The sequence below is a fragment of the Sphingomonas echinoides genome (assembly GCF_029623395.1).
GTDB classification, from domain to species: domain Bacteria; phylum Pseudomonadota; class Alphaproteobacteria; order Sphingomonadales; family Sphingomonadaceae; genus Sphingomonas; species Sphingomonas echinoides_A.
Map to the genome: position 1 here is coordinate 1 of NZ_JAPYKK010000011.1, position 51564 is coordinate 51564.

Genomic DNA, 51564 nt, shown 5'->3' on the forward strand with positions numbered 1-51564 from the left:
AGCTTTGCGTGGGCCGCTGGCTACGGTGCCCCGCCTCGTCCAGCGCCCTCCGCAACCCGCTGACGATCAACCCGCGCACCAGCGCCGGGTCGCGAAACCGGACTTCGGTCTTGGCGGGATGGACGTTGACGTCGACCGCATCGGGCGGGACGTCGAGGAACAGCGCCACCACCGCATGCCGATCGCGTGGCATCATCTCGGCATAGGCCCCGCGGATCGCACCGATCAGCAGGCGATCCTTCACCGGGCGCCCGTTGACGAATAGATATTGATGGTCGGCGATCCCGCGGTTGAAGGTCGGCAATCCGGCAATCCCGCCGAGGCCGATCCCCTCGCGCACGAAGTCGACCCCTACCCCATTGGCGATGAGCCCGCGGTCGGTTAGCGCGGCGACTCGATCGGGGAGCGTTTCCTCCGCGCTGACCGACAGCGACCGCCGCCCATCATGCTCGACCGAAAAACCGATATCGGGCCGTGCCATCGCCAGGCGGCGGACGACATCCATGCACGCCGCGAATTCGGCGCGGGGCGAGCGGAGGAACTTGCGCCGTGCCGGAACGCGCTCGAACAGCGCCTCGACCCGAACGCGAGTCCCGGGCGGGATTGCGGCGGGGCCTTCCGCGACAAGCACGCCGTTGTCGACGATCCTGGACCAGCCTTCCGCGCCGGGCATGCGGCTCTCGAGCGTCATCCGGGCGACGCTCGCGATCGAGGGCAACGCCTCACCGCGAAATCCGAGCGTGCTGACCGCCTCGATCGCCTCATCGGGCAGCTTGGACGTCGCATGCCGTTCGAGCGCCAGCGCCATGTCGTCAGGCCCCATCCCGCAGCCGTCGTCGGTCACTTCGACAAGATCGGTCCCACCGCCGCCCAACCGCACCGCGATCCGCGTCGCGCCCGCGTCGATCGCATTCTCGACCAGCTCCTTCAACGCGCTGGCTGGCCGTTCCACCACTTCACCGGCAGCGATACGATTGACGAGATGTTCGGGGAGGCGGCGTATTGACATGCCTTAAGCTCTAGCCCAAGCGACGCCATCCCGCGAGCCGTAACCGTGACTTAACCAGAGCGTGCGTGTCGTTCTGAAAGCCACGATTATAAGCACGTCGCGGGGGCGAAATGCGACCTGCCGGAAGCCACCGCACCCGGCGTGAAACGGAACGATCCATGGGCTTTTTCTCGAATCTCTTTCGCTTCTCCTCGCACGACATGGCGATCGATTTGGGGACCGCCAACACGGTCGTCTATCTGCGCGGCCGCGGGATCGTGCTCAATGAACCCTCGGTCGTCGCGGTCGAGACGCTCAACGGCGTCAAGCGCGTCAAGGCGGTCGGCGACGACGCCAAGCTGATGATGGGCAAGACCCCCGACAGCATCCAGGCGATCCGCCCCTTACGTGACGGCGTCATCGCCGATATCGACGTCGCCGAGCAGATGATCGCGCACTTCATCCGCAAGGTCCACGGCGGGCAGCGGCGCTTCATGCGCTGGCCGCAGATCGTCATTTGCGTCCCCTCTGGCTCGACCTCGGTCGAGCGCCGCGCGATCCGCGATGCGGCGTCGAACGCGGGCGCATCGCAGGTGTGGCTGATCGAGGAGCCGATGGCCGCCGCGATCGGCGCGGACATGCCCGTCACCGAGCCGATCGGCTCGATGGTCGTCGACATCGGCGGCGGCACGACCGAAGTCGCGGTGCTGTCGCTGCGTGGGCTCGCCTACACCACCTCGGTGCGCGTCGGCGGCGACAAGATGGACGAGGCGATCGTCTCCTATGTCCGTCGCAACCACAACCTCCTGATCGGCGATGCGACCGCGGAGCGGATCAAGCAGGAAGTCGGCGTGGCGAAGCCGCCGCTCGACGGGATCGGCCTGACGATCCACGTCAAGGGCCGCGATCTCGTCAACGGCGTTCCCAAGGAAATCCAGATCAACCAGGGCCAGATCGCCGAGGCGCTCAGCGAGCCGGTCGGCCAGATCGTCGAGGGCGTTCGCATCGCGCTCGAGAATACGGCACCCGAACTGGCGGCGGATATCGTCGATCAGGGCATCGTGCTTACCGGCGGCGGCGCGTTGCTCAAGGGCATCGACGAGGTTCTGCGCGACGAGACCGGCCTGCCCGTCACGATCGCGGACGACCCCCTCACCTGCGTTGCGCTCGGCACCGGGCGTGCGCTCGAGGATCCGATTTACCGAGGTGTGCTCCACAGCGCGTGAGCGGTGCGGAGGCGACACACGGACGATCAAGGCTGTCGAGCAGGATGGGTACGCGAACCCCTACTCAGCGCGGACGGCCCTCGCTACACATCGTAGCATCAGGCGGCCCTTGGGCCTTGGGATGGGGGTATCATGGCGCCGCCTCGTAATCGGCGCCCGGGTTTTTCGCGACGGGCGCAATATGGTCTGTTCCTTGGATATGTGATCGCGGCGGCGGGCTCGCTGGTCGCTGCGGTGCTGCTTGCCTTGTCGGCGATCGATCCGCCTGCGTTCGCCGTCCTGCGCGCGACCGTTGCGGAAGTGACCACGCCCGTCTCGTCGGGGCTCTCCACGGTCGGTCAATGGTTCGGTGCGATCCCCGGGTCCGTCGGCAGCTATTTCGGCGTGCACGACGAGAACAAGCGCTTGCGCAAGCAACTTTCCGACCAGCACGCCCTGTTCATGCGCGCACGATCGCTTGGCTACGAGAACCGTCGCCTCGCGGCGCTGCTGCGGCTGCGTGAGCGGGTCGCCGAACCCGTCGTGACCGCGCGTCTGGTGAGCTCCTCCGTAACCAGCACGCGCCGCTTCGCGGTGCTCAATGCGGGATCCTGGCAAGGGGTTGCGTCGGGGCAGCCCGTCATCGGTCCGGACGGCCTCGTCGGGCGGATCCTCGAAACCGGCCCGAACAGCGCCCGCGTCCTGCTGCTGGTCGATCCGGAAAGCGTCGTCCCGGTCCGCCGGACTCGCGACGGCATGCCAGCGCTTGCGGCCGGGCGTGGCGACGGACTGGTTGACATCCGCTCGGTCGCGACCGCCACCGCCGCATTCGGCCCGGGCGATGTGTTCGTCAGCTCCGGGATCGGCGGAATCTACCCGCCCGGCATTCCGGTCGCGCACGTGATCCGCCGCGGTCCCGAGGCCGGGCTTGCGCGGACCTATGCGCAACCCGACACGCTCGATTACGCGATGGTCCAACGCGCCTTCATGCCGACGCCACCTCCGCTCACGGTGCCGCAGCCCGCGCCCAAACCGACCCCCAAGCCCAAGACCAAGGCCACGCCGACCGCGTCAAAGCCGGTCGCGCGATGAGCCAGATCCGCGGTCCCTTCGACGAGCCACCGGACACGAGTTTCGGGCGCTTCGTGCCCGCCGTGTCGGTCCTGGCCGCGTCGACCTTCGCGGTATGGCCGGTGATCGCGCATGTCCCGTTATTCCCGCCGCTCGGATTGCTGATGCTGCTCGGCTGGCGGTTGTCGCGCCCGCTGAGCCTCCCGGTATGGGCATCGCTGCCGCTTGGCCTGTACGACGATCTCCTCAGTGGTCAGCCGCTCGGCAATTCGATGCTGTTCTGGACGCTGTGCTCCTTCATGATCGACCTGATCGACCAGCGGATCGTGTTTCGCGATTTCTGGCAGGACTGGCTGATCGCCGGCGGATCGATCTGCTTCTGCCTGATTCTGGGCCGTTTGGTCGTTTCACCGCTCGCCGCACACGTCGACACGCTTTTGATGCTCCAGATTGCGGTAACCACCTTGTTGTTTCCCCTCGCGACGCGCATCTGCACGATGCTCACGCGCGAGGAGGAAACGGTGTGAACGGACCGACCTTCGGCAATTCGAACAAGATGATGACCGAGGCCGCGCAAAGTTTCAGCTTTTCGCGGCGGGCGGTGCTGTTGGGCGTCGGCCAGGGCGCGGTCGGGCTTGCGCTCGCCGGGCGGATGGCGTGGCTCGCCGTTGCCGAGAACGAGCATTACACCAATCTGTCGGAGAGCAACCGCGTCAACATGACGCTGGTGCCACCGCGGCGGGGCTGGATCGTCGACCGCCACGGCGCGCCGATCGCCAACAACCGCACCGACTTTCGCGTGGACATCATTCCCGACCGGTTGGAGGACAAGGACCGCGTGCTCGCGCTGTTGCGCGACATCCTGCGATTACCGCCGGAGGAAATGGAACGGCTCAATGCCGATCTCGGCCACGCCGCCGGGTTCCAGCCAGTCCAGGTCGCCGAAAACCTCGACTGGGAGCGGTTCGCCGCGGTGAGCGTGCGGCTGCCGGAGTTGCCCGGCGTCGCCCCTACTCGCGGCTTCTCACGAAGCTATCCGGCTGCTGCCGCCGTTGCCCATCTGACGGGCTACGTCGGTGCCGCCTCGGCGGACCAGTACAAGCAGACGCACGATCAGCTGATGGTCACACCGGGTTTCAAGCTCGGTAAGGATGGCCTTGAAAAGACGTTGGAAAAGACTCTCCGCGGTGTCGCCGGGCAGAAACGCGTAGAAGTGACCGCGCGCGGCAAGCTCGTCGCCGAACTCGCGACAAAGCCCGATCAGCCGGGCCAGAACGCGCGCCTGACGATCGATGCCGGTTTGCAGGAATATGCCGCGCGGCGGCTGGGGACCAACTCGGGCTCGGTCGTGGTCATCGACTGCCTGACCGGCGAGATGCTCGCGATGGTCTCGATGCCGGCGTACGATCCGAATGCCTTCTCCGACGGGATAAGCCATCTCGAATGGAAGATGCTGTCGGAGAACGACCATGTTCCGCTGATGAACAAGGTGCTGCAAGGCTTGTATCCACCCGGATCGACCGTGAAGCCGATGAACGCGCTCGCTCTGCTGGAGGCCGGGGTCGACCCGAACCAGCGGATCAACTGCACCGGCGCGATGCGGCTCGGCACCGGCGTGTTCCACTGCCACAAGAAGCGCGGGCACGGGCCGCTCGATATGAAGAACGCCGTGATGCAGAGCTGCGACATCTACTTTTACGAGATGGTCCGTCGGCTCGGTTACGACCGCATCGCACCGATCGCGCGAACCGTCGGGCTCGGCCAGAAGTTCGACTTGCCATTTGGGTCGCAGCGGTACGGCACGATGCCAGATCCTGCCTGGAAGCTACGGAAATACAAGACGGATTGGACCGTTGCGGATTCGTTGAACGCATCGATCGGCCAGGGCTATGTGCTGTCCAATCCGCTGCAATTGGCCGTGATGGCGGCGCGGCTCGCTTCGGGGAAACACCTCGAACCGAGTATTCTCGCGAGCCAGATCCATCATGGTGCAGCCCCCCTGCCCTATTCTCCCGACCACCTCGCCCTGGTGCGCGACGCGATGTACGGCGTGGTCAACCAAGGTGGTACCGGGGGCGCGGCGCGGATGCTGATTCCGGGCGTGTCGATTGCGGCCAAGACGGGCACCGCGCAGGTTCGGCGAATCTCGATGGCGGAGCGTGGATCCGGCGTGCTCAAGAACGCGTCGCTGCCCTTCAAGCTGCGCGATCACGCGTTGTTCGTCTGTTTCGCCCCCGCCGACAACCCGCGGTACGCCGCCAGCGTCGTGCTCGAACACGGCGGCCACACCGTGCGCAACCTCGATTCCCCGTTGATCGGGCGCGACATCATGACGTGGCTGTTCGACCGCGATCGCGCAATTGCATCGCTCGCCGAAGCCGAACCGACATGGGGTGGCGATATCCGCACGCGCATGGCGGCCGAGAGCGCCGCCTACCGCGCCGCGAACGCCCCCAAGCCGACCACCGGCGTCCAGACCGAGATGGGCGTCCCCGCCGCTACCGACGCGCCCGCCGTGCGCGCTGCAGCGGCGGCCGATGCGGCCTCGGCCGAAGCCCTCGCGAACTCCGCTGCCCCGGGTAACACCGTGGCCGAGTCAGGCAGTACGGAGCACGACCTGGAATGAGCAGTCGCAGCATCGTTCCCGCGCCGCTGATCCAGTTGCCGTGGAAGATCATTCTGCTGGTGCTGGCGATCGGGTGTTTCGATCTCCTGATCCTCTATTCCGCCGCGGGCGGCAGTATCCAGCCGTGGGCGATGTCGCAGGGGATCCGCTTCTTCATGTTGCTGGGCGGCGCGCTAGCCCTGGCGCGCGTCCCGGAACGCTGGTGGCAGACCGGCGCGCTGCCTGCCTATGTCCTGCTGTGCGTCATGCTGGTGCTGGTCGAACTGGTCGGGGCGGTGCGTGGCGGCGGCCAGCGCTGGCTCGACGTCGGGTTCATGCGCTTGCAACCGTCCGAGCTGATGAAGCCGTGCATCGTGCTCGCCTGTGCCAAATTCTACGACATGCTGCCGCCCAATGAAACACGGCGGTTCAACGCGATCTGGCCCGCGGCGATCCTGATCTTGCTCCCCGCCGCGCTGGTGATGAAACAGCCCGACCTCGGCACCGCGTTGATGATCACGATTGGCGGGATCACGGTGATGTTTCTTGCGGGTGTCCCGCTGCGCTTGTTCATCGGGGGCGCGCTTGCGCTCGGTGCGGCGGTGCCGATCGCGTTCAATTTCGTGCTGCACGAATATCAGCGCAACCGCATCCTCGTCTTCCTCGATCCCGAAAGCGATCCGCTTGGAATCGGCTATCACATCAGCCAGTCGAAGATCGCGATCGGATCGGGCGGTATTCTGGGCAAGGGGTTCCTCAACGGCACCCAGAGCCATCTGGATTACTTGCCGGAGGGCCATACCGATTTCGCTTTGGCAACGATGATGGAGGAGTGGGGATTGGTCGGCGGCGTATTGCTGATCATCGCCTTCGTCCTGATCGTGCAATGGGGGGTATCGACCGCGCTCCAGTCCCAATCCCGCTTCGCCAAGCTTACCGCCGCGGGGCTCGCCGCGACGATCTTCTATTACGTGGCGATCAATATGGCGATGGTGATGGGCATGGCGCCGGTCGTAGGCGTGCCGCTTCCGCTCATCAGCAACGGCGGATCGAGCCAGATGACGTTCATGCTGTGCCTGGGAATCCTGATGTCGATCGACCGATCGAACCGCAAAATCGAGGCGCGGTGGTAACTTTTTTGCGGTGCAGTGTAAAAAAGGGTTTGCAACCTGCGCGCGCACTGCTAACCGACCGCCTCCCGGCAACGACAGCGCTTCGGCACTGTCCCTACCAAGCGGGAATGGACGCATAGCTCAGTTGGTAGAGCAGCTGACTCTTAATCAGCGGGTCCTTGGTTCGAGCCCAAGTGCGTCCACCACTCTTCACTTTGGAATCCTTAGGTTTTCTGCCGAAGCGCGCGAGCGCTCCGACATGTTCTCCGACACGCTTTCCGACAAACTCATTTCGTTCTCGCTTCGTCCAGAGCCCCGATTGCGGCGATATGCCGGCGTCGTGCACCCGCGATTCGACGCGCTTTTTCCGCGTTCGCCTTGTTGTAAATCCGGGTGACAGCGAGCGTCTTGTGACCGGAAACCGGCCGCACGTCGTCTTCGCCCGCGTCGCCAATCTCGGTGATGCCGCCATGCCGGAAGCCGGTGAAGGTCATGTCCTTGGGCAACCCGGCTGCGTCGCAGATCTTGCGATGGACGTTCGACATGCGCCGCTCGACGTAGCGCTTGCCGCTGCGCTCCTCGACAACGATCGGGCCGGTCGCGGACCTCGTCGCTGCGCGGGACCGCGCGAGCTCTTCCTCGAGTTCGGGATAGAGCGGCACACGCTCGACGCCGCACCCCTCGGCCGGAACCTCTTCGAATAGCGGAAGCGTAACGGGGTTGCCGGTCTTGGACTGAACAAGCGTGATCTCGACCCCGGGCTGGTAGCCTTCCCAAACGATCGCGGCGCGGTCCGGCGCGTCCGGATCGACATAGCCAAAGGCATCGGACACCCGCTGGCATCCCTCGAAGCACAGTGCGGCGGCGGTTGCCATCGACTGAAAGCCCATTTCGACGGCCTTCGCGCGGTAGGCGGTGTATTCGGCGCGCGACGTTGCCCGGTTGCCCTTGGCAGCGGTGCTCGTGAGCCCCATTCCCATGAACGGGTTCTCCTTGACCCCCGTCGCCTTGTAATGTCGCGTCGCCCACGACCAAACCAAGCGGCAGACCTGCATGGCGTAGCTCGCCTGGCGCGGCCCGGTATCCGCGCGCAGCATTTCGTACAGTCGGTCGGAAGCGGCGGCATCAACGTCGGCGGCCCGGCGCTTGCCGAACGGCGGCGCGCCCTTCTTCGTCTCGCGCGCGGCAAGCATATCCATCAGCTTGCCGTAATCCGCACGGGTCTTTGCCTTCTTTGACGTGAAGCGCGCCTGCTTGCGGTACCACTGGAACAGCCACTCGACGCTGCCCGGGACCATCGAAGCTCCTTCCGCACCCTTCCGCCAGTCGGTCAGCGCCGCGTTCAGCAACTGCGCTTTGCGATGCACCTCGGCCAGATCCGAGCCGAGTTTTTCCGAGGCAAGAAGCATCGGCTTGCCGTTGCGCATTGCGGGCACCATCGCCCCGGTCTTCTCGTCCTTCACCGGGCGCGCCCATGCGGGCAGTTCCCAATAATAGACGGGCTCACCGGCCGCATTGCGGAGCTTGCGGACGTAGGCTGGAAGACGATCCAGTGCCATCAGTCGAACCATCCATCCGTGCCGGTGACCGAGCCGCTCTCGAACATCGCCGCCATTGCCGCGTCGAGGTCCGAGCGACGCGCGATCGCCGCGCCATTGCGGCCGCGTGGGACGAAACGCACCGTGCCGCGGTCGCGCCATTCCTTGATCTGCGCAACGCTGACGCGAGTGTATTCAAGCGCCTCAGATTCGGTCAACGCAGCCGGCCAGTTCGGAAGACCGGCCAAGCGGACGCGCCCCGGCCCGTCCCCGGACCGGTCGTTTGCGGTTGCGGCACTCACTGGCTTACCTTTCTCAAATTGCGCAGACCGGTGGGCACGTAGCGCGCGCGGCGCAGCGCGGCCCGGACGGCGGCGGTGTTGGGAATCACGGGGCCGGCATTGCCGTCGATGCGCCCCGGCTCCGGATCGGTCGCGAACCGCTGCGCCAGGTCGCACGGGACTGGGAACCGATCGAACGCCGGCGCGGTGCCGTACCGGTGCCGGTGATAATAGTCGGGGTTCGCGTCGATCGTCTCTCGGCTGTACTCACCCGCCCATGGCAGCGGGTACGCATAGCCCGCGTTCTTCGGGCGCCAGAGCGTGATGTACGGGTTGCCGCGAAAGTCCTTCCGAACGTCGACGATATAGAATGCGTCGCTCATCGCTCGCCCTCCTTCTTGACGAGGAATCCGGGAAGACAGACCATCAAGTTCTCAGTGATCGTCACCGTCGCCTTGGTGCCGGTCTTGTATGGAGGCGAGCCGGCAGTCTCGTCTTCGAACAGGACCTGGAAGGACACACCCGGCGCAAGCGGACTGGCCGGCCCACGCGCGATCTTTTTACAAATGGCGTCGGCGATAATCCGCTCGAGTTCTGCCGCGGGCACAAACGCCTGATGTTTCCGAACGTGAGTCTCGGTGGTGACGACGTCTTTCATTGCTGATCGCCTCCATCGTCTTGCATCGGGTCCGGCCCGCCGCGGATGTGATCTCGGATTGCGATATCGAGCGCGTTGACATCTGGTAGGGGCAACCAGAACAGGTACGAAAGCACCTCATCGCCAGCATCCTGCCAAGGCCACCCGCCCGTCATTCCGGCCTTCTTCGGCTCGACCTCATAGAGATCGACTCCGATCTGCACGGTCACATCAAAGCTTACCGTCCGGCCCAGATCGAGCGGTGAACCGACATAGGGTTCTTCCTTGATCGGCCATTCCCACCACAGGACCGGTCCGATGTCGTCGTGCCAGTCGTGGAATGACAGAGGCTTAAGTTGCTCGCTCATCGACCCACCTCCCCGGCATCGTCCGCGCTCGACCGAGGCTCGCTCTCCCACAATCCAGGCGGATCGAACCGACTGAATCCCTTTGCGGATTGAGCGGCGGGCAGGCGGTGAGGCAGACCGACCTTCTCCGATGTCGCGTTGAACTTGGCAGCAGTGGCTTGAGCCAGATCGATCCCGTAATACGCGGCCAGCTTGTCGAGGCAGACGACGACGTCGCCGATCTCTTCGGCAAGATCCGCGACGGTAGCGCGCGAACCCCGCCAGCCCGACGCTCCCCGGTGCAGCTTCTTGACGACTTTGAGCACCTCGCCGACCTCGCCGCCAAGCTCGGTGGCGTGGAACAGGCCGTCGGGAAGTTCCGTTTCGCTGCACCATGCCGCTAGCCTGTCGGCGTTGACGCAACGCAACTGAGCCAGGAAGTCCTCGTGCATCGGCGCGGCGATGGCTGCGTCCGCCATCTCCAGCCAATATTCCTGAACCTCGGACTTGCTGTCCGCGAACAGCGGCGCATCTGTCTCACCGGCAATCTGGCGCGGCCCGCCCGCTTCGTTCAGCAGTTTGGCGAGTGCCGCCCGATCAACCGTACCGGCAGCGTCGGTACGTGCCGTCAGCGCTTCCAGCTTCGGACGCATCTGATCGCGCCACACCTCTGCTGGCGATGTTGCCTGCGCACCAATGCCGAGCATCGTTGCAAGCTCATAGAACACGGTCGACTAATCATCTCCGGCTACGGGGCGGGGGGTGTGCGCGAGGCGGAATGCAGATTGCGCGATGTCCCAGCCGTTCAACCACATCACGGCGGCGGGGCTCGGTGGATACGGCGTAACGCGCGCGCGCCCAGAACGAAATGCATCGAAGCCCTGCTGTTCCGGCGTAGCATCATCGCGCATCGGCGCGGCGGTGGGGGTGTCGTTCATGCTGCCATCCTCAAATCTGCGATTCCGGGTTGGTTTGCCGCGACCAGGGCGCGGGCCATCGGCGGGCACACGCTGTTGCCGATCGCGCTGATCTGCTCTGCGATGGTGAGGCGCTGCTCGACCCACTTGCCGCGGACGAACTTCCGCACGATCGGGTCGAGGACGTATCCCTTAGGAAAGCCCTGCGCGCGCGCGAGCTCGCGCGGCTTGAGCATGCGCAGACCGATATCGACGATGACGTAGGTCACGGCATCGATCGTCACGGTGACGACGGCATAGCGCGCCTTGGTGGTCACCACGTCGAGGGGCCGGTCGACCGCCTGGTGCTGGCCACCCTCCCCGTAGTATTTCACGAGGAACGCCGCGGTCATCACTGCGCGCTCGAGCAGTTCGGGGGGGAGCGCGCCCTCCTCGATCAGCTTCGTCTCGATCACGCCCTGGTGCGGGCCGCGGGTCGCAACGGTGCTGACCAGATCCCGCATGTCGTGCCCGGCATTGACCGATCCGTCAGGGTTGTTGTTGAACTGCGCCATATGGGCGGCGGCGACCGAATGATGCTGCCCGCCCGCACGCGCCGTCTTCAGGGGCTCCTCGGCGTCGCCGCCCCCGCCCGTCGTGTTGCTGCCGTTGAATGTCGACAGGAACGCCGCGACCTCTGCGTGCTTCGACTTGCCCTCGATCGTCGGCGTCGGCTCGTAGAGGCTGGTCGCATCGTTGCCGGTGGCGAACTTCGATAGGAACACTACCGCGGCGCCGTTGGTGTCCTTCTTGGAAGCCGCGATCGTATGATGCGGATCCTCGGCGGAGCGGTTGAGGCCGCCATGCTGGCCGTAGGTGATGAACGAGGCAAGCGAAGCCTCGGTGTACGCAAGCTCCCCGCGGTGCGCGCCCGTCACCGTCCGGAGGGGTTCCTGAATATCATGGACCCGCACCGCGCCCTGATGCGTGACCGGCGTCACGAAAGGCGCGAGCATTGTCTCCACGGTCCCGTGTCGCGTCGCGCCTGCCATCACCGTATCGAGCGGATCGGCGGGCGACTTGCCGCGGCTGTTCTCGCTGAACTTCTCCAGGTGCGCGCCGACCAGCCCGAGCGGCATGACTCCCGCGGGGCGAGCCGGATTGCCGTTGCTGGTGACGGTCGGCATTTCCTTGTCGATCGCCGACCCGACACTGCCGCTGTGGAACTTGGTCACGTGCGGCGCGAGCTTGCCTTCGACGATGAACGGGCGACGCTGCAGGACATAGCGGACGACGCCGGCGGCGATGCGGCGCTTGGTCGCCTCTACAAGCTCGCGCGACCGGCCGAAGATCGACGGGCACGGGATCGACCAGTCGATGCAGCTGGCGGCGGTCAGGTACGGCAGCAGCTTCCCGCTGCGCACACCTGGCGACCCGGGCGGGCCGTGCGTCGGCTTCGGCCACACGATCGGCAGCCCGTCGCAGCGCATGACGATGTAGAGGCGCTTCCGGCTGGTCGGCGTGCCGTAATCGCAGGCGCGCAGAACCTTCCACTCGACCTTGTACCCCTCGGCGCGCCAGCTGCGGACGAGCTTCTTGAATTCCTTGCCCTTCGCGTCCGGAAGCGGAACGCCGTGCGCATCGAGCGGCGCGGCGTATTCGAACTCCTCGACGTTCTCGACATAGGCCACGGTCGGCCGGACGTCCTTGAGCCAGCCGACAATTTCGCCCGCGAGCGCGCGGATATGGCGGTTCTTGACCGGCGCACCCTTGGCCTTCGAATATTCCTTGCAGTCCGGCGAGAACCACGCTCCCGCGACTGGTCGGAGCCGGGTGGCCTGCCGCGGCCAGACGGCGCGGATATCTTGGCAGTGATGCTCGGTCGTCGGATGGTTCGCCTTGTGGATCGCGATCGCGCTGGGGCTGTGGTTGATGGCGATATCGACGTCGCGACCAATCGCCTGTGCGATACCGGTGCTTGCCCCGCCCCCGCCTGCGAACCCGTCGATGAATAGGCCATGCGAGAAGGACTCGCGTGCCTGCGCTGTTGCCGCACCGATCACGCGACGGCTCCCAGATCCGGCGCAGCGCGGCGGCGGCGCAGCATCGCACCAATGAGCAGCACCCCTGCGATCATGAAGAGCCACGACTTGGGCTCGGGCAAAGCGGACACTGGCGCTTCGTCAGTCGGCGTGGCGACTGAGGTGCCGGCGGCGGGCGGCGCGGTACCGACCCCGCCTGCCCCGCCCGGTCGGACGAGCCCGATCGCGGACGCTTGGACACCACCACCCCACGGCGATCGCGCGGAGCTCTGCATCGTCGAGCCGGACAGCACCGCGTCCTCAAAGTCGCTGTCCATCGCAACCAGTGGGCGCGACAGGTCAGGGAGAGAGCCGAGAGTGGCGATCCCCGCTGGCGGGCAGACCGGAACGGCGGTGGCCTTGCGGTGCGTATTCGGCTTCGTCGCGGACCGGCGATGTTCGGCGGGCTTCACTAACCGCGCTTTGGCTGCGTTATACGCAGGCGGCACCACTTCGACGGCTGTGCACGTCAGGCCGACAGCAGCCGCATGGCTCAAGATCAAGGCTTTGGTGATCACTTCGCGTCTCCACGATGAGGGACGGCGGTGCGCGGAGCATGCCGGAAATAGACGGGGGTCTCGGGCGCGCCGACGATGCGGCGGACGTCCGCGGGGTGGTGGAGCTTGCCGTCAGCACCTTTCCAGGTCAGGCAGCCGTAGTGGATCCAGTCCTCCGGCAGTTCGGACGCGCCAAACCTGAGCAGCAGCTCGATGTCTTCCGGATGCTCGGCGAGGTACGAAACAAAGCTGCCGACCGTCTGCACGGCACTGACGCCTGCGGCGTGGCCCAATGCCTCGGCGACCTCGGCAAGGCGCTTGATAATTGGCGCGGCGGCTGCGAAATCGAGCGTCGACACGTCCGTCATGACGGCCTCCGCAGATCTGCAAGCGCCCGCGTCAGGTCCATGCTCGACCGCCGGACCGCGGCGCTGTCCTTGGGATCGATGCTTACGTCGAAAAACTTCTCGCCTGAGCTGTCCCAAGTCCTAACGCGTTTGACAGGAGCAGGGATCGATTTGGCACGCTTCAGGAAGCGCTCGGCTCCGGCGATCGCGGCCTTGAGGGTGTCCCTGTTCAATCTGCGAATCCTGCCTTGAGATTTCCGGCGAGCGCGCGGACGGCCGATCCAATTTCTCGTTGATCGGAGGCGTCGAGCTTGTCGGCGTGGTTTTCGAGATAGCTCGCGAGGGAGACGTGCTCCTCTCGACGAACCTGAGCGAAGGTGCGGCGGCGGCAGGTGCGCTTCATGCTGAAGTTCCCGCACCGGCACGGCGGCAGTAATCGATGAAAGAGAGGTTGCAGTCGGCGTCGAGCCAGGCCTGATAGCGGCGCTGGCTACGCGTCAGCTTCGGCGGCGGCGGGCTGTTGGCGGCAACGAACGCGCGGCCCTCGTCGGTGACGAAGAACGCATCCATGCCGCCATACATTTTGACGCTCGCCCGGCGCTTCATCAGACCGGCCTCGAACAGCGCCATGCAATCTCGGTGATCAATGCTTCCGACATCGGTGGCGAAGTGCGAACGGTATTGCTCGCCCTGCCCGTACTGATCGACGCCGAGGGAGTGCTGCAGGATGTGCAACTGGCGTGCGGCAGCATCAGCCATGCCGCACCGCCCCGCGCGCGACGCGCAGCTGGTCGAGACGCTTGCGTGCCCAGAGCGGATCGATCCGGTCCAGGCGATCGCGCTCGTCCAAGACGCGGGCGACGTGCTGGCGGTCGTTGCGCACAAAGCGCTGACCAGCCGGCGACATGTAGCAGCCGCTCACAGCGCACCACGCATGCGGACCGGGCCCGTGTCGGGGGTGTGCGGTGTGGCGGCGTCCCAGCGTGCCTGCTCGATCTCGAACGGCGGGAGCTTACGGTTCCGGTGGCGGCACAGCACCTTGCCATCGCGCGGCGGCACGGTCGTGAGGCGGCGAAGAGGCAGGAAGTGGCCAGTCGCCACCTCCACTTTGCGATAAGCGCTCATATCTTGGCGTCCGTCCATTTGATCTCGCCCGAGGGCGTGATGATTTTGACACGCCGGCCGTCGCGAGATTTCACTATCAGCGGGCAACGGAGGTAGATGGTGCGGTAGGGTGCCCACGGGTCATCGGCGCGGGGCATCAGCAGCGGCACTTCGTACGACCACACCCGCTTCTCGCTGCTGCCTGGCTTGCGCTTCTCAAGGGTGGCGATCTGCTCCAAGGTCCAGGGGGAACCCTCAACCTTCCGGCCTTGCCAGACGTCGTGATACGAGGGGCGGATCTTGGGCCAAGACTGCAGGGCAATCTTGACCTCCAGCGCGGTCAGCGCCGGGGGTTCAGGGGTGTCGGACATCAGTTGGAATATCCCGTGTAGGCGCGGCACGCTTCGCGCGCGGCGGCGTCGAGGCGGACTGCCTCGCGATGATCGGCGTCGGCGCGGGCGAGCGCGGCTAGGGTCACACGGACGTGCTCCGCGCATCCCTTGCGCTGCGCCTCGAGCGCGACCGTCATTTGTCGGGCGGAGGGCTTGCGGTTGATCCTGGACCGCTTGATCTCGGCGGCGTCGGTCGCGAGGATCGCGATAAAGGCGTCGTAATCGAGCCCGATCCGGTCGGCGCGGAGCCCGATCTCTGATGCAAGCTCGCGAACGTACGACGACACCGCGGCCTGCGTGTTAAGGTTGTTGCGGACCTTCTCATGGCGCAGCTTCGCGCGCTCCGCCCGCATCTTTGCGAAGACGGGGCGCAGCTCGGCGATCGCCAGATCCAGATCCGGATCGCGCATCACCGCGGCGCGCCCTCGACATGCGACCAGCGCGCGCGGTGCGGCGATGCCTTACCGTACGCCCTGCCCGCCTCAAAATGATCGACGCCATACTTAGCCTGCCAAGTGAGCAGACCGATGCTGTCCTTCTCCCGGTGCGCGCCCGAGCAGAGCGGCACGGCGTGATAGTCGGGGCTTTTCAACGAAACGCCCTTCATGCCGTCGGCATCGGAATGCGAGGCCTCCATCACGCCTTCGCAGACGTGCCCCGCGCGTCCAGCAAGCAGGCACGGGCGCTTTCGCAACCACGCCAGATGAGATGGAAATCGGCGGTCGGCGTCAGCCTTGTAGCTGTTGCGCTGGCGCGGGCGGACATCGACGCGGATCATCCGAGCCATGCCCGTGCAAGCACCAGCGACACGACGACGAAGCCGACACCGAGGGTCATTGCGGCGGACACCCAAAGGGGCTCCGGTTTTTCAGCATCGGCGCGCGCCTGAGCGGCCTGACGGTTCAGCGCGTCCATCTGTTCGATCGAGCGCAAGAACTGCTCGCGGTTCTGCGGCGCGTTCATGCTGCCAACCTCATCGGCGCATAATGCTGGTAGAGCCACGCGCCCAGCTCGGCGCGGTGAACGCCGATGCCAGCACCATCGGTCTCGGAGATCTTCATGATCTGCGCGACTGTGCTGCCCGAGGCCTTCCACATCGTGTCGCGGTACAGGGCCCCGCCCGCGAACAGCACCGCCTCAGCGGACCGAACCAAATGCGGCAACATCTGGAGATCGTAGCTGGGGTCCCGGAGCATTTCCGTAGCGCGGCGATCCGTCAGCCGCAGATCGTAATCCTCGATCGGCACATCGACACCGATGAGACCGAGCTTCGCGCTGAGAACCATCAGCTTCAGTTCGCCAGCCGCAACCGCAGCGGCGGCGTCAGGCAGTTCAGCGATCCGGGCGCGAAGGCTGCGCCACATTGGCCCGTCATACCGGTCTATTGCGTGCATTACCCCGCCAGCGGCGCGCTTGGTCGCGCAGCAACCCATAACGATGAGCTTCATGCTGCACCGCCAGCGTCAGCAACGATCACATAGTGCGTGATCCCGCACTCATCGCCGTAATCACGGTTCCAGCGGCGGGCCCAGGCCGATGCCTTTCGCGGCGGCTGGGTGTGGTCGAACTCGGTTTCGAAGACGCACTGGACTTGAACCAGCGTGTTCGCCGGGACCGGGCAATCGCCCCCTGCCCACGCGATCGGCGTCGCGGTCTCGTTCGTAATTTCGGGTAGTAGCGATGCCACGTCGATCTCCATCGCCGCGTCAGTGCGGCTGATGAAGTGACGATAGTAGGGCGTTTCCTACTGGTCAACTAAAAAAGTAGGACGCCTCCTATTCAATAGTCGGGATAGATATCATCCGGCCAGAATTCGCCCACTTCCTTCTGAGGCTTCACGACGGGCAGCGCTTGGTCGTCGTTGTCGAAAGCTACGCGAACCCAAGCGGCTGATGCGGTCGCTCCCTGGAATATTCCGCTAATCGCGCGGCCCTGCCGGGACAGAGTACCGATCCAAACGGCCCGCTCGGATTTGAGGTACCCAAGTTGCACCCCTCGGCAAGAGAACACCGCGATCGCGTGTTCGTCGTAGGGGTTGGTCGGCTCGGGACGCAGTTCAACCGGTTCGCCTGGCGAACACATCTCGAGCTCGAATCGGCGTGCTGGGCCGCGCTTGTTGGGATAGTCGATACCGACGACTGCGAGAGATACTTGTCGCATGTGTCGGGGGCGGATAGCTCCCGAAAGCGTCTTTGACAACCATCGCTAGTCGTTGATTTTCAGGAATTAAAGGTCCCGTGCGAAGCGTATCACCCTGCCCCAGATCGCGACGTCCTTGGCGTCGACCTCATAGGAATCGACGGTCTTGTTGTCCGAGATCACCAGCACGCGCTTACCGCCGTCGATCGGGCGCAGGCGCTTGATCGCTGCGCCGCCATTGATTGATGCGGCGTAGATGCGGTCGGAATGCAGCAGCTGGTTTTGCGTCGTGTCGATCCAAACAAGATCCGCCGAAACCAGCGTAGGGAACATGCTGTCGCCTACCCCTTGAGCGATCCGCAACCTTGCCAATGGCGTTCTGGTGAACGACCGAATGTAGGCTAGATCAAACTCGATCGGCTCTTCTTCAACGAAATCGTCCACCGTCGCCCCCGGCCCCATCGGCAACCTCAGGTCGAGCTTGATGATGGCACCGGTCTCCCCGGCCCCAATGGAACGCGACGGAAGCGTGCTGCTGTCCGTTTTTGTGTTCGAAGCTGGAACTAGCTGCTGCTCACGCGGATGGACTAGGTCGACGAGGAAATCCGGATCGTAACCAAGCACCTCCTCGATCGCTCTCAACGTTTTCGGGTTTGGCTTCTTCGTCTTCCCCCGCTCGATGTCCCAAAGAGGCTTTCCAGAGGTGGCGAGCTTCTGACGCAACAACCCGTCGAAATAATCGCGGGTACGGTCCGACCGCGCGATCGCTGCGCTCAATTCCGTCTGCAGTGGGGTTTTGCCGGGCTCTTCCATGTAGGGCTCATCCCACACCGTCCCATCAACCAGAAGGCTAGGATTTGCCCTACCTTTTATGCTTGACGGTAGGGCGAATCCTACGGTATCGATCATGGCATGCAGCACGATGCCCCCTCGCTACCAGACGCGATCGACACGTTCATCGCAGCCAATTCCATGTCGCCCGTCACGTTCGGTCGCATGGCGATGAGGGATCCGCACTTCGTGAGGGACATTCGTGGCGGTCGTCGAGTTTGGCCCGAGACCGAGGCAATGGTTCGCAAATTCATGGCCTCGTACCGCGCGCCTGCTGCCGAACGGGAGGCAGCATGAACATCGTCGAACAACTCGCATTTTGGGCAGTCGCGGCGGTCGGCCTTCGGCTGACGCTCGGCGGCATTCTTTCCCTCTCCCTCGGGCACGCGCTCACGACGCGCGACCGACGCTGCAACGAGGAGCGATAGGCCATGACTCACGCTCAAGACGAAGCGGCCGGGAAAGCCATGCTCGATCCCCTGATCGCCGCTCTCGACGCGATCCCGCTGCCGGTCTGCGCGACCTGCGGGAAGGCGCTCTGCTCGCACACCGACGCTGAATTCAAAGGCGCCGCTCACCAGAAAGGGTTTTCGGAATGAAGTTCGCTTTCGCGATACTCGCCGCAGTGTTGCTGTGGGCTTGGTCCCCCGCCGTCGCCAGCATGCTGGCGGGTCTGGCGCTGTACCTCGCCATTGCTGTCGCCTCTGCCGCCTTTTGCTCGATCGGAACGGACGTGGACGTTCGGGAAGATGCGAATGCTGTTCATCATGGGAACGGATCGTAATGACGCAGTGCAGCAGCGTCGTTCCCGAAAATCGGGACGTTAACGAAGCGGAGTTCCGGGCTGCAATGCTGAGCGGTCTCGCACGATGCTCCAACACCACGGCGACGAAGCGTTCGCTCGCCGCTGCGATGGATCTGTCGAGCAAGGGCTTGGAGAATATCCAGATGCGCGGCGCGATGCCGGGGCCCAAGCGGCTGTGGGACGCCACGACGGCTTGCCCACACGCCCTCGACGACATCGCCCGGCTTTACGGGTTCGAGCTGGTCCGTTCGATCGAACCGACGGGCACCGCTGAGCACGGCACGCTGCCGATTGCCACCTTGCTGGCGCAGATCGCTGAGGCTGAAGCGCCCGGCAGCGATGGCGGCACTGTCAAGACGCACAAGGAATTGATCGCGATGGAGCAGCACCTCCTCCGTGTTCACGCACTCACAGGCCAGTGGTTGAAGGAGATCGCCGATCACCGCGCACCGACTGGGCTCCGCTCGATTCACAACTGAGGTTTAGCGCCGGCGCGACCGGCAGGGAGTAGACGACAATGCCGAACACCACCCGCGCGGTGGCGACGATGGTCGCTTCCGCGAACGATAAACCGCGCTTTGCTGGATCGCCGTCGTTTCGGCTCCTGCCGATCGCGAACAAGGCGATCGACGGCTGGAACGCTCGCGTCCGGGCATGGGCGGAGGCAGCATAATGGCGCACCCTCGCATCATCCAGCAGCAGATGCTCGACTGGATCAAGAACAGTCTGTCGCTGCGCAGCGCGCTGCCGACCGATACCCAGATCGTCGACCGGTTCAATTTGCGCGGCGTGGAATCGGCGCGGTCGCTGCTCGCAGACCTGGCGGATGCTGGCGAGATCACGATCAAGGGCCACGGTGCGACCCGCTCGATCGCCCTCGGACGCAAGGAGAAGACATTCGAGCCTGCTCCCCGGCCGACACCCGCAGTAGTTGCCCGGATCGGCGGCAAGCGCGCTGATGACGAGAAGGTGCAGATCGACACAGCCGCGGCGCGCATCCGTGAGATCATCGAGCGCGGAAAAGAGCCAGCGTCAGAGAACGCGACCTCAGACGCGGCAAAGGAGCGCCTCGGTGCTGCCGTCGATAGTGCGGTCAAGGCCCTCAAGAAACAGGGCGAAGCTATCGAAGAGTTTATTGCTCAGGACGACGTAGCGACGCCGACTGAACCAACCGAGCCCGATGCGAAAGCTTCGGCCTACTGGACCGTCACAGCCGACGACAAAGCATCGGAGGAACCGTCGTTCGCGCTTGTTTCCCTCCAAACCGGAACGGGCGGTCGTTTATCGCGTCAGGAAGCGGCGATAGCCACGCGAGACGTCCGGCGGCAACTGAACATCCACTTCCCACAGGACCAGTTCGAGAAGCTTGCAGCGCTCGCGGACGTCGCCGGGGAAACCCCGGGTGCCTTCGCGCGCGGCGCGCTGATCAGCTGCATCGCCCGCAAACCTCGGGTGCCGGCGGCGGTCACCGCTGCGGCACTGCGCGAGAAAGCTCCGGTGATCGACTTCGCTGACCGGATGATGATCCTAGGCCTCGCTGCCTATGCCCACGAACGCGCAGGGAGCGCAGCCTGATGCCAGACAATATCGATGTGGCGGTGGAGATCAGCGATCTGCACCTCGAACGTAGCATCCGCGCGGCGCGGCAGCCGGTTCCGGTTGGTGTCGCTGGTGAATGCGAGACGTGCTTCGAGGACAGCAAGCGGTTGATCGGCGGGCGCTGCGCGCCTTGCCGTGACCGCGCGCAGAAGCGCCGCCGCTGATGCGCTTGGTCATTCTCGAAAGCCCCTATGCGGGAGACGTCGAGCGGAACGTCGCCTATGCGCGTGCCTGCTTGGCGGACAGCCTTGCACGGGGTGAAGCGCCGATCGCCAGTCACCTGCTCTACACGCAGCCCGGCGTCCTCAACGACGAGAGCGCGGACGAGCGGGCTCTCGGCATCGCGGCCGGGCTGGCTTGGAAGTCAGTGGCAGACGCTCAGGTGTTCTACGTCGATCTCGGTTGGTCGAAGGGCATGTCCGCCGCCGCCGGTGGCCGCGCTTTCGAGACGATCGAATGCCGCCGCCTTGGCGGGGAGTGGACAGCATGACGGCAACCGTCCTCCACGGCGACTGCCGGGTCCTCATGGCCGCTATGGCCGATGCCTCGATCGACAGCATTGCCACCGATCCACCGTACGAGCTCGGCTTCATGGGTCGCAGCTGGGACAAGTCCGGCATCGCCAATGACGTGGCAATGTGGCGCGAGGCCCTCCGCGTACTCAAGCCCGGCGGCATCTTGGCCGCGTTCTCGCACGCCCGCACCTATCACCGAATGGCGTGCGCGATCGAGGACGCTGGCTTCGAGATCCGCGACCAGATCATGTGGCTGTACGGATCGGGCTTTCCGAAAGGCGGCAACCGCGACGGCAAAGGCAGCTGCCTCAAGCCCGCGCACGAGCCGATCGCCGTTGCGCGCAAGCCCCTGATCGGATCGGTGGCGGCCAACGAGGCGCTGTACGGTACCGGCGCCATCAACATCGATATCTGCCGGGTCCCGACCGACGAAACCATCCGCGCTGGAACCGGCGTTATCCCGATGCGCCATGATGAAGCCACCCCACGAGCGCTTCCTGGCGCGAAATACGATGCCGCCAAGCGAGGAACGCTCGAAGAGTTTCGGCGCATGCCTGGGGCAGTGCCGCCGAACAAGCTGGGCCGGTGGCCTGCGAACGTCGTGCACGACGGTAGCGACGAGGTTCTTGCAGGATTTCCCAATACAGCAAGCGGAACCGGGGCTGTCAAACGCGCCAGCGGCGGGGATGCCGATGGCAATCGGGGCGCCGCATACGGAAGCGAAAGCCGACCGGCAGGTACGGTTATGGTTTGCCACGGGGACAGCGGCAGCGCCGCCAGGTTTTTCTATTGTGCCAAGGCGAGCAAGGCGGATCGCGACGAGGGACTCGATCACCTCGACCCGCAGGCATTCGTCCAGTTCCAGACCGGTAACGGTGAGAGCGGCGCGGCGTCGAGCCTGAGCGAAGGCCGAGAGACTCAGTACCGGAACATCCACCCGACGGTGAAGCCCGAGGGCCTCATGCGGTGGCTGGTCCGTCTCTACACGCCGCCCGGCGGCACGGTCCTGGACCCGTTCACGGGCAGCGGCTCGACCGGGAAGGCCGCCGTCCTCGAAGGCCTCCATTTCATCGGCTGCGAACTGACCGACGATTACGTCCCGATCGCGCGCGCGCGCATTGCGGCGGCCGAGGTCCGGGCTGCCGACGTTCCCGCGCCCTCGCCTCAGCTGGGGCTGTTCGAGGACGCCGCATGACCACCGAGAATCACCAAGGGAGAATGACCATGACGACCAAACTGAACCTCGGCGACAAGGCGCGCCACGCCATTACCGGCCTGGAAGGCATCGTGACCGCTCGTGTCGAATACCTCACCGGCTGCGCCCAGGTGTCGTTGCAGCCGCAGGGGCTGACCGAGCAGGGCAAACCCTTCGAGTCCTTCTACTTCGACGAGCCGTACGTCGACCTCGTCGAGCGCCAGACGGTGGCCAATCGGACGCCTGGGCGCACCGACGGCGCGACCGCCGCGCCGGGCCGCAACGGCAACACGCCGGCACCGCGCTGAACCAGTTCACAGGGAGAACGACCATGAGCGAGACCATTGCAGCCGACCAGTTGCGCCTGATCATCGAGAGGGTGGAACGGCTTGAGGAAGAAAAGAAGGGGATCTCTGACGATATCTCCGACGTCTACGGCGAAGCCAAATCCACCGGCTTCGACGTCAAGACGATCAAGGAAATCGTCAAACTGCGGAAGATGGAAAAGCACCACCGCGACGAGGCCGAGATGCTGCTCGAGACCTACAAGCAGGCGCTGGGGCTGGCCTGATGCGCCTGCTGGCCATCCTGTTCCGCAATCGGCGGGACGACCTGGCGGCAATGTCTGACCAGGAACGCGCTCTCGTAGAGCAGCAGATCGCTGCAACTGCCCGGATCGAAAGGATCCGGGCAGACATCGACGCAAATCTGCAGCGTCGGAAGGCTAGCCGCGCTGCCCTCAACGAACGCGCCCGCAAGGGCGTGGAAACCAAGATGCAGGCGCAGGTCGCTCGCGATCCGCTGCTGCGAGAACAGGTGCCTTTCTGATGCTGACGCCTCAATCGCTACCGTCTTGGCGAATGAAGATCGGGAAAATACCATGAAACGATTCAGGAGCCGAGGCGGTGATCTTACTACCTCCCTCATCGAAAGCATTCTTGCGTCCGCAAAACACGAAGCTGCTGAAGCGATCGACTTCCATTATTCTCGCGCCGCTGATGTGTGTGAAAGCCCGATCGAGAAGCTTTTTCTCGCTCAGATGCTGCATCCGGAAACCCTCGCAGAGACAGAGTCTCGCTTGCACATCATGTGCGTGAAAGGTGGTCTGGTCGCTTATGCTGTGCCGCCGCCAATTCCCGGGGTTTACGTCTATCCGCAGATCACCATCGGGCGATACCGCGTCGACTTTCTCTTACAATACGTGGACTTCAATGGTGTGAGCCAGCTGATCGTTGAAGTCGACGGCCACGACTTTCACGAACGGACAAAAGAGCAGGCCCAGCGGGACAAAGCTCGTGACCGAGCCTTGGTGTCGCAAGGATACCGCGTTCTGCGCTTTACCGGTTCAGAGGTATTCGCGGACCCGCTGTCAGTAGCCTTGGAAGCCATAGAGATTCTGGTTGATCGGCCATGAGCGGTATTGCGCCCCTCACCCCAGCGGACGCTGACCTGCAGGACTTCCCGTTCATGCCGCTGCACGTCGCACGCTTGCGCGACAGCGACCTTGCGGCAGAGGCGCATCCGGAAGCCTGCTGGTACGCAGTGCTCCTATGGTCCGCGTCGTGGCATCAGGTGCCCGCCGGTTCGCTGCCGACCGGCGAGGCGGTACTTGCGCGCCTGTGCGGGCTTGGCCGCGATGTGAAGACGTTCCGTCGGCATCGAGACGACGCCATGCGCGGCTGGATCGAATGCGATGACGGTCGGCTTTATCACCCAGTGGTGGCCGAGCAGGTCAATTCCGCGTGGTCAGAGAAGCTCGCGTATCGCGACCGCAAGGCCAAGCGTGTCGCCATTGCTGAGAAGGCCGCCGAAGCACGCTGGAGCAAAGCCCCAAGCAACGGAGATGCAGATGCGTCGGGCATGCATGATGCATCTGCCGGCGATGCTTCAAGCACGTCCGATGCAATGCCGAAAGGGAAAGGGACAGGGAGAGGGACAGGGAGTTATTCCGATGCTGACGCATCGGCGGCGGCGCCCGCCCCTCCCGTCGAACCGGTCGATCCCGAAAAGGTAATGTTCGACCAGGGCCGCCGTCTCCTAGCCGAGGCCGGGATCCTGAACGGCAAAGCCGGCGGCATTCTCGGCAAATGGAAGCGCGACCACGGCGCCGAAGCTGTGATCGTCGCCCTCGGCAAAGCCCAGCGCGAAGGCGCAATCGACCCCGTCAGTTTCATCGAAGGATGCTTCCGCAATGGCAAACGACCTCACCACGACCGACCGAGCGGACCAATCGAGAGCCGTCGGCGCTTTCGCGAACAGCACGATGTGGAACCTGACCTCGGCTATGGCCCGAGCTGACGGCGTAGACGTCGCAGCGTTAATCGCCGGCTATGAGCGCGGGTTGATGCCGCTCGCTGAGGCTGAGCCGAAAGGCAAATCGCGGCGCAATCCGGAAGCCGCCGGCGCACTGACGACGCTGCTCGGCGACGATCTGGCGATGATCGCAACGAAGATTGCACCGACGCTGTCGCCTGAGCAGTCAGATGCGTGGATCAGGGTCATGTGCGTCGCACTGGCCGACCTGCCCGGTCGCGTCGCGCGCGAAGCCGCCACGTCTGCGCTTCATCGGCCGATGAAGTTCCTGAACGAGGTCGAGACGGTCATTCGGGACGAGGCTGCGGCTATCACGATCCGGCATTCGGTAGCGCTCCGTCGCCTCCGCCAGCTGGCAGACGCGATCGCGTGGGCGGCCAAGCCATCCACCATGCTGCCCGAGGACGATGTCAGTACCAGGCCGATACCACCGGAGCGGATCCGCGCGCTGAGCCGCCTCGGTGGTTGGCCTGAATTCAAGCGGATGGGCCTTGCGACCGGTAGTTTCACCCAGGACGAAATCGATGCGGCCCTGTCCGAGCCGATCGAACAGGCGCAAGCCGCATGATGCCGCCGCTCTGCAAAAGCTGCGAACTGTTTCACGGAATGAATGCTCGAAGGCTTTGCCTGCGACACTCGCGTTGGGATCCGGTCCAAGGCGATGTCGCAATGCCAACCTTCGCTGATCGCGAACGGTCACGGTCTTGGTTCGGCGCGGATCGCTGCGGACCAGATGGCCAGTACCACCGAGAACGTGTTCCGATGACGCTCCCAAGCGGAGGTTCAGCGGTGATGCGGTCCGCGCTGCCGCCGCCAATCAAATGACAACACACCGAGTTTTCAATTCAGTATCAAGGTTCAAGGGGTGGGAAATGAGTAGGAAGGCAGCACGGCGCAGGGACGATGCGGATTGGTGCATCTTGCGGACATCGGGCGGTCGGACGCTCAACCTAGCCCGCTCGCTCGCCGAGGCGGGCTTTGACGTTTGGACGCCCACTCGCACGATCAAGCGTCCGCACGGGAAGCCCGACGTGAAGGGCCGACGGAGTACGATCGAGATTGATATGCCGATCCTGCCTACTTTTGGGCCGGAGGTGCCGCGTCATGGCAACCCGCAAATCTACTCATGACTGGGTTCGCATAGAACTCGAATACTTGACCGGCGAAGTTTCTATTCGGGAAATAGCTGATCGTCATGAAATATCGGAAGGCGCTATTCGTAAGCGCGCCAAGGCGGAAAACTGGGTTCGAGCGGTACGCAAGGTGCGCACCGTGCGTACTTCGCGGACTTCCCCCGCAACGCAGCCATCGCCTCCGACTGAGCGGCCTCCGACACCTGAAGCATCAGTCATCGCTGAGCGTGGTCGCGGGCTAGTGGCACGCATGCTCGACGAGCTCGATGCGACAACCGCGCATATTGGCGAGCTAGAAGAAATGATCGAGGACCTCACTGCCGGGGATCGCGATGGCCGCCGGCACGACGGTATGATGAGTGCCATCAGCCTCTCCGGACGTGCGAAGACACTGAAGGAGCTGGCCACAGCCTTTAAGACGATCAACGAAGCGTCCGCACCCCAAGGAAAGAAGGCGGCGGCGCAGGAGCGGGCCCGGGAGGTTGCCGGCGGCAGCAGGTTCCGCCCGGTCGGAACGCCAGCTCTCAAGGTTGTGAAGCCGTGACTTGGTAGAGCTGACCTGGTCGACCGCTTGCCTGGACTGGAAACGGCGTATCCGCGATCGACGATCGCTTATCCCGTTCTCGCCGCTGTTTCCGGTGTCGGCAGAGGCAAAGATGGCAGTCTTCACGTCGTTGAAGATTGTCGACCTGCCGGGGCAGCCGACCTTCGGGGAGGCCAGCGACGAGTGGTTGCTCGACTTCGCAGCGGCGGTGTTCGGGGCGTTCGACCCGGAGACCAACCGGCAGCTGATCACCGAATATTTCCTCCTTATCAGCAAAAAAAATACGAAGTCGACGCTCGCTGCCGGCATCATGTTGACCGAGCTGGCTTGTGGCTTTCGGTCATACGACGAAAACCTGATCCTCGCTCCCACCAAGGAGGTGGCGGCGAACAGCTTCGCTCCCGCGATGGGCATGATCGATGCCGACGAGGAACTTGCCGATCTCTTGAAATATCAGGAGCATCTGAAGCTCATCACGCATCGCGAGATGAAGTCGACCCTGAAGGTGGTTGCTGCTGATAGCGGCACGGTCGCGGGGAAAAAAGCGAGCCGGGTGCTGGTCGACGAGCTCTGGCTGTTTGGCGAAATGTCCAACGCTGATTCGATGCTCAAGGAAGCAACCGGTGGTCAGGTCAGCCGCCCTGAAGGTTACACGATCTACCTAACGACCCAATCCGACAAACCCCCTGCGGGCGTGTTCAAGCAGAAGCTCGGCTATTTCCGTGACGTGCGCGACGGCAAGATCGTCGACCCCCGGAAGCTACCTGTCCTGTACGAATTTCCCGATGAGATGGTCGCTGAAGGCGAGCACTTATCCCCTGCTAACTTCTACCTCACCAATCCCAACATAGGCCGCTCTGTCACCCAAACCTGGCTAGAAGAGAAGGCATCCGAAGCTGACCATGACGCGGACGGTCCTCGCGCCGTTTTTTACGCGAAGCACCTCAATGTCGAGATTGGCATCGGCCTTCGGCATGATGCCTGGGTCGGGGCTCTTTATTGGCAGGCGGCGCAGGCCGCGCCTGAGGTCTGGGACGGATCGCTCGACCAATTCCTTGAGATCGTCGAGGTTGTGGTCGCCGGCGGCGACGGCGGCGGTCTAGACGATCTTTTCGGACTGGCGCTGCTTGGTCGGCACAAGGTTACAAAGCAATGGCTGCTCTGGTGCAAAGCATGGGCGCAGCAGGACGTTTTCGAGAGACGTAAGGACATCGTCTCAAACCTCGATGACTTTGCGACCGAGGGGTCGCTCGTCAAATGCGTTACGCCGACGCAGGATTTAGTCGAGGTCGTCGACCTCCTCGAGCGTATCAAAGATCTCGGGCTGTTCCCCGAACAGGCGGCAATCGGCCTTGATCCGCAGAACATCACTTCGCTTGTCGACGAACTGACCGGGCGGGGGTTCACGGTCGAGCAGCTTCCGGCGATCAGTCAGGGCTATCGCCTCTCAGGCGCGGTCTGGGGCACCGAGCGCAAGCTGAAGGACGGCACGATGATCCACGCCGGTCAGCGCTTGATGGCCTGGTGCGCCGGTAACGCGAAGGCCGAGCAACGCGGCAACGCAGTGCTGATCACGAAACAGGTCGCGGGCAAGGCGAAGATCGATCCGCTCATCGCCGCCTTCAACGCGGTGGTGCTCATGTCGCGCAACCCGGAAGCCGCCGGTGCGGGGCCACAATTCATGTTCATCTGAAAGGCACCCCATGGACAACAGGGCATACAGCGTCCTTGCGATCAAGGCGGTCAACGAAGACGCTCGCACCATCGAAGGCATCGCGACAACGCCGACCGTCGATCGCGTCGGTGACATCATCGAGCCGTTGGGGGTCAAGTTCACCAACCCCATGCCGTTCCTTTGGCAGCACAACCACGATCAGCCAGTCGGCACGTGCGAGTTCGGCCAGCCGACCGCGAACGGGATCCCGTTCAAGGCGAAGGTCGCCAAGACCGACGAGCCCGGTCTCCTCAAGGACCTGCTCGATCTCGCCTGGCAGTCGATCAAGCTGGGCCTCGTCCGCGCGACCAGCATCGGCTTCCGGCCGATCGAATACGCCTACATGGAAGCCGGCGGGATCCGCTTCACCGAAGTGGAAGTGTTCGAGCTTTCCGCGGTGACGATCCCGGCCAACGCCGATGCGATCATCACCGCCATCAAGTCGATTGATACCGGCCTGCGTCATGCGGCCGGCATTCCCGACCCCGAAATCCCCGCAGACCTCGAGCGTGCCGCGTCAGGCAAAAGCGTTCGAGTCGTCAAGCTGGAGAACCCTGCCCGCGATCGGGCTCCCCCTGTTGTGATCCGCGAAATCAAGCGGCTCGCCTGATCAAAGGACGATAGACGATGAACTATGCTGCGCAGATTGGCGCATTCGAGACCAAGCGCGCCGCGCTGGTCGCCGCCAACGACACCATCATGGAAAAGGCCGCTACCGACGGGGCAACCCTCGACGCCGCCCAGACCGAAGAATTCGATGGCAACCAGGCCGACATCGAATCGATCGACAGCCACCTGAAGCGCCTCAAGCAGGCCGAGAAGTCGGCTGGCGAGAAGGCAACCCCGGTCGCGGGCGGTAGCGCTGCGGATGCCGGAACGACCCGCGGCGGTTCGCGGATCGAGATCAAGGGCCACAACCTTCCCAAGGGTACCGCCTTCACGCGCTACGCGATGGCGCTTGCGCGGTCGAAGGGTAACCTGATGCAGGCCGCCGAGATCGCCAAGACCTGGCGGGACACCACGCCGGAAGTCGAGAACGTCCTCAAGGCGGCAGTCTCGGCAGGTACCACTACCGATACGGCATGGGCAAAGCCGCTGGTCGAATACCAGAACATGTCGAGCGAGTTCGCCGAACTGCTTCGTCCGGCGACGATCATCGGCCGCATCCAGGGTCTTCGCCGCGTACCGTTCGAGATCAAGATCCCGCGTCAGACCGGCGGTTCGTCGGTCGGCTGGGTCGGCGAGGGTAAGCCCAAGCCGGTGAGCGCGCTTGCGTTCGACCAGATCCGTCTCGGTCGCGCGAAGACCGCGGGCATCGTCGTGATCACGGACGAGCTTGCACGCGCCTCCTCGCCCTCGGCTGAGCAGGTGGTGAAGGACGATCTGGTCAGCCAGACCGCGCAGTTCCTCGACCAGCAGTTCGTGGATCCGACGAAGGCTGCGGTGCAGGACGTTTCGCCGGCATCTATCACCAATGGGGTGACCCCGATCGTTGCCTCGGGGGTCGACGCAGACGCCGTTCGACACGACGCGAAGTTGCTGATGGGCAAGTTCCTGACGGCCAACCTCTCGCTCGGCGGCGCGGTCTGGATCATGACCGAGATGCAGGCGCTGGGCCTGGCACTGATGGCCAACCCCCTTGGCCAGCCTGAGTTCGCCGGGATGGTCATCAACGGCGCCAGCGGCGGCACCTTCATGGGCTTGCCGGTTGTCCTGTCGGAGAACGTCCCCGTCAACGCCGGCTCGGGCACGCCCGTTACCGGTGCCGGTTCGCGGATCATCCTCGCCAAGGCGAACGAGATCCTGCTGGCCGACGACGGCGAGACGATGCTCGATGTCAGCAGCGAGGCATCGCTGCAGATGGAGAGCGCGCCGGACGCGCCGGCGACTGCCAACACCGTTCTTCTGTCGCTCTGGCAGAACAACATGATCGGCATCCGCGCCGAGCGCTACATCAACTGGGGCAAGCGTCGCCCCGGTGCGGTGCAGTTCATCGACAGCGCCAACTACGGCGGCTGAGGCCACGTAGCCCCCGCCCGGACGCACACCGCGCCCGGGCGGGATACGCCGTTCTCGAAAGGATAGGCGATGAAGCATCAAGCATATTTCACCCGCGCGCTGAAGGCGAACGATCCGCGCTATGCCCGGGTGTTCGGCAAGCTCGGGTACGACCGCGCCGACATCGTGTCGGACGACGCTGCTGCGGTGGATCTTACCGACACTGGTGGCTCTGCTGATGATCTTGAGCAGCTGCGCGCAGAATATCAGGTATCGGTCGGCAAGAAGCCGTATCACGGCTGGGACGCCGCGGCTCTGCGCGAGAAGATCGCGGAAGCCAAAGGCCGGCAGGCCTGATGCGCTTCCTCGGCTTTGACTTCGGACGGACCAAGTCCGTCAGCCCGGTCGACGACCGGCGCGGCTGGTTCGGCATCGTCCGAGAGAGCTTCGCCGGCGCATGGCAGGAGAACGTCGAAGTCAAAGTCGAGAGCGTGCTGGCTTACCACGCCGTGTTCGCGTGCATGACGCTGATCGCGTCCGATATTTCCAAGTTGCGCGTGAAGCTCGTTGCGCAGTCCGCGTCCGGCATCTGGTCGGAGACGACGCGCTCTTCCTACTCGCCGGTCCTGCGTAAGCCGAACCCCTTTCAGACCCGCATCCAGTTCTGGGAAAGCTATTTCCTGTCGAAGCTGGCTCGCGGCAATACGTACGTCCTGAAGCGGCGCGACGGGCGCGGCATCGTAACCGCCCTGTATGTCCTCGACCCGAACCGCGTGAAGGTGCTCGTCAGCGATGAGGGCGAAGTGTTCTACGAACTTCAGGCGGACAATCTCGCCGGGTTCACCGGACAGATAGCCGTCCCCGCACGCGAGATCATCCACGATCGATTCAACTGCCTGTTTCACCCCCTCGTCGGCCTGTCGCCGCTGTTCGCAAACGGCTTGGCTGCAACGCAGGGCCTCAAGATCCAGAACAATTCGGCGAACTTCTTCGGCAACCAGTCCCGCCCCGGCGGCATCCTCGTCGCACCCGGGAACATTGGGAAGGATACCGCCGACGAGCTGAAGGACAACTGGCACGCGAATTACAGCGGCAAGAACGCCGGTAAGGTCGCTGTGCTCGGCAACGGGATGAAATACGAATCGATCGCGGTAACGCCGAGCGACGCCAAACTGATCGAGCAGCTGAAGTGGACGTCCGAGGTTGTCTGTTCGACCTTCCACGTTCCTCCGTACAAGCTCGGGATCGGCAATCTGCCGACGAACAGCAACGTCGAGAGCCTGAACCTCGAATATTACACGCAGGCGCTGCAATCGCTGATCGAAGCTGCGGAGCTTTGTCTCGATGAGGGCCTTGGCATTGGCGAAGGCTTCGGCATCGGAACGGAATTCGATCTCGACGGCCTGTTGCGCATGGATACGGCTGCGCTTGTAGAGGCCGAGTCCAAAGCGGTCGGCGCCGGCATCAAGAAAATCGACGAGGCGCGCCTACGCCTCGACCTCGAACCAACCGAGGGTGGGAACACGCCCTACCTGCAGGAGCAGAATTACAGCCTCGCAGCTTTGGCGAAGCGCGACGCCAACGCCGATCCGTTTGCGAGCAAGGGTACCGCCGTGCCGACCGATCCGGCCAACGACAACGCAGTCGCAGAACAGCAAGCGCGCGCGACGATCGCGCTGTTCGAGAAAGAACTCCGGGAGGCCCTGAATGCTTGACATGAAGGCGCTCGCCCAAGCCACCGCGACGGTTGTCCGCGAGATCCTGCCGACCTTGCTCAAGCTGGAGACGGCGCCACTGCTCGAGCGCATCGCGCAGCTTGAAGCTCGCGAACCGCTGCCGGGCAAAGACGGCAAGGACGTCGACATCGACGAACTGGCTGCCATGATCAATCGGGCGGTGGCCGCGATTGAGATCCCGGTCGCGCAGCCGGGCATCGACGGCAAAGACGTCGATATGGCCGAGGTCCGCTCGATCATCCTGGCCGCAGTGGCAGACCTTCCCCCTGCCCAGCCCGGTAAAGATGCCGACCCTGCCCTCGTTCGGTCAATCGTAGCGGAAGCGGTTGCCGCGGTCGAAGTCCCAGAAGGGAAGCCCGGCAAGAGCGTCAACATGGAGGAGGTCCGCACGCTGGTCCTCGCGTCTGTAGCGGACCTGCCACCTGCACAGCCGGGCAAAGACGCCGATCCGGAACTCGTCCGGTCGATGGTGGCCGAAGCTGTTGCTGCGATCGAGATCCCCGCCGGCAAGGACGGCAAGGACGTTGACATCGATCAGGTCCGTGCGCTCGTACAGTCGGCAGTCGACGCGTTGCCAGCCGCTCAGCCCGGCAAGGATGCAGATCCAGAACTCGTCCGCTCGCTGGTGGCCGATGCCGTTGCGGGGATTGTCCTTCCGCAACCGCAGGACGGCAAGGATGCCGACCCAGCAGCCATCAAGGCCCTGGTCGACGAGGCAGTCGCTGCCTTGCCCCCTGCTGCACCAGGCAGAAGCGTTTCAGCTGATGACGTCGCCCCCCTGATTCGAGACGAGGTTGCGAAGTCGGTCGCGGATGCCGTCGCGGCGCTCCCGCGCGCCAAGGACGGTGTCGGCGCTGCCGGCGCGGTGATTGATCGCAACGGCTCGCTCGTTCTGACGCTTAGTGACGGCAAGATGGTCGACCTCGGCCGTGTGGACGGCAAGGACGGTCTCGACGGTACCGGCCCGGAAGACATGGCGGTCGAACTACTTCCGGACGGTCGCACCGTGCGGTTCGTCTTCGCTAAGGGCGAAAAGGAATATGCCTTCCAAGTACCGTTCCCGGTCGTCCTTGATCGCGGCGTGTTCAAGGAAGGCACCGCTTACGAGCATGGCGATGCGGTGACGTTCGGCGGCTCGCTGTGGATCGCGCAGCGCGCGACCAGCGAGAAGCCAGAAGGCAACAACACCGGCTGGCGCCTCGCGGTCAAGAAGGGTCGCGACGGCCGCGATCTGAACAAGGAATAGTCGGCGATGACCGTCGACCAGATGCGCGTAATCATCGGCGCCGGATCCGATGTCAGCGACGCCGATGTCATTATTCGGTACGGAGCTTTCGATGCCGCGCAGGCCGATCGTGGTCTGGCGATCGAAGAGGTCCGCGCCCAAGTCCGGCTCGAGCGGACCGACGCCTCCGAGGATAGCTACCTCAACCTGTTGATCCTGGCGGCGGCGCGCGCGGTGCGCAACGAGTTGAAGCGCCCCGTCGATCTCACACTGGACGACCCCGACAACGACGTCATCAAGGTCGCAATGCTGCTGCTCATCGGTCACTGGTTCGACAAGCGCGAACCGGTCGCCGTCGGCTCGCAAAGCTCGGAGCTTCCGTTCACCGTCACGTTCCTGCTGGACCCGATCCGAAAGTGGGTGTGCTGATGGCCACGCTCGGGCTGGCCAGCCGCCTCAAGCACAAGGTGACGATCCAGGAACCCAACGTGGTCGACAACGGGAAAGGTGGTCGCAAACCACCGGCAGGTGAGGCCGCCTGGCGCGACGTTGCGGTCAACGTTCCGGCCGAGGTATATCCGCTGCGCGGCGGCGAGGCGCTCAGCCTTGGCGTCGAGCGCGCGACGCAGATCTACCGCGTCACGATCCGCAAGCGGTTGGCACTGACGCCCAAGCATCGGTTAGTGTGGCAGGGCATCGCGCTGAATATCAAGACCGCCCCGCCTTGCACCGACGGTCAGTCGAACGTGATGACCTGCGAGAGCGGAGCGCTCGGCTGATGGCACGCTCGAAGCTCCGCGGGATTGGCCGGTTCAGACGGCTGCTTCGACGCACGCCAGATGCGGTCCGCGGCGAGATCATCGTCGAACTGAACGTGACCGGGCGGCAGATCAAACAGGCAATTCAGGCAAAGGCACCGAGCAAGACCGGCGCGCTGCGCGCGGGGATCGAAAGCAAGGTGCTGCCGAAGTCCTTGCGGCTTCAGGTCGGATTGCTCGGCGGGCGGCGCGGCAAGCAGAACCTGTTCTACGGCCGCATTCAGGATCTCGGGCGGCGCGCGCAAACGGTGCAGGTACAGCGGCGGCGGTCGAACCCTACCGGCAAGGCGGGCAGCAGCCTGACCAAGCGCTACCCGATGAAGGTGAAGTTCATGCGGGGAAAACGCTTCATCACCGGGCGCTTCCCAGAGCTTCGCAACACCCTGAACGCCAATCTGCGCGGCATCCTGACCCGGTCACTAGGTCGTATCGCGGGAGGGTCCGATGAGTAGTGCAAAGGCAATGGTCGAAGCCGCAGCGTTCCTGGCGCTGAGCAACGCGATCACCGACGCCGGGGTCTATCAGGACGCGCCAGAGAACGCGCCGACCCCGCTGGTCATCATCGGTGACATGAAGAGTTCGCGCTTGCCGACCAAGGACGCAGACGCCGATCGCCGGGTGACGATCTCGATCGTGACGATCGTCGAGGCCGAGGAGCGCGCGCCACTGCTTACGCTGCAAGAGCAGATCGAAACCGCACTGGATGGCCAGAACCTCCAACAGGACGGCTGGCTTCTCGCCTTCGAGTTCGAGGACGATGACGCGGTGCTGAGCGAGGACGGCTCGACCTACAGCGGCATCACCAGTTTCACCGTGCTCGCGATCGCGCCGTAGCACTCCCCCACTACCCGTAACCTACCCGCCGCGCCCCGCCCGCGCGCATTCACAGGAGAACCACCATGGCGAAGAAACTCGGCAGTGATTACCGCCTGTTCGTCCAGTCCTCGACGGCTGGCACGTTCAACCAGCCCGCCGGTCAGGGCAATCTCAGCATCGATCGCGGCAAGGCGTTCTCGTCGAACGCGACGAAGGACCAGGAAGGCGTCGACACCCAGTCGCCGGGCCTGCGCACGATCACGATCAAGCAGGACCTGACGCCGGATCTGCCGGACGCCAACGGCTACACCCGGATGGAAACGCTCGACAAATCGAACGCTGCCGAGGTTTACCAGATCCGCAAGAAGCCGTTCGCGACCGGCGACATCGTGTTCGAGTGCTCGATGTACACCTCGATCGACAGCACCGGCCTCGACCAGGGCACGAGCGTCAAGTCGCCGCTGACGCTGCAGCCCGCATCGCAGCCGACCGTCGACGCGCTCTCGTAAGCGCGCGCCTCCCGCCCTCGCATAAGGATCACACCGATGATCAAGATCAACGGCACAGATTATCGAACCAGCAAGCCGACGGATCTAGATGCCCAGCTGATCGCGTCGACCGGGCATGGTCAGCATGAGGTGCAAGCGCTGCTCAGCGCAGGCCCGTCGCTTGCCGCGCGCGCCCTCGCGCCTTTCCTCGGCAAGGATGTGCCTGCAATGAACGAGCTCGCTTGCGACATCGCCGCGGACCCGGACGCCATCGGCGCAATCGCAAAGCTGTATGCGCTGCCGGCGGATACGGTCGAAGAGATCGTCGCGCAGTGAGCGACCTCGTCACCGCAGGCTTCGCCAATGAGGATCGAGGCGAACTGGCCGTGATCCTCGACGGTACGACGATGGTCCTCCGCCCTACTTTCGAGGCCCTGTCCGAGATCGAACAGACGCTCGATCGCGGCTTGGTCGACCTTGCCCGCGATGCACTGGGGGCAAAGCTCAAGCTCGCGGACACCGCGCAGATCGTCACGGTCTGCGTCCGCGCATGGGGCAAGGAAACCGAAAACAAGGGCGCAGCCGGTGCCAACGCTCAGCGGATCGCTCGCCTCATCGTCGACAGCGAGGGCGGCCTCTACACTGTGTTGCAGACCGTCGCGAAGATGCTCTCGATCGCAGTAACCGGCGGATACAACTCCTCGGGGGAACTGAAGCCGTCGACGACGATGACGACGACGGAGAAAGCCCCCGTCGACGGCTGATGGGCACAGCCGACATCCTGTTGGGATGGCGGCCTGCCGTTTTCTGGCGAGCAACGCCGGTCGAGTTCTGGACCGCGATCAAGGCGTTTGAACGCGCCAATCCCCCGAGCCCGTCATAACAGGAGGCGTCCATGGCTGATCAGACCGAACGCCTCCTGTTGCAGGTGGACGCCGCCACGGAATTGCTAAGGCGCTCGCTCGCTGATGGGGAAAAGCCGCTCGACCGGTTCGAAAAGCGTGCCGCCAAGATGGCGGAGAACGTCGAAGGCTCGATCGGCAGTATGGGCAAGCGCTTCGGCGCGTTCGCGGATCTGGCGCAGGATGCCGCTACGAAGGCCGAGCGGTCGTTCGAGGCGAGCTTCAGCAACGTCCAGAAGCTGGCGGCGAAGGCTATCATCGCGCCAACCGTCACCGGCGGCCTCAATATCGGTGCCGCGGACGCGCGCGCGGCGGCTGCCGCTGCTCAGCAGCAGGCAATTGCCACGCGCTTGATCGCCGACGCCTCGGAACGCGCCGCTCAGGGTGAAGGTGTTCTGACCGAGCAGACCCGCCTCTACGTCCAAGCGGCGCGCGCCGCGGCACTCGAGTCAGAACGTCATGCGCAGGAACTGAACCGCGAAGCCGGTGCGCTCGAGCGTGTCGAGATCGAGCTTCAGCAGGCAGGCGCGGCCTCGCGTTTGTTCGGCGAAGGTCAGAAGAAGGTCTCGGCGCAGTCCGGCGCGCAGCGCGCAGCGATGGCGGGGTTGTCCTACCAAATTCAGGACACTTTCACTCAGCTGAGCATGGGCGCAAACGCGTTTCAGGTGATCGCGATCCAGGGCGGTCAGGCGGCGGGTCAGTTCCAGAACGTCGAGGGCAAGGCTGGATCCTTCGCGAAGTTCATGGTCGGACCATATGGGCTTGCCATCACCGGTGCGCTGCTCATCCTTGGGCCGTTGACCAAAGGCATGTTCGAGTTCGGCGACGCGACCGACGACGCGGTCGAAAAGCTGACCAAAGATGCGACGGAGACCGCAAATAGCGCCCGCGCGAAGGAGATCTTCGGCAAGACCCTTGAGGGTGTCACCGCTGCTATCCACGAGCAGGAAGAAGCCCTTAGGAAGTCGGCCGACGCGGAGAAGTCAGCAGCACTCCGGGCATATGACAACGCTACAGCCCAGCGCCAGCACGCGCAGGACATTCGGAAGGCTACGGTCGCACTGCTTGAGCAGGCGATCGCGCAAGAGGGCATTGATCGCCAGCGTTCCGCCGCCCCCGGTCAGCGCGGCGAACTCGGCACGCTTGCGCTCGACCAGTCGAGCAATCGTGTCGCAGGACTCAGCGCGCAGTTGAGCAAGGCGAACGCCGCGTTGGCGGCGTCGAACCGCGACGTTAACGTTGCGAATGTCGACCTTCTGGCCGAACGTGCCGCGACCGCTATCGACCCGATCAAGTCCGTCACGAAACTCTATGATGACCGGATTCGCGCGCTTAAGAATCAGCAGCGGGAAGAGGCAAAGCTCGGGAAGCAGGTTGGCGATGCGGCCTATCAGCGGCTGAAACAGCTCGAGACGGAAAAGAAGGCGGCCATCGACGTTGCGCAGGCGCGTCAGCGAGCCAGCACCGTCAAGCCGAACAACAACCAGATCGGCCGCGAGGTCAGCGTTGCCGAAGCGACCAGCATCGTTGCCGGGATCGGTGGGCGCGTCACCAGCGGGCTGCGCTCGACCGAGCGGCAAGCCCGGCTGTATGCGGACAAGCTCGCCGGGCGGCACGCGGGACCGGTCGCGAAGCCCGGCACCAGCGACCACGAGCGCGGCCAGGCGGTCGACGTCGCCTATGGCCCAGGGATTAGCGTCTCATCCATCCGGCAGGCGTTCGCGAAGGAAGGCGTCGCAATCCGCCAGCTGATCGACGAGCGCGACCAGAAGGTGTTCCACGTTGCCTTCGGCAAGAAGGGCACGAGCCAGCAAACGGTCGACGATCGCGCCGAGCGCGCGCGGCAGAAGGTGCTCAGCGACGACATCTCCTATGGCCAGGAAGAGCAGGCTGCGCGGCAGCGGCTCACCGCGGCGACCCGCAAATCCGCGCAGACGGAGGAGCAGCGCGACGCCGAACTGGTCGCGAGCATCAATGCCGACGCCGACAGCCGCAAGCAGAAGATCGACCTCCAGCAGGAGAAGGGTCTGTCGAAGGCTCGCGCCGACAATCTGCGCTCGCTGAGCGAACAGACCAGGGTGCAGGATCTGCAGAACGCCGCGGCCGACCGCGCCATGCGCGTGATCGAGCGGCGGTACGACGTCGACCGGCAAAGCCTCGAATCGCGGGTCGCGCTGCTCCGCATCAGCGAGGACATGGCACCGACCGAGCGCGAGCGCGCGCGGATTGCCGAGCAGATCCTTGAGGCCGAGCAGACGCTGCGCCGCCAGGCGCTCGAGCGCGTCCGCGACACGTCCAAGGATCCGGAAGCGGTCATGTCGGCGCAGCGATCGCTCGGCGCGTTGCCGGCGTTGGAAGGCGCGGAGCGCGGGCAGCTCGCTCGGCAGAATGCCTCGCCGCTTGATGCGTACCGTGAGCGGCTCAAGTCCGCGACGAACGACACGAAACAGGCGCTGCAGGGCGTAACCGTCGACGCTTTGGGATCGCTGGAGAACAGCCTGGCTCAGTCGATCGGCAAGGTGATCAAACTCAAGGGCGCATTCGGCGAGATGGCGTCGAGCATCGTTGCCGATCTCGCTCGCATTGCAATCCAGAAGGTCATTCTCGGGGCGCTTCCCGGCGTCGGCAAGTTCCTCGGTTTCTCCAACGGCGGGTCGCTGAACAGCATTCCCGGTCGCGCTGACGGCGGATCGCTCGGCGGACTGATCAGCGGGCCCGGCAACGGCCGCTCCGACAGCATCCTCGCGTTGCTGTCGGGACCGGGCGGCGGCGCGGTGCGCCTCTCGAACCGTGAGTTCATCATGAACGAGGGCGCGGTGAACCATTACGGCGCGAACGCGATGGCAGCGATCAACGCGCGCCGCCTACCCCGCTTCGCTAACGGCGGATCGCTTGGCGGCTCGCCGTCCCTGCCCAGCCTTCGCGCGCCTCGCTTGCCAGCGGCAGCATACGGCGCCGGCGCAAACCGGCGAATGCAGCTCGATGGCAACATCACCGTCAGTCCAAGCCCAGAGTTCGACGCCAAGATCGAAGGCGTCACGCTGCGCACCATCGGCGCAACCGCGGAGCCGATCATGGCCGGCGCGACCGCGCGCACGATGCGCAAACTGAACCGCGGCGATCTTCCGGGAGGGTTCGACTGATGATGATCAATATCCCGGCAGAACCCGTCGCCTCCGACATCGAGTGGACCATTGACCAACCCGGCCAGGTCAACCGAGGCGAGTTCACCGGCAGACGGCGCGTCACGCTGTTGGCGGCGGCGCCGAGGTGGTTCGCGAAGGTCACCCTGCCCCCGATCTCCGGTGAGAACCGGGTGCTCGACTGGCGCGCGTTCGTTGTCGACTGCGATGGCGTCGCGAACAGCTTCCGCGTCGTTGCCTGCGAGCGGGATCAGATCAGTGGAACGCTCGACGTCCGAGTGAAGGGCGCGAACCAAGGGGGGCACGCCCTCATCACCTCCGGATGGGGCGCCGCAGGGGAGAAGCTCAAGCGCGGCCAGTTCATCACCCTAGGCGACCAGCTGCTGATGCTGAACGCCGCGGTCGTGGCTGACGCCAACGGCAACGCCACGCTCTCGATCAAGCCGTACATCCGCGTCGTGCCAGCGGATCAGGCGTCGATCGAGGTCAAGCGCCCCTACGCCGTGATGGCGATGACCGATCCGAAGAACGGCTGGAAAGTCGGCATCGGCCAGAAATACGCCGTCTCGTTCGACTGCGAAGAGGCGTTCTGATGGACAGCCGCCCCGATGCCGCAGCGAACGCCGCGCTTTCCGCCAACGTCCGGAAGCCGGTGACGTTCTGCCTCCTCGACCTCGCTGACGGCCCGATCCGCGTCACCAACGCGCCATACAGCTATTCCTTCACCGGCACCGGCGACGAGGACCTCGACGGTTTCACCTTCACCGCGGTTGATCCGCGTATGGTGTCGGTCGGCGCGGTCAAGGCGCGCGAAGGCGGCACCGACACCCTGTCGCTGCAGCTGTCCGGCCTCGCCGGCGTCGACGACGAGCTGATGACCCAAATCGGCAACCGTGCGAACTACGTCGGCCGCGACTGTCGCCTGTGGCGCGCGATGCTGGATCCGCAGCAGCTGACCCGCATCGGCGCGATCTGGTCGTTCTACACCGGCTATATGTCCGTGCCGAAGATCGTCGGCGACCGCACCAGCCAGACGATCAACCTCGACGTCGAATCCTACCTCGCCTTTTTCGGCCAGGCCTCGAACCGAACCTATCTCGATCAGCAGAGCTACGACCCGGACGACCGGTCGGCCGAGCTTGCGATCGCGATCGCCAACGGCGCCAGCCGCAGAACCTGACGGGAGTCGCTCATGTACCGTCTACCCGATTGGGAGACGCGGCTCGCCGCGTATCTCGAACCCCTTCGCACGCTCCCATTTTCGTGGGGCGCGCACGATTGCTGCCTGTTCTGCGCGGGAGCCGTCATTGCGATGACCGGCGTTGATCCAATGCCGGAATTTCGCGGTCGCTACACCACCTCGCGCGGCTCGGTTCGCGCCCTGCGCAGGATCGGTGCGGGCACGCTGGCGGCCACGCTGAACAGCAAGTTCGAAACCGTCGATCCGTCGCTCGCGCACCGCGGCGACATCATCATGTCCGGCGGCCTCCTCGGGATCTGCCTGGGCCAGTTTATGGTGGCTGTCGGCGCCGAGGGTGACCGCGAAGGGTTGGTCCGGATTGATCGTGCGCAGTGGAGCACGCCGCGCGCCTGGCACGTTCGGTTCGGGCTGTAACGGATGGCCAAAGCCCTCAAATTCGCGGCGATCGCGGTCGGCGCCGTTGCGCTGGCCTTTACCGGCGTCGGCCTTGCTGCTGGGCTTGGTGCAGCGGCGACCAGCTTCGGCGTTGGTGTGTCCGCGAGCACGCTCTTCCTCGTCTCGGGCGGGCTGAGCATTGCGGCTGGCCTGTTGCAGAAAGCCCCAAAGGTCACCGCCTCACAGACGGACCGACTGACCGCCAACATTGATCCGCGGACGTTCCGCAAGACCGTGCTGGGCCAGACCGCGATGCCGGTCGACGTCCGCTACGAGGAATGGTCGGGCAACGACCAGGAGATCTGCGACTGGGTCGTCGCGTTCGCCAGCCATGCGATCGACGGCCTCGACGAGATTTGGTTCGACACCGAAATGGCGTGGTCGGCGGCGACCGGCGTGGCCGCCAAATACAACGGCTATTTCTCGATCCCCAACCTGATCCTCGAGGGGACGCAAGCGAACGCCTTTACCTTTGCAAGCCGGAAATGGAATCGCGAGAGCGCGCGCCTGACCGGCTGCGCCTACGCGCGCTTCCGCTTCAAGGTCACCGGGAACGGCAAGAAGGCCGAGAGCCCGTTCTCAAGCGGCATTCCCAGCCGGATTACCGTGATCGGACGTGGCGCCAAGCTGTACGACCCGCGCCGCGATAGCACGGTGCCAGGCGGGTCCGGTCCGATGCGCTCGAACGATCAGTCGACGTGGCGTTACACGGCTGACGACGGCGTTGTGATCGGTGAAAACCTCCCGCTGCAGATCCTGCGCGTCATCCTCGGCTGGCGGATCCAGAACCCAGCGACCGGCGTGATGAAACTGGCGACCGGAGCGGGCGTTCCCGGGCGGCGCATCAGCTTTCCGTCGTTCCAGGTCGCGGCGAACCTTGCCGACGAGCTCGTCAACCGGGCAGCGGGCGGCAACGAGCCGCGCTACCATGGCGCTGGCGTTATCTCCGAGGGTGACGATCACAAGACCGTCCTCGATATGCTGTGCACCGCGTGCTGCGGGCGTTTCCGCGACACCGGCGGTAAGCTTTCGCTAGCGATCTCGCACAACGACCTTGCGGCCGCAGCGGTAGATGACGGCCTCAACGATGACGACGTGGTCGGCGCGTTCACTTGGGATCCCGACCCCTCGCTCGAAACCACCCCGAATGTGGTACGCGGGCGCTACGTCGATGCGACGTCGGCCTCGCTTTACCAACTGATCGACTATCCCGAAGTGCGCCTGCCGAGTCCCGACGGGCAGGACCGCTATCTCTCGCTCGACCTTGGCGTCGTCGAAAGCCCGAGCCATGCGCAGCGGGTCGCCAAGCAAGTCCTCCAACGCCGGCAATACTCACGGCAGTTCGCAGCGCCATTCGATATCCGGGCGTGGAAGTACACTGTCGGTGACGTCCTGCCATTCACCTTCGCGCCGCTCGGGTTCAAGCGCGGCGTATTCCGGGTGAAAGAGCAGGAGCTTGGCCAGGGCGGCACCTGCAACATGGTGCTGACGTTCGAGACCCCCGTATTCTATCTCTGGGACGCGGACGATTCCTTGCCGGTGCAGGGTGCCGAGCCAATCGTCTACGACAGCCGCAACAATCCGCTGATCCTCGCCATTGACGAAGCCGCTACGACCGCGTTCTGGAACGGCGTTACGGGTGACGGCAAACCTGCCGATGATGCGACCAACAGCGCGGATCCGAACAGCCCTTTCGGGCCCGGCACCGTTGGTGGCACGATCAATCAGATCAGTGAGTTTGACCGACAGATCGCCGCTGCCAAGGACCAATTGAGCACGCTTAACGGGACGACGATTCCCGCGATCAATCAGGCCGTTGCCGATGCGGGCACGCGGATCGAGACCGTCAAGAAGAACGCAGACGATGCACTATCTTCGGCTGTCGCGTTGCTCACCGACAGCGATGCGCAGATTAACCGGCGTATCGATAGTGTAGCGGCTGCGGGTGGGTACGACGACACGTCGGTGCGCGCTGAGATCAGGCGCGTCGACCAGACCGCCATCAGCCGCGATGGTACAATCGGGCAGCGGATCGACAGCGTCATCACCGACTTCAAGGCGGGCGATAACGCGGCGAATAGCCGGATCGACCAAGTGAGCACGACAGCGTCCGACGCAAAATCTGCCGTGGCCAGTTTGTCCACTAGCGTCGACACCCGGTTCACTGGCGTAAACTCGACGCTGACGAAGTACGACGGTCGCCTCACGACGCTGTCAACTGACCTGCAAGGCTATGCCAGCCGGACCGGGACGCTGGAGACGCAAGTCGGACCAGCTGACGGAAGCAAGCCTCCGCTGATGTCGCGCATCACGAGCGCCGAGAACGCGATCATAAACTTCCCGAATAATTATGCCGCAGCGTCTCGCGCATCAGCGCTTGAGGCCCAGGTCAACGGAGAAGGCACAAGCCGTCTACTGACCCGAGCCAATGAGCAGGCTACCGTCATCGCCGACGGGAAAGTTGGTCAGGTCGCCCAAACCGTCGCGACTCTTTCCGCCAGCACCAACGTCGGCGGGAACCTGCTTGCAAACAGCACCTTCGCGACAGCGGATGGCTGGGGATATTACGACGCCACCACCGGGACAACCGCCGGCGTCAATATCGGCGCCGATATCTGGCATCCCACCAACGAGCCGTCGCTCGGCATGGAGCAGTTCGGCGGGAACAGTAACCAGATCGGTCTGTGGTACTCCGATATGGTCCCGGTCGAAGTTGGAAAGTGGTACCAACTCTCGTGTTACGCATCGAGCCATCGAGCAGATTGCGGCATCGGGTTCGAGTTCTTCGACACCAACGGAACGCAAACCTCGAGCGCGACGCCGCGCCGCATCAATCGTGGAACTGCGATCAACGGCGGCAAGGATCTCACGGCATGGGACCGGCTGTCGTTCAACATCCAGGCCACCAAGCCATTCATGAAGATGGATCTGGTGAAATGGGGAACGAACGGCGGACAGGCCAACAGCTACGCTTGGTTCCTGCGACCCCAATTGATCGAGGTGGCGGGGGCGGACACCCCGCCGCAACCATATCGACCCGGCACCGGCGCGGCAAATCAGACGAAGGTTGCGGCAACGCTCGTGCAGCAAGCCGGTCTCCTGGTCGGCCTTGACGGACGTAGCGCCGTCTATTGGTCGATCACTGGCGATACAGGCGACGGCACCACGAAGGTACAGCTGTCGAAGGCGAGCGGTTCTGCCGGCCTGTTCTACGTCGAAGCGAACATGTATCTCCGCGGTAATCTGGTGCTCGAAGGGACGCTTACCTCCCTATCCTTCGACCGCTCCACGATGTCACGGGAAAGCAAGTCGGTTTGGCAGGGCAGCATCACCCCCGGCGCAGGCCAGACCATCACAGTTCCATGGAGCCTTGCTCTCTCGCCGGTGCAGCCTCTCGGACGGTTTATTTACGAGTTCACCGCAGCCGTGTCGTCGAACGCCGGTCAGCAGGTTGTTGGTCAGCAGAACGGTAAGCCGTCCTATCTCACCTATGTTGAGGATAACGGCGGGTTAAGCATTTCGGCCACGGATAATCAGGGCAACGTGTACCGCCCGCGCGCAAACGGATCGGACGCCGTTTTGGCCGCAACGGCTTTCGCCCCCAGCTTTGTCGCAACCATTCGAACCGGCGGATACGACACCGGCTGGGTGAACAACGGCGACTCCTACGAGCGCCAAGTTGCCGCTTCGTACACTGTCAGCCGGATCGATCTCAAGGTGACGTGGGTCGCCATCTAAGCCGCACTGGAGGGAAGCATGGAATATTGGATCGTTTACTCGCTCGACAATTTCGAGGAAATGTATCGAAGCCAAGGTAACGTCGGCGCAAGCGCGTACCAGCAGGTCCCGAAAGGTGCCGGACTGCTGGTAGTGCCCTTTTCCGTCATCGGGGCAAACGGGGCGATCAACATCGAGGCCCTGCGCGCTGCCATGAACGATTTCGTCGATGCGTCAGCCGAAGCGTTCTGCCTCCGCTTTCTGACCCCCGGTACGACCCAGGCAATGCGTTATCTCCGCAAGGAAACTGAGGCACGCGCGTGGCTCCTCGACAATACGACCCGCACCCCGTTTCTTGAGGCAGAAGCATCCGCCTGCGATGTCACCGTCGAGGAACTTGTCCCGGTGGTGATCCAGCGGGCAGACCAATGGGAGGTGGTCGGCGCGCTAATAGAGGGCGAGCGCATGGGTGCGAAAGCCAAGATCGCCCAAGGCGAGACGTTCGCCGATATCGTCAAGGTGGGCCGGATCGACTGGCAAGCACTCCTTGCGCCGCCCGCACCGGCGCCGGCGCCTACCGCCTAACCATGCCGCCCCGCGAGCCCGCGCTGAAGCGGTTGAGCAAGTGGATCATCCAGTTCCTGATCGCGATCGACCAGTTCGTCTATGTCCTGCTCGCGGCGCCCTACTACCTGATCTTCGGCGGCACCTGCCCTTCGGCTGACGAGACGATCAGTTCGCGCGTCGGCCGCGCGGCGATGGCGGGCGCATGGTGGGGCAAGCCCTGCGCCTGGGCGATCGATCACCTGTTCATGCTGCTCGGTTCCGCGCCGGGGCACTGCGCCCGCGCGATCGAAGCCGCCTTCCTGGGCATGGCCCCCAAATAACAGGAGCTACTGTGATGTTGCTTGCTGATGCGCTTCGCGGCGCAGCTCTTTGCGCGTGGCTGTTCTGCCTGGCTTGCCTGTCGCCAGCCGTCTGGCGGATCCTACGGAGACGCGGTCGCTACCTCGACCCGATCTGGGGTCTGGTCTTCATGCTGGCGGTCAACCGGGTCACGTTCATTGCCCGCGTGTCGTTCGAGACAAGCCACATCACCGCCATTCTGCTGGCGATCGCGATGGGCGCGGTCACCCTTTCCTTCCAACGTCATGATCGGTGATCGGATGCCCAACTATCTGGCGGGACTCCCGTTCGGCTGGGGTGCGATCTTCGCCCTCATCAATCTCGCTCTCGGCAGCGGAGTGCTAGCGGCGTGGGTCCGGAATCGGCCGAAGATGCGGGAGATCGAACGGTCCGCAGAAGAGAAGCTCCGCGACGACCTGATCGCGCGTGTTGAGAAGCTTGAGACCCGGCTCGAAGATACCCGCTCGCACTACGAGGCGAAGCTCGAGAAGCTGGCGGCCGACTACGACGTCGCGCAGCGCACGGCGCGGCACGAGTTGAACAACGTCAAGATGCGGTTCCGCGCGCTCGTCATGTTGCTCAAGCGCCTCCCGAACCCGCCCGAAATGCTGGTCGCGATCCTCGCCGATATCGAGACGATGGAAGCTGAACAGATGCACGCCGAAGCCCTCGAAAAGGGTGCGGTGTCAGCCGCCAAGATCGCCGCGACGAACCCCACCTTTTGAAAGGACCGAGATCATGACGATCAACGGCAACATCACCGTGCGCGTCGCCTGCGAGCTCGCGGGCGCCGAGGGCCTCGTGCTCGAGTGGTACCTCGACAGTGCGACGCCGCCTGTGGGCACCTGGGGCATTGGCGTAACCAACGCATCGGGACACCTCGTCGATCGGTACAAGGACAAGCCCGCGACGATCGAGCGCGTCATGCAGGTCTTCATCTGGCTCGTTCGGGTGAAGTACGGGCCCGAGGTGCTTGCCGCGTTCAAGGGACGGACGCTGACCGAGGCGCAGTTCGCCGCAGCTCTGTCGTTCCATTACAATACCGGAGCGATCGGTGGGACGGCATGGGTACCGCTCTTCCTCGCCGGCAAGGTCGCCGAGGCCCGCAAGTTCCTCGAAACGCATTACCTCAACGGCGGCGACCTCAAGGAGCGCCGGATGGACGAGGCCGCCCTGTTCTTCGACGGCAAGTGGAAGCATCTCGACGGGCTGGTCAACGTCTACCCGGTTCGCAAGCCCAGCTACCTGCCCGGCAAGCCGACGCGGGTCGACATTCGCGCCGACGTCGCGCGCGCGCTGGCCGCCCAATGAGCGTGTTCTCGAACCGCCGCGTGTCGTGGACGTCGATCGCAATCATCGTCGGGCTGCCGGTGCTGCTCGGCTTCCTCGCCTGGCTGATCTGGATCCTGTCCGATCCGGTGAAGTGGTGCAGCGTCCGAGTGGCCGACACGAAGCTCGCGACCAGTTCGATCAACGATTGCACGTCGATCGAGATGGAACTGATCAAGTGGCTCGGTTGGACGGCGGTCGGGCTGCTGGCGGTCGTCGCGATCGCGTTCCTCGTCATCGTCACCCGCGACCTGAAAGCGGGCATCGACGCGCAAGGCTGGGGCTTCAAGATCAAGACCGGGAACGACGCCGTCGAAGCAGCCGACGAGGTTGCAGGTGCGGCCGCGGACGCAGCTGCTGACATCAAGGGGAGTGTCGCATGACGGGGTTCCGCCCTTGGCTTGGTCGCAGCGCCGCGACCATCGTGTTCGCGATCGGGGTCATCGCTTTGATCGCGACCGTCATCTCAATCCGGTCCTGCGGCACGGCGCGAACCGCCAAGACCGAAACCACGCTCGCGATCGGTCAGGGGGCCGCGGCGATCGCTAGCGGAGCCGACGCGGTCGACACGGTCGGCAACTCCGCAGCCCACGCAACCGAAATCCACCAAACCGCGAAAGAGGGAACCGATGCGATTCAAGCCGCGCCTGCGGGCGATAGTAACGACGCCGCTGATCGGGCTGCTTGCCGGATGCGCATCTACCGTCATTCGCCCAAGTGCATCGCCCTGCTCGGCCCTGCTACCTGACGCGTGGGCTGCTGGCGTGGCCCCAGCTGCGCTGCCTGAGAGCGCCAAGCTCTCCGACGGGCACGACGATGCCCGCCCCTGGCAAAGCGGGTTCGTCGAGCAGACCGGCCAGCTTGAGATCGCGAACGACCGGTACAGCGCAGCGACCGGCATCGTCAGCCGCTGCGAGGCGCGCGACGCCGCGGCGGTCGGCAAGGCCCGCCCCAAGGTGCTCGGCATCTTCTGATCTGCCTCCAATTCAGGAAGGATGCCCGTGGCCAATCCACCCGATATCAAGACATTCCCACGGCGCATCGATCCGAACATGCCGCGCCGTGGCTTCTACCCGACCCTGACCCGCGGCGACGCGGTGCGCGACATTCTACAGCCCGGCGAGGAAGTGACTTCGTTCACCGTCACGCCCAACGCTGACGCAACGGCGGCCGGTTTGGTGGTGCTGACCGACGGCGACTTCACTCCGCGCTACGCCGGGCTGACGTTCGCGTTCTGGGTCGAGATCGCGAACGCCATGCGCGGCAGCTCGATCTTCAACGGCACCGGAATCGTCCTGGGCGTGGAGATCAGCTTCACCACCAATTTTCAGCAACAGGACCAGATCACGGTCGGCATTCGGGTGGCGAACAAATGACCGAAGAGACCACAGAAGCCGTTCTCGGCGGTGCCGTTCATAACGGCAAACGCGTCCGAGGGACGTTCACCTTCTACCAGGGCGAGGTCGGCGTACGCGATCGCGGGGAAGTGCAGGAGGTGTCGTTCTTCGCTTCGGCAAAGCCCTACCCCCCATTGAACGTCCAGGGCCTCGTCGACGGCAAGCTCGTCTCGGTCCTCTCGATCACCGAGCGCCACCTCGACGCCAACGGCGCCGCACCCCGGGTCGGAGAAATGCGCGTCGTGACGCTGACCGTCGCGCCCGTCCGGCCCAACTAGGAGAACGCTGTGGCTCTCGCTCCGCTATCGCAGACGCTTGTCCTCACTGCGGACGGCTCAAACTTCCCTCTTACGGACGCCGTTGTCATCCCGATCGGCGCGATCGCGCCGCCACCAACCTTCACGGTTGCCCCTTCGATCTCTCCATCGAGCGGCACGACTGCGACGACGTTCATCGCAGACGACGGAATGGTCGACGACGGCATCGTCACCGGGCGACGGTGGCTTCTCTCCGGCAACCTCATCGGGACCGGAACCACGGTCAAAGCGTCAGCGAGCGGGAGCCTCGTCCTTGAGGTCTCGGCGCTCGGAACTGGCGGTATCACCACGGTAAGGTCGGCAGCAGTCGCCGTCGCAGCGCTCCCGGCGCCTGCGTTCTCGGGCAACCCCTCTATCTCGCCGACAAGCGGCACCACGGCCTCAACGTTTACTGCAACCGATCCGACGGTCACCAATGGGACCATCATACTTCGCCAATGGCTGCTCGGCACCACGGTCCTCGGCACCGGCACGACGATCGTTCCTGGCGCCGGCAATACCGGAAGCCTCACCCGGAAGATCACGGCGCAAGCATCCGATGGATCGACGATCACGATTTCCTCGACGGCCGTCGCGGTGTCTGCGATTCCGGCTCCGACGTTCTCCGGCAAGCCGACGATTTCCCCGAACAGCGGCGATACTTCGGCAACGTTCACCGCGACCGACCCGACCATCGCGAACGGCACAATTACGGCGCGTGCATGGCTGCTTGGAACGGCGATCATCGGGACCGGAACGACGATTGTGCCTGGGGCCGGCAATTCGGGATCTCTGACACGCAGGGTCACCGGACAAGGGGCGGACGGATCGACTGTCTCGGTCACTTCCGACCCAGTCACGGTGGCCGTACCCGCGCCGACGCCGAGCAACACCTACGCCAACTCGACGCAGGTTTACGCCAACAACTCGAGCTTCTCGGCCGATTTGCTCGACGTCGAGCAGCGGCTCTTGGCGCTTGGCTTCCGCTTCACACAGTACCGGGTCGACTACGGCTCCGGTGCGAACACCGCGACGGGAGACACCGTCTACGCGGCACTGGTGAAGCTCCAAAACTGGATCGCGGCGATCGAGGGCGATCTCGCCCGACCGTTCTTCAGCGCCCCCTTCTTCAGCAAGGGCATGTTCGCCCGAGGATAAAATCCCCAACCGAAAGGTGTCCCGATGACAATTCTAAGCTCGTTCAATTCTTCAACCGATCCGGCCGACGCTATTGAGACGTTTAACGACATCTTGGCATCAATCGTAGCGTTGAAGGCCAAGGTCGCTGCGACACCTCCTATCCCGTCTTTCGGCCTGGCAACGCTGTCGCAAAACGAAGGCAACAGCGGCACTTCTTCGTTCGTGTTCCCTGTCAATCTCGACAAGGTGTGGTCGAGTGACATCTCCTATGAGGTTGTTGTAGCACCGACGGGTTCGAATCCGGCTGACGCGACCGATTTTGTCGGCGGCGTTTTTCCTCGCTTTCTGGTCACTATTCCGGCGGGCAGCACCACGACGAACGCAAACGTCTCGGTTGCGGGAGACTCGTCGATCGAACCGAACGAGAACTTCGCTGTCCGTCTCTACCGCGTCGCAGCTTCGTCGGTGGGGACAATCCTGAACGATGACACCCTCAAGACCCTGACCGCCTCGGTTACATCCGGCTTCGTCGGGACATCGCTTAATTCGACGATTAGCGGTCTTACTTCCGGGAGCACAGTCGCACTCAGCGGCGCTGGTTCGCCTGGCTTGTCGGTTCAGGGGGCGATCATCACCGGCACCCCGACCAAGGTCGGCGACGTCAACATCATCGAAACTCCCGCAGGTGGCGGCACATCGAAGACCACGAGCGGGGCCATCACAATTTCAGCAGCGTCTCAGTCCAACCGCTTCGACAGCACCGGTTGGTCTTTCGACAGTACGTCCTTCCCCTCCTTTGATATGGCGGCATAAATCATGACAGTTCAGCTTATCAGCATCGGCAACTCGGCGAATGACGGCACGGGCAGCGATCCGCGCAGCGCTGGCGTAATCATGAACGACAATACGCTGCGGCTTGACCGCCGGGCAGGCCGGGCGAACGTCCGCCCCACCCTACTGCGCGATGGAGACAGCAAGACGTCCGAGCCGTTCTATGGGTTCCAGTGGGCCAACTCTCGATTCCCTATGAACATCCGCGCTGGTCTTGCCGTAGCGGGCGGCGCGATCGGCGGAAGCGGCACAGCGGCGACGCAGAACGGGAGCATCAACAATCTCCTGTGGCCCGCGCGCCTGTCTGCGATGAAGGCCGACGTCCTCGCCCGCACCACGGCGGGCCAGATCGTCGACATGATTCTCACGATCGGCACCAATGACATGTCCGGCGTGACCGGCGCAGGGGCGCTTTCCTCGGAAACCGTGATCGCCAACATCAGTAAGTATTTCCGCGAGTTCCGGGCATCGGGTGGTCGCACGCTGTGGCTCATGAGCGTCGACCCGCGAGACACGGTGAGTGACGTCAAACTTGCGGCGTACAACGCGGCGTACAAGCTCTTCGCCGCGAGCACCGAGGGCGTGCGCTACATCGACACCACCCCGTATCTGATCGACCCGCTTGACAGCACGGGCTGTCTGGGGAGTACCGGCGCGGCACAGTTCAGTTCGATGGACAGCGTCGGGCTGCACTGCTCGTCGTACGGGACCTATCTTAAGAGCTTCGCCGTCGAGAAGGCATTCCGTTCGTTCTACGAACCCCTCGACATCATCGGAATGGACGCGGCGGACGCGCTCGACGACACCAACGCCCCCAGGGGCAACATCCTGAGCCGCACCACGGGCGGGCTTACAGGGCTGGGCCGCACCACCCGCATCGGTGGAACTGACAGCACCACGAAGAACGACACCAGCAGCGTCACAGGCACCCCGCCTCTTGGATACACCATGACGGGCACCTTGAGCGGGACCATGAATATCGCGTTTTCGCTGGTCACCTGTCCAAAGCTGAAAGCGTACATCGGAACGGGTGCTCCGGGCGACTTCACGGGCGTGGCCATCACTTTCAGCGGCACCCCGTCGGCCAACGGCGAGTTCAGTATGAGCCGGTTCGTGCTGACACCCGCTTACGGAACGACCCTGATTGAGCTGGCGACGCTGTTCGAGTGCGACAACCTGTCTGGTAACTTCGGGATCATCGTCAAGCCTCAGAATTACTCTGGCCCGGACACCAACGGATTGACCCTCGGCGGCGGCCAGGGTGCGAACGACCAGCTTCCGACACTCAACGGACTGT

General features: G+C 64.1%; 78 protein-coding genes and 1 tRNA gene (1 of these 79 only partly in view). 56 read left to right on the forward strand and 23 right to left on the reverse strand.

What is annotated here, in order from left to right; all coding sequences use genetic code 11:
* On the reverse strand, positions 1-1009 hold a 1009-nt coding region (gene mutL / locus QBJ92_RS08490; RefSeq protein ID WP_277969252.1), incomplete at its 3' end, for a DNA mismatch repair endonuclease MutL.
* 158 nt (positions 1010-1167) lie between these two features.
* On the opposite strand from mutL, the gene QBJ92_RS08495 reads away from it, so the two are divergent.
* The 6 genes from QBJ92_RS08495 (at position 1168) to QBJ92_RS08520 (ending at position 7187) form a co-directional block, all read left to right on the forward strand.
* The gene (locus QBJ92_RS08495) at positions 1168-2214 is read left to right on the forward strand and encodes a rod shape-determining protein (RefSeq protein ID WP_010163754.1); all 1047 of its coding nucleotides are present in this window, start codon (positions 1168-1170) and stop codon (positions 2212-2214) included.
* A 132-nt stretch (positions 2215-2346) separates the two neighbouring features.
* The gene (gene mreC / locus QBJ92_RS08500) at positions 2347-3285 is read left to right on the forward strand and encodes a rod shape-determining protein MreC (RefSeq protein WP_277969253.1); all 939 of its coding nucleotides are present in this window, start codon (positions 2347-2349) and stop codon (positions 3283-3285) included.
* Positions 3282-3791: a rod shape-determining protein MreD gene (mreD, locus tag QBJ92_RS08505; RefSeq protein ID WP_277969254.1), complete on the forward strand. Its 510-nt coding sequence runs from the start codon at positions 3282-3284 to the stop codon at positions 3789-3791. The genes mreC and mreD overlap by 4 nt, the downstream gene beginning before the upstream one ends.
* A 29-nt stretch (positions 3792-3820) precedes the next feature.
* Entirely contained in the window at positions 3821-5890 is a 2070-nt protein-coding gene (gene mrdA, locus QBJ92_RS08510; RefSeq protein ID WP_277969384.1) for a penicillin-binding protein 2, read from the forward strand.
* Entirely contained in the window at positions 5887-7002 is a 1116-nt protein-coding gene (gene rodA, locus QBJ92_RS08515) for a rod shape-determining protein RodA (protein ID WP_277969255.1), read from the forward strand. Before mrdA ends, rodA begins: the two co-directional genes overlap by 4 nt.
* A 109-nt stretch (positions 7003-7111) precedes the next feature.
* A tRNA-Lys gene (locus QBJ92_RS08520) sits at positions 7112-7187 on the forward strand.
* Between the two features lie 81 nt (positions 7188-7268).
* On the opposite strand, the gene QBJ92_RS08525 is transcribed toward QBJ92_RS08520, so the two are convergent.
* The 22 genes from QBJ92_RS08525 to QBJ92_RS08630 form a co-directional block, all read right to left on the reverse strand.
* Complete coding sequence (locus QBJ92_RS08525; RefSeq protein ID WP_277969256.1) at positions 7269-8540, reverse strand: hypothetical protein; 1272 nt, start codon at positions 8538-8540, stop codon at positions 7269-7271.
* Positions 8540-8821 carry a hypothetical protein gene (locus QBJ92_RS08530; protein WP_277969257.1) on the reverse strand — a complete coding sequence of 94 codons (282 nt, stop codon included), beginning with the start codon at positions 8819-8821 and terminating at the stop codon, positions 8540-8542. Before QBJ92_RS08530 ends, QBJ92_RS08525 begins: the two co-directional genes overlap by 1 nt.
* A complete protein-coding gene (locus QBJ92_RS08535) occupies positions 8818-9183 on the reverse strand; it encodes a hypothetical protein (RefSeq protein WP_277969258.1) in 366 nt (121 codons plus the stop codon). Before QBJ92_RS08535 ends, QBJ92_RS08530 begins: the two co-directional genes overlap by 4 nt.
* The gene (locus tag QBJ92_RS08540) at positions 9180-9458 is read right to left on the reverse strand and encodes a hypothetical protein (protein WP_277969259.1); all 279 of its coding nucleotides are present in this window, start codon (positions 9456-9458) and stop codon (positions 9180-9182) included. The genes QBJ92_RS08535 and QBJ92_RS08540 overlap by 4 nt, the downstream gene beginning before the upstream one ends.
* Positions 9455-9805 carry a hypothetical protein gene (locus tag QBJ92_RS08545; RefSeq protein WP_277969260.1) on the reverse strand — a complete coding sequence of 117 codons (351 nt, stop codon included), beginning with the start codon at positions 9803-9805 and terminating at the stop codon, positions 9455-9457. Before QBJ92_RS08545 ends, QBJ92_RS08540 begins: the two co-directional genes overlap by 4 nt.
* The gene (locus QBJ92_RS08550) at positions 9802-10491 is read right to left on the reverse strand and encodes a MazG-like family protein (protein WP_277969261.1); all 690 of its coding nucleotides are present in this window, start codon (positions 10489-10491) and stop codon (positions 9802-9804) included. Before QBJ92_RS08550 ends, QBJ92_RS08545 begins: the two co-directional genes overlap by 4 nt.
* A gap of 27 nt (positions 10492-10518) precedes the next feature.
* Positions 10519-10722 carry a hypothetical protein gene (locus QBJ92_RS08555; RefSeq protein WP_277969262.1) on the reverse strand — a complete coding sequence of 68 codons (204 nt, stop codon included), beginning with the start codon at positions 10720-10722 and terminating at the stop codon, positions 10519-10521.
* Positions 10719-12743, reverse strand: coding sequence for a DNA cytosine methyltransferase (locus QBJ92_RS08560; protein ID WP_277969263.1), 2025 nt, complete (start codon positions 12741-12743; stop codon positions 10719-10721). The genes QBJ92_RS08555 and QBJ92_RS08560 overlap by 4 nt, the downstream gene beginning before the upstream one ends.
* Positions 12740-13279 carry a hypothetical protein gene (locus QBJ92_RS08565; protein WP_277969264.1) on the reverse strand — a complete coding sequence of 180 codons (540 nt, stop codon included), beginning with the start codon at positions 13277-13279 and terminating at the stop codon, positions 12740-12742. Before QBJ92_RS08565 ends, QBJ92_RS08560 begins: the two co-directional genes overlap by 4 nt.
* Positions 13276-13626 carry a hypothetical protein gene (locus QBJ92_RS08570; protein ID WP_277969265.1) on the reverse strand — a complete coding sequence of 117 codons (351 nt, stop codon included), beginning with the start codon at positions 13624-13626 and terminating at the stop codon, positions 13276-13278. Before QBJ92_RS08570 ends, QBJ92_RS08565 begins: the two co-directional genes overlap by 4 nt.
* A gap of 208 nt (positions 13627-13834) precedes the next feature.
* Positions 13835-14008: a hypothetical protein gene (locus QBJ92_RS08575; protein ID WP_277969266.1), complete on the reverse strand. Its 174-nt coding sequence runs from the start codon at positions 14006-14008 to the stop codon at positions 13835-13837.
* Positions 14005-14364: a hypothetical protein gene (locus QBJ92_RS08580; RefSeq protein WP_277969267.1), complete on the reverse strand. Its 360-nt coding sequence runs from the start codon at positions 14362-14364 to the stop codon at positions 14005-14007. Before QBJ92_RS08580 ends, QBJ92_RS08575 begins: the two co-directional genes overlap by 4 nt.
* Positions 14357-14512, reverse strand: a complete 156-nt coding sequence (locus tag QBJ92_RS08585; RefSeq protein ID WP_277969268.1) for a hypothetical protein — start codon at positions 14510-14512, stop codon at positions 14357-14359. The genes QBJ92_RS08580 and QBJ92_RS08585 overlap by 8 nt, the downstream gene beginning before the upstream one ends.
* Before the next feature lie 11 nt (positions 14513-14523).
* A complete protein-coding gene (locus QBJ92_RS08590; protein ID WP_277969269.1) occupies positions 14524-14706 on the reverse strand; it encodes a hypothetical protein in 183 nt (60 codons plus the stop codon).
* 20 nt (positions 14707-14726) lie between these two features.
* Positions 14727-15080 (reverse strand): hypothetical protein, encoded by a 354-nt coding sequence (locus tag QBJ92_RS08595; protein WP_277969270.1) that lies wholly within the window; start codon positions 15078-15080, stop codon positions 14727-14729.
* Complete coding sequence (locus tag QBJ92_RS08600; RefSeq protein WP_277969271.1) at positions 15080-15514, reverse strand: hypothetical protein; 435 nt, start codon at positions 15512-15514, stop codon at positions 15080-15082. Before QBJ92_RS08600 ends, QBJ92_RS08595 begins: the two co-directional genes overlap by 1 nt.
* A complete protein-coding gene (locus tag QBJ92_RS08605; protein WP_277969272.1) occupies positions 15511-15879 on the reverse strand; it encodes a hypothetical protein in 369 nt (122 codons plus the stop codon). The genes QBJ92_RS08600 and QBJ92_RS08605 overlap by 4 nt, the downstream gene beginning before the upstream one ends.
* The gene (locus QBJ92_RS08610) at positions 15876-16064 is read right to left on the reverse strand and encodes a hypothetical protein (RefSeq protein WP_277969273.1); all 189 of its coding nucleotides are present in this window, start codon (positions 16062-16064) and stop codon (positions 15876-15878) included. Before QBJ92_RS08610 ends, QBJ92_RS08605 begins: the two co-directional genes overlap by 4 nt.
* Complete coding sequence (locus tag QBJ92_RS08615; RefSeq protein WP_277969274.1) at positions 16061-16549, reverse strand: hypothetical protein; 489 nt, start codon at positions 16547-16549, stop codon at positions 16061-16063. Before QBJ92_RS08615 ends, QBJ92_RS08610 begins: the two co-directional genes overlap by 4 nt.
* Positions 16546-16788 (reverse strand): hypothetical protein, encoded by a 243-nt coding sequence (locus tag QBJ92_RS08620; protein WP_277969275.1) that lies wholly within the window; start codon positions 16786-16788, stop codon positions 16546-16548. The genes QBJ92_RS08615 and QBJ92_RS08620 overlap by 4 nt, the downstream gene beginning before the upstream one ends.
* Positions 16789-16880: 92 nt before the next feature.
* Positions 16881-17261 carry an HIRAN domain-containing protein gene (locus QBJ92_RS08625; protein ID WP_277969276.1) on the reverse strand — a complete coding sequence of 127 codons (381 nt, stop codon included), beginning with the start codon at positions 17259-17261 and terminating at the stop codon, positions 16881-16883.
* A gap of 66 nt (positions 17262-17327) precedes the next feature.
* A complete protein-coding gene (locus QBJ92_RS08630; RefSeq protein WP_277969277.1) occupies positions 17328-18053 on the reverse strand; it encodes a S24 family peptidase in 726 nt (241 codons plus the stop codon).
* 99 nt (positions 18054-18152) lie between these two features.
* Between QBJ92_RS08630 and QBJ92_RS08635 the strand changes: the two genes are divergently transcribed.
* The 50 genes from QBJ92_RS08635 to QBJ92_RS08880 form a co-directional block, all read left to right on the forward strand.
* Entirely contained in the window at positions 18153-18368 is a 216-nt protein-coding gene (locus QBJ92_RS08635; protein ID WP_277969278.1) for a hypothetical protein, read from the forward strand.
* Positions 18365-18499, forward strand: coding sequence for a hypothetical protein (locus tag QBJ92_RS08640; protein WP_277969279.1), 135 nt, complete (start codon positions 18365-18367; stop codon positions 18497-18499). The genes QBJ92_RS08635 and QBJ92_RS08640 overlap by 4 nt, the downstream gene beginning before the upstream one ends.
* Before the next feature lie 3 nt (positions 18500-18502).
* Entirely contained in the window at positions 18503-18670 is a 168-nt protein-coding gene (locus tag QBJ92_RS08645) for a hypothetical protein (RefSeq protein WP_277969280.1), read from the forward strand.
* Positions 18667-18855 (forward strand): hypothetical protein, encoded by a 189-nt coding sequence (locus QBJ92_RS08650; protein WP_277969281.1) that lies wholly within the window; start codon positions 18667-18669, stop codon positions 18853-18855. The genes QBJ92_RS08645 and QBJ92_RS08650 overlap by 4 nt, the downstream gene beginning before the upstream one ends.
* Positions 18855-19355 carry a hypothetical protein gene (locus tag QBJ92_RS08655; RefSeq protein WP_277969282.1) on the forward strand — a complete coding sequence of 167 codons (501 nt, stop codon included), beginning with the start codon at positions 18855-18857 and terminating at the stop codon, positions 19353-19355. Before QBJ92_RS08650 ends, QBJ92_RS08655 begins: the two co-directional genes overlap by 1 nt.
* Positions 19356-19393: 38 nt before the next feature.
* A complete protein-coding gene (locus QBJ92_RS08660) occupies positions 19394-19549 on the forward strand; it encodes a hypothetical protein (protein ID WP_277969283.1) in 156 nt (51 codons plus the stop codon).
* Positions 19549-20451 (forward strand): hypothetical protein, encoded by a 903-nt coding sequence (locus QBJ92_RS08665; RefSeq protein WP_277969284.1) that lies wholly within the window; start codon positions 19549-19551, stop codon positions 20449-20451. Before QBJ92_RS08660 ends, QBJ92_RS08665 begins: the two co-directional genes overlap by 1 nt.
* Positions 20451-20639, forward strand: a complete 189-nt coding sequence (locus QBJ92_RS08670; protein ID WP_277969285.1) for a conjugal transfer protein TraR — start codon at positions 20451-20453, stop codon at positions 20637-20639. The genes QBJ92_RS08665 and QBJ92_RS08670 overlap by 1 nt, the downstream gene beginning before the upstream one ends.
* Positions 20639-20965 carry a hypothetical protein gene (locus QBJ92_RS08675; protein ID WP_277969286.1) on the forward strand — a complete coding sequence of 109 codons (327 nt, stop codon included), beginning with the start codon at positions 20639-20641 and terminating at the stop codon, positions 20963-20965. Before QBJ92_RS08670 ends, QBJ92_RS08675 begins: the two co-directional genes overlap by 1 nt.
* A complete protein-coding gene (locus tag QBJ92_RS08680) occupies positions 20962-22185 on the forward strand; it encodes a DNA-methyltransferase (RefSeq protein WP_277969287.1) in 1224 nt (407 codons plus the stop codon). The genes QBJ92_RS08675 and QBJ92_RS08680 overlap by 4 nt, the downstream gene beginning before the upstream one ends.
* Positions 22186-22214: 29 nt before the next feature.
* Complete coding sequence (locus QBJ92_RS08685) at positions 22215-22493, forward strand: hypothetical protein (RefSeq protein ID WP_277969288.1); 279 nt, start codon at positions 22215-22217, stop codon at positions 22491-22493.
* A gap of 23 nt (positions 22494-22516) precedes the next feature.
* Complete coding sequence (locus QBJ92_RS08690; RefSeq protein WP_277969289.1) at positions 22517-22756, forward strand: DUF2312 domain-containing protein; 240 nt, start codon at positions 22517-22519, stop codon at positions 22754-22756.
* Positions 22756-23013, forward strand: coding sequence for a hypothetical protein (locus QBJ92_RS08695; RefSeq protein WP_277969290.1), 258 nt, complete (start codon positions 22756-22758; stop codon positions 23011-23013). The genes QBJ92_RS08690 and QBJ92_RS08695 overlap by 1 nt, the downstream gene beginning before the upstream one ends.
* 52 nt (positions 23014-23065) lie before the next feature.
* A complete protein-coding gene (locus QBJ92_RS08700; RefSeq protein WP_277969291.1) occupies positions 23066-23599 on the forward strand; it encodes an endonuclease domain-containing protein in 534 nt (177 codons plus the stop codon).
* Positions 23596-24483, forward strand: coding sequence for a DUF1376 domain-containing protein (locus tag QBJ92_RS08705; RefSeq protein WP_277969292.1), 888 nt, complete (start codon positions 23596-23598; stop codon positions 24481-24483). Before QBJ92_RS08700 ends, QBJ92_RS08705 begins: the two co-directional genes overlap by 4 nt.
* A gap of 46 nt (positions 24484-24529) precedes the next feature.
* Positions 24530-25066: a hypothetical protein gene (locus tag QBJ92_RS08710; RefSeq protein ID WP_277969293.1), complete on the forward strand. Its 537-nt coding sequence runs from the start codon at positions 24530-24532 to the stop codon at positions 25064-25066.
* Positions 25067-25370: 304 nt separating this feature from the next.
* On the forward strand, positions 25371-25628 hold the full coding sequence (locus QBJ92_RS08715) for a hypothetical protein (protein ID WP_277969294.1): 258 nt from the start codon (positions 25371-25373) through the stop codon (positions 25626-25628).
* 253 nt (positions 25629-25881) lie between these two features.
* Positions 25882-26175 (forward strand): hypothetical protein, encoded by a 294-nt coding sequence (locus tag QBJ92_RS08720; RefSeq protein ID WP_277969295.1) that lies wholly within the window; start codon positions 25882-25884, stop codon positions 26173-26175.
* Position 26176: 1 nt separating this feature from the next.
* On the forward strand, positions 26177-27868 hold the full coding sequence (locus tag QBJ92_RS08725) for a terminase large subunit (protein WP_277969296.1): 1692 nt from the start codon (positions 26177-26179) through the stop codon (positions 27866-27868).
* Positions 27869-27878: 10 nt separating this feature from the next.
* Positions 27879-28499 (forward strand): HK97 family phage prohead protease, encoded by a 621-nt coding sequence (locus QBJ92_RS08730; RefSeq protein ID WP_277969297.1) that lies wholly within the window; start codon positions 27879-27881, stop codon positions 28497-28499.
* Between the two features lie 17 nt (positions 28500-28516).
* Positions 28517-29908: a phage major capsid protein gene (locus QBJ92_RS08735; RefSeq protein WP_277969298.1), complete on the forward strand. Its 1392-nt coding sequence runs from the start codon at positions 28517-28519 to the stop codon at positions 29906-29908.
* A 69-nt stretch (positions 29909-29977) separates the two neighbouring features.
* Entirely contained in the window at positions 29978-30244 is a 267-nt protein-coding gene (locus QBJ92_RS08740; protein WP_277969299.1) for a hypothetical protein, read from the forward strand.
* Positions 30244-31602 carry a phage portal protein gene (locus QBJ92_RS08745; RefSeq protein WP_277969300.1) on the forward strand — a complete coding sequence of 453 codons (1359 nt, stop codon included), beginning with the start codon at positions 30244-30246 and terminating at the stop codon, positions 31600-31602. Before QBJ92_RS08740 ends, QBJ92_RS08745 begins: the two co-directional genes overlap by 1 nt.
* Before the next feature lies 1 nt (position 31603).
* Positions 31604-32869 carry a hypothetical protein gene (locus QBJ92_RS08750; RefSeq protein ID WP_277969301.1) on the forward strand — a complete coding sequence of 422 codons (1266 nt, stop codon included), beginning with the start codon at positions 31604-31606 and terminating at the stop codon, positions 32867-32869.
* A 6-nt stretch (positions 32870-32875) separates the two neighbouring features.
* Positions 32876-33277, forward strand: coding sequence for a head-tail connector protein (locus QBJ92_RS08755; RefSeq protein WP_277969302.1), 402 nt, complete (start codon positions 32876-32878; stop codon positions 33275-33277).
* A complete protein-coding gene (locus QBJ92_RS08760) occupies positions 33277-33627 on the forward strand; it encodes a head-tail adaptor protein (protein ID WP_277969303.1) in 351 nt (116 codons plus the stop codon). Before QBJ92_RS08755 ends, QBJ92_RS08760 begins: the two co-directional genes overlap by 1 nt.
* Complete coding sequence (locus tag QBJ92_RS08765) at positions 33627-34118, forward strand: hypothetical protein (RefSeq protein ID WP_277969304.1); 492 nt, start codon at positions 33627-33629, stop codon at positions 34116-34118. The genes QBJ92_RS08760 and QBJ92_RS08765 overlap by 1 nt, the downstream gene beginning before the upstream one ends.
* The gene (gene gp17 / locus QBJ92_RS08770; RefSeq protein ID WP_277969305.1) at positions 34111-34500 is read left to right on the forward strand and encodes a tail completion protein gp17; all 390 of its coding nucleotides are present in this window, start codon (positions 34111-34113) and stop codon (positions 34498-34500) included. Before QBJ92_RS08765 ends, gp17 begins: the two co-directional genes overlap by 8 nt.
* 65 nt (positions 34501-34565) lie before the next feature.
* Positions 34566-34991 (forward strand): hypothetical protein, encoded by a 426-nt coding sequence (locus QBJ92_RS08775; RefSeq protein WP_277969306.1) that lies wholly within the window; start codon positions 34566-34568, stop codon positions 34989-34991.
* Between the two features lie 36 nt (positions 34992-35027).
* Complete coding sequence (locus tag QBJ92_RS08780) at positions 35028-35306, forward strand: hypothetical protein (RefSeq protein WP_277969307.1); 279 nt, start codon at positions 35028-35030, stop codon at positions 35304-35306.
* Positions 35303-35734, forward strand: a complete 432-nt coding sequence (locus QBJ92_RS08785; RefSeq protein WP_277969308.1) for a gene transfer agent family protein — start codon at positions 35303-35305, stop codon at positions 35732-35734. The genes QBJ92_RS08780 and QBJ92_RS08785 overlap by 4 nt, the downstream gene beginning before the upstream one ends.
* Positions 35734-35853 carry a phage tail assembly chaperone gene (locus tag QBJ92_RS08790; protein ID WP_277969309.1) on the forward strand — a complete coding sequence of 40 codons (120 nt, stop codon included), beginning with the start codon at positions 35734-35736 and terminating at the stop codon, positions 35851-35853. Before QBJ92_RS08785 ends, QBJ92_RS08790 begins: the two co-directional genes overlap by 1 nt.
* A 12-nt stretch (positions 35854-35865) precedes the next feature.
* The gene (locus QBJ92_RS08795) at positions 35866-39015 is read left to right on the forward strand and encodes a D-alanyl-D-alanine carboxypeptidase family protein (protein ID WP_277969310.1); all 3150 of its coding nucleotides are present in this window, start codon (positions 35866-35868) and stop codon (positions 39013-39015) included.
* Complete coding sequence (locus tag QBJ92_RS08800) at positions 39015-39608, forward strand: hypothetical protein (protein ID WP_277969311.1); 594 nt, start codon at positions 39015-39017, stop codon at positions 39606-39608. Before QBJ92_RS08795 ends, QBJ92_RS08800 begins: the two co-directional genes overlap by 1 nt.
* Complete coding sequence (locus QBJ92_RS08805; protein WP_277969312.1) at positions 39608-40195, forward strand: hypothetical protein; 588 nt, start codon at positions 39608-39610, stop codon at positions 40193-40195. The genes QBJ92_RS08800 and QBJ92_RS08805 overlap by 1 nt, the downstream gene beginning before the upstream one ends.
* A 12-nt stretch (positions 40196-40207) precedes the next feature.
* Positions 40208-40630 (forward strand): DUF6950 family protein, encoded by a 423-nt coding sequence (locus tag QBJ92_RS08810; protein WP_277969313.1) that lies wholly within the window; start codon positions 40208-40210, stop codon positions 40628-40630.
* A gap of 273 nt (positions 40631-40903) precedes the next feature.
* Positions 40904-44389, forward strand: coding sequence for a hypothetical protein (locus tag QBJ92_RS08815; RefSeq protein ID WP_277969314.1), 3486 nt, complete (start codon positions 40904-40906; stop codon positions 44387-44389).
* Between the two features lie 18 nt (positions 44390-44407).
* The gene (locus QBJ92_RS08820; protein WP_277969315.1) at positions 44408-44953 is read left to right on the forward strand and encodes a hypothetical protein; all 546 of its coding nucleotides are present in this window, start codon (positions 44408-44410) and stop codon (positions 44951-44953) included.
* 2 nt (positions 44954-44955) lie between these two features.
* A complete protein-coding gene (locus QBJ92_RS08825; RefSeq protein WP_277969316.1) occupies positions 44956-45255 on the forward strand; it encodes a hypothetical protein in 300 nt (99 codons plus the stop codon).
* Between the two features lie 14 nt (positions 45256-45269).
* Complete coding sequence (locus tag QBJ92_RS08830; RefSeq protein ID WP_277969317.1) at positions 45270-45530, forward strand: hypothetical protein; 261 nt, start codon at positions 45270-45272, stop codon at positions 45528-45530.
* Positions 45531-45534: 4 nt separating this feature from the next.
* Positions 45535-45999, forward strand: coding sequence for a hypothetical protein (locus QBJ92_RS08835; RefSeq protein WP_277969318.1), 465 nt, complete (start codon positions 45535-45537; stop codon positions 45997-45999).
* Positions 46000-46012: 13 nt separating this feature from the next.
* Positions 46013-46585, forward strand: coding sequence for a lysozyme (locus tag QBJ92_RS08840; protein WP_277969319.1), 573 nt, complete (start codon positions 46013-46015; stop codon positions 46583-46585).
* On the forward strand, positions 46582-46986 hold the full coding sequence (locus QBJ92_RS08845; RefSeq protein ID WP_277969320.1) for a hypothetical protein: 405 nt from the start codon (positions 46582-46584) through the stop codon (positions 46984-46986). Before QBJ92_RS08840 ends, QBJ92_RS08845 begins: the two co-directional genes overlap by 4 nt.
* Positions 46983-47351, forward strand: coding sequence for a hypothetical protein (locus QBJ92_RS08850; protein WP_277969321.1), 369 nt, complete (start codon positions 46983-46985; stop codon positions 47349-47351). Before QBJ92_RS08845 ends, QBJ92_RS08850 begins: the two co-directional genes overlap by 4 nt.
* Before the next feature lie 16 nt (positions 47352-47367).
* The gene (locus QBJ92_RS08855) at positions 47368-47577 is read left to right on the forward strand and encodes a hypothetical protein (RefSeq protein ID WP_277969322.1); all 210 of its coding nucleotides are present in this window, start codon (positions 47368-47370) and stop codon (positions 47575-47577) included.
* A 27-nt stretch (positions 47578-47604) separates the two neighbouring features.
* On the forward strand, positions 47605-47979 hold the full coding sequence (locus QBJ92_RS08860) for a hypothetical protein (RefSeq protein ID WP_277969323.1): 375 nt from the start codon (positions 47605-47607) through the stop codon (positions 47977-47979).
* The gene (locus QBJ92_RS08865) at positions 47976-48278 is read left to right on the forward strand and encodes a hypothetical protein (protein ID WP_277969324.1); all 303 of its coding nucleotides are present in this window, start codon (positions 47976-47978) and stop codon (positions 48276-48278) included. The genes QBJ92_RS08860 and QBJ92_RS08865 overlap by 4 nt, the downstream gene beginning before the upstream one ends.
* Before the next feature lie 9 nt (positions 48279-48287).
* On the forward strand, positions 48288-49454 hold the full coding sequence (locus tag QBJ92_RS08870; RefSeq protein ID WP_277969325.1) for a hypothetical protein: 1167 nt from the start codon (positions 48288-48290) through the stop codon (positions 49452-49454).
* Positions 49455-49478: 24 nt separating this feature from the next.
* A complete protein-coding gene (locus QBJ92_RS08875; RefSeq protein WP_277969326.1) occupies positions 49479-50249 on the forward strand; it encodes a hypothetical protein in 771 nt (256 codons plus the stop codon).
* Between the two features lie 3 nt (positions 50250-50252).
* Positions 50253-51564: the 5' portion of an SGNH/GDSL hydrolase family protein gene (locus QBJ92_RS08880; protein WP_277969327.1), read on the forward strand. 155 nt of this gene lie beyond the right edge of the window; the window shows 1312 of its 1467 coding nt (coding positions 1-1312); the start codon lies at positions 50253-50255; the stop codon falls past the right edge of the window.

Coding starts and splice junctions, on each gene's coding strand:
- QBJ92_RS08805 (WP_277969312.1), top strand. CDS start 39,608: ATGGACAGCCGCCCCGATGCCGCAGCGAACGCCGCGCTTTCCGCCAAC.
- gp17 (WP_277969305.1), top strand. CDS start 34,111: ATGAGTAGTGCAAAGGCAATGGTCGAAGCCGCAGCGTTCCTGGCGCTG.
- QBJ92_RS08635 (WP_277969278.1), top strand. CDS start 18,153: ATGCAGCACGATGCCCCCTCGCTACCAGACGCGATCGACACGTTCATC.
- QBJ92_RS08845 (WP_277969320.1), top strand. CDS start 46,582: ATGAGCGTGTTCTCGAACCGCCGCGTGTCGTGGACGTCGATCGCAATC.
- QBJ92_RS08850 (WP_277969321.1), top strand. CDS start 46,983: ATGACGGGGTTCCGCCCTTGGCTTGGTCGCAGCGCCGCGACCATCGTG.
- QBJ92_RS08525 (WP_277969256.1), bottom strand. CDS start 8,540: ATGGCACTGGATCGTCTTCCAGCCTACGTCCGCAAGCTCCGCAATGCG.
- mreD (WP_277969254.1), top strand. CDS start 3,282: ATGAGCCAGATCCGCGGTCCCTTCGACGAGCCACCGGACACGAGTTTC.
- QBJ92_RS08645 (WP_277969280.1), top strand. CDS start 18,503: ATGACTCACGCTCAAGACGAAGCGGCCGGGAAAGCCATGCTCGATCCC.
- QBJ92_RS08595 (WP_277969270.1), bottom strand. CDS start 15,080: ATGTCCGACACCCCTGAACCCCCGGCGCTGACCGCGCTGGAGGTCAAG.
- QBJ92_RS08715 (WP_277969294.1), top strand. CDS start 25,371: ATGAGTAGGAAGGCAGCACGGCGCAGGGACGATGCGGATTGGTGCATC.
- QBJ92_RS08690 (WP_277969289.1), top strand. CDS start 22,517: ATGAGCGAGACCATTGCAGCCGACCAGTTGCGCCTGATCATCGAGAGG.
- QBJ92_RS08605 (WP_277969272.1), bottom strand. CDS start 15,879: ATGATCCGCGTCGATGTCCGCCCGCGCCAGCGCAACAGCTACAAGGCT.
- QBJ92_RS08795 (WP_277969310.1), top strand. CDS start 35,866: ATGGCTGATCAGACCGAACGCCTCCTGTTGCAGGTGGACGCCGCCACG.
- QBJ92_RS08670 (WP_277969285.1), top strand. CDS start 20,451: ATGCCAGACAATATCGATGTGGCGGTGGAGATCAGCGATCTGCACCTC.
- QBJ92_RS08550 (WP_277969261.1), bottom strand. CDS start 10,491: ATGCTCGGCATTGGTGCGCAGGCAACATCGCCAGCAGAGGTGTGGCGC.
- QBJ92_RS08875 (WP_277969326.1), top strand. CDS start 49,479: ATGACAATTCTAAGCTCGTTCAATTCTTCAACCGATCCGGCCGACGCT.
- QBJ92_RS08740 (WP_277969299.1), top strand. CDS start 29,978: ATGAAGCATCAAGCATATTTCACCCGCGCGCTGAAGGCGAACGATCCG.
- QBJ92_RS08835 (WP_277969318.1), top strand. CDS start 45,535: ATGCCCAACTATCTGGCGGGACTCCCGTTCGGCTGGGGTGCGATCTTC.
- QBJ92_RS08830 (WP_277969317.1), top strand. CDS start 45,270: ATGTTGCTTGCTGATGCGCTTCGCGGCGCAGCTCTTTGCGCGTGGCTG.
- mreC (WP_277969253.1), top strand. CDS start 2,347: ATGGCGCCGCCTCGTAATCGGCGCCCGGGTTTTTCGCGACGGGCGCAA.
- QBJ92_RS08540 (WP_277969259.1), bottom strand. CDS start 9,458: ATGAAAGACGTCGTCACCACCGAGACTCACGTTCGGAAACATCAGGCG.
- QBJ92_RS08720 (WP_277969295.1), top strand. CDS start 25,882: ATGCTCGACGAGCTCGATGCGACAACCGCGCATATTGGCGAGCTAGAA.
- QBJ92_RS08585 (WP_277969268.1), bottom strand. CDS start 14,512: ATGTCGCCGGCTGGTCAGCGCTTTGTGCGCAACGACCGCCAGCACGTC.
- QBJ92_RS08865 (WP_277969324.1), top strand. CDS start 47,976: ATGACCGAAGAGACCACAGAAGCCGTTCTCGGCGGTGCCGTTCATAAC.
- QBJ92_RS08665 (WP_277969284.1), top strand. CDS start 19,549: ATGGCGCACCCTCGCATCATCCAGCAGCAGATGCTCGACTGGATCAAG.
- QBJ92_RS08775 (WP_277969306.1), top strand. CDS start 34,566: ATGGCGAAGAAACTCGGCAGTGATTACCGCCTGTTCGTCCAGTCCTCG.
- QBJ92_RS08630 (WP_277969277.1), bottom strand. CDS start 18,053: ATGGAAGAGCCCGGCAAAACCCCACTGCAGACGGAATTGAGCGCAGCG.
- QBJ92_RS08755 (WP_277969302.1), top strand. CDS start 32,876: ATGACCGTCGACCAGATGCGCGTAATCATCGGCGCCGGATCCGATGTC.
- QBJ92_RS08575 (WP_277969266.1), bottom strand. CDS start 14,008: ATGAAGCGCACCTGCCGCCGCCGCACCTTCGCTCAGGTTCGTCGAGAG.
- QBJ92_RS08750 (WP_277969301.1), top strand. CDS start 31,604: ATGAAGGCGCTCGCCCAAGCCACCGCGACGGTTGTCCGCGAGATCCTG.
- QBJ92_RS08790 (WP_277969309.1), top strand. CDS start 35,734: ATGGGCACAGCCGACATCCTGTTGGGATGGCGGCCTGCCGTTTTCTGG.
- mrdA (WP_277969384.1), top strand. CDS start 3,821: ATGATGACCGAGGCCGCGCAAAGTTTCAGCTTTTCGCGGCGGGCGGTG.
- QBJ92_RS08815 (WP_277969314.1), top strand. CDS start 40,904: ATGCCGGTCGACGTCCGCTACGAGGAATGGTCGGGCAACGACCAGGAG.
- QBJ92_RS08700 (WP_277969291.1), top strand. CDS start 23,066: ATGAAACGATTCAGGAGCCGAGGCGGTGATCTTACTACCTCCCTCATC.
- QBJ92_RS08745 (WP_277969300.1), top strand. CDS start 30,244: ATGCGCTTCCTCGGCTTTGACTTCGGACGGACCAAGTCCGTCAGCCCG.
- QBJ92_RS08655 (WP_277969282.1), top strand. CDS start 18,855: ATGACGCAGTGCAGCAGCGTCGTTCCCGAAAATCGGGACGTTAACGAA.
- QBJ92_RS08695 (WP_277969290.1), top strand. CDS start 22,756: ATGCGCCTGCTGGCCATCCTGTTCCGCAATCGGCGGGACGACCTGGCG.
- QBJ92_RS08760 (WP_277969303.1), top strand. CDS start 33,277: ATGGCCACGCTCGGGCTGGCCAGCCGCCTCAAGCACAAGGTGACGATC.
- QBJ92_RS08545 (WP_277969260.1), bottom strand. CDS start 9,805: ATGAGCGAGCAACTTAAGCCTCTGTCATTCCACGACTGGCACGACGAC.
- QBJ92_RS08680 (WP_277969287.1), top strand. CDS start 20,962: ATGACGGCAACCGTCCTCCACGGCGACTGCCGGGTCCTCATGGCCGCT.
- QBJ92_RS08640 (WP_277969279.1), top strand. CDS start 18,365: ATGAACATCGTCGAACAACTCGCATTTTGGGCAGTCGCGGCGGTCGGC.
- QBJ92_RS08810 (WP_277969313.1), top strand. CDS start 40,208: ATGTACCGTCTACCCGATTGGGAGACGCGGCTCGCCGCGTATCTCGAA.
- QBJ92_RS08675 (WP_277969286.1), top strand. CDS start 20,639: ATGCGCTTGGTCATTCTCGAAAGCCCCTATGCGGGAGACGTCGAGCGG.
- QBJ92_RS08660 (WP_277969283.1), top strand. CDS start 19,394: ATGCCGAACACCACCCGCGCGGTGGCGACGATGGTCGCTTCCGCGAAC.
- QBJ92_RS08800 (WP_277969311.1), top strand. CDS start 39,015: ATGATGATCAATATCCCGGCAGAACCCGTCGCCTCCGACATCGAGTGG.
- QBJ92_RS08555 (WP_277969262.1), bottom strand. CDS start 10,722: ATGAACGACACCCCCACCGCCGCGCCGATGCGCGATGATGCTACGCCG.
- QBJ92_RS08710 (WP_277969293.1), top strand. CDS start 24,530: ATGCCGCTCGCTGAGGCTGAGCCGAAAGGCAAATCGCGGCGCAATCCG.
- QBJ92_RS08495 (WP_010163754.1), top strand. CDS start 1,168: ATGGGCTTTTTCTCGAATCTCTTTCGCTTCTCCTCGCACGACATGGCG.
- QBJ92_RS08730 (WP_277969297.1), top strand. CDS start 27,879: ATGGACAACAGGGCATACAGCGTCCTTGCGATCAAGGCGGTCAACGAA.
- QBJ92_RS08580 (WP_277969267.1), bottom strand. CDS start 14,364: ATGGCTGATGCTGCCGCACGCCAGTTGCACATCCTGCAGCACTCCCTC.
- QBJ92_RS08840 (WP_277969319.1), top strand. CDS start 46,013: ATGACGATCAACGGCAACATCACCGTGCGCGTCGCCTGCGAGCTCGCG.
- QBJ92_RS08780 (WP_277969307.1), top strand. CDS start 35,028: ATGATCAAGATCAACGGCACAGATTATCGAACCAGCAAGCCGACGGAT.
- QBJ92_RS08570 (WP_277969265.1), bottom strand. CDS start 13,626: ATGACGGACGTGTCGACGCTCGATTTCGCAGCCGCCGCGCCAATTATC.
- rodA (WP_277969255.1), top strand. CDS start 5,887: ATGAGCAGTCGCAGCATCGTTCCCGCGCCGCTGATCCAGTTGCCGTGG.
- QBJ92_RS08625 (WP_277969276.1), bottom strand. CDS start 17,261: ATGCGACAAGTATCTCTCGCAGTCGTCGGTATCGACTATCCCAACAAG.
- QBJ92_RS08825 (WP_277969316.1), top strand. CDS start 44,956: ATGCCGCCCCGCGAGCCCGCGCTGAAGCGGTTGAGCAAGTGGATCATC.
- QBJ92_RS08610 (WP_277969273.1), bottom strand. CDS start 16,064: ATGAACGCGCCGCAGAACCGCGAGCAGTTCTTGCGCTCGATCGAACAG.
- QBJ92_RS08535 (WP_277969258.1), bottom strand. CDS start 9,183: ATGAGCGACGCATTCTATATCGTCGACGTTCGGAAGGACTTTCGCGGC.
- QBJ92_RS08765 (WP_277969304.1), top strand. CDS start 33,627: ATGGCACGCTCGAAGCTCCGCGGGATTGGCCGGTTCAGACGGCTGCTT.
- QBJ92_RS08615 (WP_277969274.1), bottom strand. CDS start 16,549: ATGAAGCTCATCGTTATGGGTTGCTGCGCGACCAAGCGCGCCGCTGGC.
- QBJ92_RS08735 (WP_277969298.1), top strand. CDS start 28,517: ATGAACTATGCTGCGCAGATTGGCGCATTCGAGACCAAGCGCGCCGCG.
- QBJ92_RS08705 (WP_277969292.1), top strand. CDS start 23,596: ATGAGCGGTATTGCGCCCCTCACCCCAGCGGACGCTGACCTGCAGGAC.
- QBJ92_RS08650 (WP_277969281.1), top strand. CDS start 18,667: ATGAAGTTCGCTTTCGCGATACTCGCCGCAGTGTTGCTGTGGGCTTGG.
- QBJ92_RS08820 (WP_277969315.1), top strand. CDS start 44,408: ATGGAATATTGGATCGTTTACTCGCTCGACAATTTCGAGGAAATGTAT.
- QBJ92_RS08685 (WP_277969288.1), top strand. CDS start 22,215: ATGACGACCAAACTGAACCTCGGCGACAAGGCGCGCCACGCCATTACC.